This window comes from Salinisphaera sp. G21_0, assembly GCF_017744115.1.
Classification (GTDB): Bacteria; Pseudomonadota; Gammaproteobacteria; order Pseudomonadales; family Endozoicomonadaceae; genus Endozoicomonas.
In genome coordinates, this window is sequence record NZ_JAGHQW010000003.1 from 1 (window position 1) to 57,671 (window position 57,671).

Below are 57,671 nucleotides of genomic sequence, written 5' to 3' on the forward strand. Positions count from 1 at the left end.
TGCGCTTAGTCGCCAGCAGGGCTTTACTGCGGGCTATTCTACCAGTCGGCCTGTTAGCATTACCCGGAGGCAAAGTAGTCAGCAGGCAAAGCCTGTGGAAGCCTCACCGCTTGGGCTGTTTTGGGGATCGGTGGCTAAAAAGCAAGCTAAGGTCAGTTTTAGTCACAGGCAGAGCCAGAAGAAAGAAGCGACAGCAGGAACCCGTTGGCAGCAGACTGAGTGGAAAGATAGCGACAAGCTGAGTGCATGGGATAAAACCATTGAGGCGCAGGATCGTAATCATGCCTCACCATGGAATCATCTTCTGGAGCGGGATAGCAATGTATCGGAGGGGATGCAGTCGGTTGATCTTTATGGTGCCAACGAAAGAAAAAGCCCTGCTTATATTTTTCCGCAGCAACCGCTTAATTTTACCTTCCCAGTTTGAGCGCCAACTGGCGACCGGAGCAGGCTTACAATGCGGTCTATGTTTCCGGGACCAATGCAGGCGTGGCGGTCAACGTCAAACGAACGGGAACCAATGGGGACAACCCGGCTCCCGATATTCTGGAAGACTGGCTCACGGAAACGCAGGTCAATACCGAGCGGGGCCGTAATGAGCTCGCCAAGGGTGGCAATCAGAGCATTACTACCATCGAACTGCCATTGACCGACACCAACACAGCACCCGGGTTAATTGAGCCGGGTATGCTGGTCGAGGTTCAGGATTTAACGGGAGACTGGCAAGCCCTCTGTCTGGCGACCAGTATCAGTGCCAGTGGCGTGGGAACCGTTATGCAATCGGTTGACTTGGAACGTCATTACGGAGGTTGAGAAATGGCTACCACGAATATCTGGCAGCAATTCAAGGCATTAATACCTGAAGGAGTGAGAGTTATTGCTACCATTACCGCAAATAATAACAATGGTACAAGTCAGGCTGAGCTTCGGGATGGTTCGGTTATTACGGTTAAGGGGGAGTCTGTGAGCGTTGGAGAGAAGGTGTTTATTCAGAACGGGGAGGTAAAGGCAGCTGCGCCGAATCTGGCGCAGTATGAAGTGGAAGTGTGAGACGATCAGATCAAGAATCAAGACCCGACCCCGGTTTCCTGAGACGATCAGATCAAGAATCAAGACCCGACCCCGGTTTCCTTGGAGAGCGGTTTCCTTGGAGAGAAGGTGTTTATTCAGAACGGGGAGGTAAAGGCAGCTGCGCCGAATCTGGCGCAGTATGAAGTGGAAGTGTGAGACGATCAGATCAAGAATCAAGACCCGACCCCGGTTTCTTTCACGACCCCGGTTTCTTTCAGCTGGGCAGAAGGTGTTTATTCAGGAGGGTATAGTAAAGGGAATAGCCCCTCAGTTGAAGCAATATGAGGCAGAAGTTTAGCTGTTGCTACAAAAGAAGAAGTCCAGTCATTACGGCTACTTATAGAAGATCAGACCAGACAGTTAATGATTTTTTTGAGGAGTCTGTAAGATCTGAACTTCTATAGTAAATAGGGTGATCTTAATATTTTAGCTGTTTCTTTTGATCCAGTCTTCTCTGGGTATTCATAGAAATTCCAAGTGTGCTTGAAATCCGCTGTTTATCTTGGTATTCCACAGGGAACATGTAGATATGTTGGATGATAATTTCCTTAAGAATTCTCGCGCATGTCGGGTTCGATGAAAATTTATCATTCAGAAGTTCAATGTTTCTAAAGTCTAACTTTTTATGAAAGTGAAGATCAATGGCTTGATTTATTAGGTTAATTGAGTTTGTATCAAAGTCTTTTTCAATTTCTTTGTAAATTGCTTCTGCTTCAGATGATCCCATTGATGTAGAGATTTTTCGTATAACGCCAAAGATAACACCATAGGTTAGAAATAGAAAAGCACTTTTGGCTTCTTTTTCAATTTGTTGGTTTGTTAAACTTGGGTTTTCTTTTAAAATCGTCTCAATAATTTTAATAACTTCGTATTTTGATTTGTTGGCGAATCCTAGGAAGTAATCTAAAAACCTAAGCCCAGTATTTATGCCCTCATGAACAAGAGAATATAAATCATTCCTTTTTAGCGATGCATGCCGATTTCTAACAATTTGCCCAGCAATCTCAATACCTCTAAAAGTTTTATTGATTTGGGCTAAAGTGTCTGATGGCTCAAGGTCATCAATATATTCTTCATGCAACGGATTTGGCTTTTCGATTTCATCCATTTTTTTGTCATGAGCTTCTCTCTCTTCTTTGATTTTTCTTTTTTCAATTATAAGTGCCGGTATTTCCTTGATGAATTCGTTCATAAATCCCAGCGACTCCGAATCCAACCTAGATGGTTCTTGTTCTTGAAAAAGTTCCATTAGAGTTATTTGTATTTCATCAAGAACCCATTGATCTTTAGTGTGATGCGTAAGGAATATTATAATGTTTGAGCAGTCTTCATTGTGTAAATTATGAAGTAGTTTTGAAATGGCACTTTTGGTTTCGTTGTTAGATCTAAAATTTTCAGCCATCCTTTTTGCAGTAAAGAAATAATATATATATTTGTATTTGAAGGAGGTGAAGCCATCAGATTGAAATAATATATGGATTTTGATAAGAACTTCAACTATTTCATCTCTATTTACGGGAAGAAAGTTTTTTTCATAAGTTGTAAAGAATTCTTCCAAATCTGAATGGTTTAATTTTGGTTTCTGATTTGAGAATATAAACCATGCAAGCTCAGTCATTACATTAAGATATTTGTCAATGTCGTCACCTCTGATTTTTGCTTTATCAAATGATTGATATACCAGGTATTGATAGCAGTGGCCATGAGAGGTTAAGTCGTATTTTTGTGGGGTATAAGTCTCAAACATTTGTAGTAGCGTTAAAATATAAATCGGTTTCGGAGGGATAATGTGCTTCCTTACCATTGGATCTATTTTAAGCTTTATTTGGTCTGACAATTGATAAAGCTCATTATCCTCTATTATTTCTTCTCTTCCAAGCGAAACCCACTTTTCAATAATCTCAGTTCTTTTTAAATTACCAAAAGGGACTATTTCGTAGCATGAAAAATCATCTAGCTCTTCAACGTCTTGTGCAATAAATTGATATGTATTTGATGATATTAGTATACATATATCAAACTCTGACTTGAACTTAGAAACCAGTTTTTCGATGTTTTTCTTATTTAGTTTTATTTCTGAAAAATCATCAATGATGATGGCAGGTTTTCTGTTGCTTAAAGCTTCGCGATTTAGCTTGTATTGCTTTTTTAATTCGATCTCAATTATGTCTTTCAGGTTTGAGCTTTTAATGTTGGTGCCATTTAAAACTATAGGCATATAGTTAGAATTAAGTAATGATGCAAACAGCTTCTTTGATAGGGATGTTTTTCCAGACTGGTCATCCCCAAATACCAAGTACTTGCCATCATTAATCAATGATTTGATACTTGTTGTTTGTGATATTTTGTCTAGGTCACCTCTCAATATTTTCAGATCTGGAGCTACATATATATCTGGAAGGATGATTTTTACCTTGTTTCTATGGTTAAACTCAACTTCCGTGTCGTTTATCCATCTTTCATGATCATCAGTGATGATTTTTTCAGTGTTAGGTGTAGGCTTGGTTAGGGAGTTATCTTTTTTTTTTAGCTCTTCTATACTCTTCTTAATTCCTTTTATGACATCTAGCCAAGCAGTATCTCGATCTTCCCATGTGGAAATAGCTTTGGCGTCCTTAGGGAGACCTTGTAGCTTTGCGAATGGGGTGTCTCCCCAGTCACAATTTTTTAAGATTATAGGGATTACGATGGCTGAGCCACTATTGTGTCGCTCTACAGCTCTTTTCATTTCCCTTTCATAACAAAAATCAGAGTCTAAAAAGTCAGGGCTTATCATTAGTAAAATGAGTTCTGCTGTTTCCAGCTTTGTAATTATCTCTGATTCCCACTCTTGACCTGCCAATATTTCTCTATCATCCCAAGATGAGATTATCTCATTTCTTCTTAATGAAGAGGCATGTTTTCTGAATTCATCTTTAAAGGATTCGTCGGCGTGGCTGTAACTTAAAAAAACACTAATGGTCATATATAGCTTCTATAATAGGAAGGTTTTTTTTGATTTTTTCATTTGACTCTTTAGGGCTTTGGAGCTATCTAAAGGAGATTCTATAATGAAATTGCTTGTTCGAAGATGATTGTTTAAATATTCATCCGAAAAAGTATGTTGTGAACTTAAATATGGAAATAAGAGGGGTTGCTTTCCTGAAGACGTGGCATGATTTTTGAACTGCTTCAAACAACATGCCCCACAATAACTTCAAGCTATCTGATCAATAAAAGACTCAAAATTATTAGCCTTGGCAAAGCTAACATTCTCACCCAATGCCTTAAAGTGCTCCCGGCCGCAGTCAATTTTAGCTTGCTCTGTAGGCCGTAGGGCATCACTGAACAGGGAGCCTTTGGTTTCCACCACAAAATAGAGGTTCTGACTGCCATTGTTCTCCACCAGTACCGCCCAGTCCGGGTTATAGGTACCCAGCGGCGTTTCAATTTTGAACCAGTCTGGCAGTTTGGCGTAAACCTTTACCTCTTCGCTTTTCTCAAAGGCTTCGGCAAAGTCGTGCTCTACATCGGAATCGTAAATGACATGATCATACACCGATTTCCCGGATTCGAGCATGTTCTTACCCAGATAGCCTTTCAGCTCCTTATCCTGGAACAGCTCCTGACAGTAAAAATGATCATCACCAATCTTTTGGTATTTAATGCCGTCCACAATAAACCGGCGCATCACCAGTTTGATGATGTTAGTGGCTTCATCAATGAACTTCTGCGGGTTATTTCGGAAGGCATCAAGACGGTTGCACTGGGTAAGTATGCTGACGATTGAACGACGGGTCAGGTTGGTGGCGTTTTGCAAATAACTGACAATGTCCGGCAACTTATAGTCTTTGACGTCATAGGTATAGGTTTGGGTTTTGCTCTCCGTTACCTCTAGTCCACTGCGTTTGGTGGCGACGGTGCCTTTGGCGTACTCAAACTTGGTTTTACCGGCCACCAGGTCTTTCTCAATGGCTTTAGCGCATTCTTCTACCAGGGCATGGTGATCAAAATCCACCCGGTACGTGGTCTGGTATTTAATGCGCTCCCACAACGACTTGAACTCTTCACCCAGGAAAACAGCCTTATTCAGTTTTACCGTTTCCCGCTTGCTGCTGTCTTTGATGTTAAGGCCGCCCGCTACCTTTTTCAGGGCTGCCTGAATTTGCTCTGATTGGGCCATCACATCATAAGGCAGGTCAAGGTTGCCCTCCTTCAGCGCCGTTTTAAGATCATCCTGAACCTTGCCTTTCTTGTCGATATACCCGGCATCCAGCAGGTGTTGCCAGATCTGCTCTGACTTCTCAGTGCCAAGGAATTCCGGTTTTTCTCCCTCATGTCGGATCACAATATTGGCAAACAGATGGTCGTCCACCACGCCAAAGCGAATGCCTTCTTCTTCCTCGATCTCTTTTTGCAGGCTGGCGACAAAATCCTCATAGGACTCATTGGCCATCACCGTCAGCGTGTTCACCTCAAACCCATGAACCCGCTCGCCCTGCTGGTTAACGGCAATGCGAAGACCACGACCAATCTCCTGACGTTTTTTAATCACCGAGGCGGTTTCGTTCAGGGTGCAAATCTGGAACACATTGGGGTTATCCCAGCCTTCTTTCAGCGCCGAGTGGGAGAACAGAAACTTCAGTTTGCAGTCCAGGCTCAGCAACCGTTCCTTCTCTTTCATGATCAGGTTGTAGGCGCTTTCATCCGCCGCCGTTTTCCCGCCTTCGCCTTTGGCCGAGAGTTTGGAGTCTTTAAACTGTGCTTCACCAGCGCTGTCCTTCTTTTTATCAATGGCGAAGTAACCATTATGAAGCTGGCTCACTAAAGCCTCTGGCGAGGTCTCTTCAAACAGGCTGCGATATTTCCCTTTGCGGGCAATGTTGACATACTCTTCTTCAAAGATTTTGGCGTACTTGCCTGGCTGGGCAACGCCATCTTTGTAAAAGCGATAATTGGCGACTTTATCGATAAAGAACAGGCTGAGGACCTTAATGCCCATGGGAATCAGCAATAGCTCTTTTTCCAGATGTTCTTCAATGGTCTTGCGGATTTGCAGACGCTTAAACTCATCGTCATCGACACCACCAATCAGCTCGCCTTTGCGGATCTCATCGGGCTTGCTGGTAAAGTCGATGTATTCAGCGCCGGTTTTGCAGTAAATATCGTTGATGACATAGCCTTCATAGACATCACGACCGCCAGACAACTCATACAGATCATCGTTGGCTTTGACGGTTTTAACCACCCGCTTGACCTTGCCGGACTGCATGATATCCATTTCGATCTTTGCCGAGATGCCACTGTTATTGCTTCTGGTGTCGAGCAGTTTGATGTACGCCTTGTTGTGCCCATCCCGCACATCGATATGGGCCACTTCAATCTGCTTCACCAGCTTCTGCTCGTAAGCATCAATGGAATCCAGCTTGTACAGCAGGTTGTGCTTGTCTTTATGGGTCGCAGAATAGCGGAACGTACACAGCGGATTCAGAGAAGCAATCGCTTCTTTGGACTTGGCGGTGGTGTCCACACTCTGAGGTTCATCAATAATCACCACCGGGTAGGTCGAACGGATAAACTCGATGGGCTTCATACCACTGAGTTTGTCGTGGGTTCGGTGGATCAGGTTAGCTTTGGTCTCTTTATCCGGATCGGTAAAGCTTTTGCGAAAGGCGTCAATATTAATCACCATGATCTGAATGTAATCATTGGTGGCAAAGCTGCGAACCTGGTCCGGCTTTTGAGAGTCGTAGACAAAGTAATCGTACTGAACGTTGTTGTACTGCTCTTTAAAATGCTGCTCGGTAATTTGCAGCGACTTGTACACCCCCTCCTTAATGGCCACCGATGGCACCACAATAATAAACTTGGTGAAGCCATAGCGCTGATTCAGTTCAAAGGCTGAACGCAGATAAACGTAGGTTTTGCCGGTGCCGGTCTCCATCTCCACGGTAAAGTCCATGGAGTTCAGCTTTTTGGATTGTTTGAGGCCCTGGTTCAGCTGCACCTGCCGTACGTTATCCAGCAGCTCATCGGGCAGCAGTTCCAGTCGGTTACCCACACCCAGATCATCGTATTCCGACCCCTGATAAAGATCAGCCTGGTGAGCAGCAGGGGCACTGTAAGCCGGCACCGAAAAGTTGGTCTGGCAGGTTTCCTGGCCTTCAAAGACGCTGACCACCGAATCGATGGCCACTTTTTGATAATCCAGATCGGGATCAAATTGAATCTTCATGTTTTACCCCGTCCTTAGATACTTTTCACATCGTCAATGCCAAACTGCTTGAGCACCTGAATGGCATTGGTTTTAACGACTGGGTCAGCAAAGCCAGCGTCTTTGAACACCACGCGCATGACTTCCGGTTGCAGTTCCTTCTTGAGATCACCAATGGCATTGACGACATCGAGAGTGATTTCATCATCCAGGCAGATCATCAGAGCGCCGCAGCCAATGTTGTGCACGGTTTTACCGGCCAGAATGTGTTCTTCAATGGGCAGGGTGAGGTCGAGGCCGTATTTCAGCAGGATTTCGTAGAGTACATCGTCTGCGGTGCGGTCTTTTTTCAGGCTGTCATCCGCTGCGGCAATCATATCTTCCAAGTTGTCGAAATCGGCATCCCAGGGCTTGATATTGCTGGAGTCGAGTTTGAAAACTTTGAAGCCTAGGTCACCTTGGTAGTCGGGATTATTTTGCTTGAGTTTTGCGGCGGCTCTGCGGATGCGCTCTTTGCTGATGTCTGCTAGCGATATGTAACCGGTTTTGAACGCTTCAGTATTCTCACCTGTAGCTTCGGGTAACTGGATCATAATAAATCTATTTTCTTTGCCTCTTCTCACATTCAATTCGATCGATGCATGCGCCGAGGAAGAAGAACCAGCAAAGAAATCTAATATGAGATCATTTTCTTCTGTAAAAGTGTCTATAAGACGAGCCAAGACATTAGTATCCTTGGGGAAATCAAAAAAATCGCCTCCCATTAGCTCTGTCAGACTTTTGGATGCTGCACGCCGATCTTTGTAAAATAATGAACTTGGTGCCCAAGTTTCAGTATGGTGCAGATATCTTTTGAATTGTATGCGGCTATCTTTCGAAGATGGAAAGATCAAAAGACCTTCTTTATCTAAACGAGCCATTGCCTCACGGTTGTAACGCCATCCATTTTTGGGAGGTTGATAGCCTTTGTATTCAAAAATTAGGTTTTCACGATAATTCGGACTGCTAATATTATCACCGTAATAAACTCCCTTCGCATCAATTTTTGTGTAGTGTGAATGTTCCTTTGAAGGATTGCCTTCACTAAGACTGTTAAACCACTTCTTCAACTCTTTGGAAGCTTTCTCGTGATCTACTACGAATTTTTCTCTTAGCTCTGAAACTTTTTTATAAACTTCGTCTAGTCCTTCTTTTCGTTCACGCCATTTGATTTCTCGTTCTGAAAGATGACTGTCATTTTTCACATAAACCAAAATGTAATCATGAACTACAGAGAATCTTCTTGAGTCATTCTTTCTACCACCTTGCCATATAACACTTGTAATAAAGTTTTCTTCACCAAATACTTCATCACATACTTTTCTTAAGCTGGAGACTTCACCATCATCAATGCTTATGAAAATAACACCGTCATCTCTTAGAAGGTTTCGTGCCAACCTTAAACGTGGATACATCATGTTTAACCAATGAGTATGATAACGTCCTGAGGTTTCTGGATTGGTTTTTAATGGGTTTCCTTCATCATCGATTTGTCCTGTTATTTTTTTATAATTGGCAATATTATCTTTGAAGTTATCTTTGTAGATAAAATCCTTCCCCGTGTTATAAGGCGGATCAATATAAATCATCTTCACTTTTTTGTGGTAGCTCTTTTGCAGCAGCTTCAGCACTTCCAGGTTATCGCCTTCAATAAACAGGTTTTGCGTGGTGTCCCAGTCTTTTGATTCTTCTTTGCAGGGGCGAAGGGTGCCGGTAGAGGGTGTCTGCGCCAGACGACGGGCGGCGGCTTTGCCATGCCAGGTGAAGTTGTAGCGTTCCTTATCGCCATCTATCACCTGAGTGCCCACCAGTTCATTCAGCACATCCACATCAATTTTTGTGCCGCTGGCGTCTTCCGTGATCAATTCCGGAAAAAGCTGTTTCAGTTTGCTGATGTTGTCCTGAACCATATCCAGGCTCAGGCTGCCGTGATGGCCCTGGGTGATTTTTTCCATGGAGGGAATCTCTATCCGTTAATGAATTACAGCTGGGTTTTCAGCGTCTGAATCTGTTGATCCAGCCGTTTAATCTGCATATTCAGTTCAACCTTGTGGTTAAACCGGGTTTCCTGTTTCAGCTCAGCTCGCAATAGCGACACCTGTTGCTGATGGCTGCGTAACTGGTCCAGTCGGGCTTGCCGTTCGTTTTCTGTGTCTTTGGTCAGTGTGTAGTGACCGGTCAAATCGGCGCAGTTCAGTGCCACCACCCGGCGCACCAGATCCTGATAGCACTGGTAGAAATTGATAAAGCTGCATCGCGGTAGCGCAAAATCCGCAAGAAACGCCTGCTGGTTAAGGGTGAGCTGCGATAAATTCAGCCAGCCGGTATCGAAACTGCGCTCAAGCGTGAGTTTGCTGCTGTCGGCCAGATTGATCCGTTTGTGGGCAAGGGAGATGGCGATCTGACTTTCCCGGACAAATACAAGAATGGTGGGGTAGGGAATCGCTTTCTGGATCAGCTCTGCCAGTTTGGTCGGTTGTTTATCGGTGTTGATTAGCTTTTTCAGGGTGATTTGCAGCAGCGCTATTTCCAGATATTCCCGTTGTGGGTCTTCGTATCTGGAAATATTGATGGTCTCCGGGCTCAGGCTGTAACGAAGCGCCAGCGTATCGATCTGCTCATTGATCCGTTTTTGGTCGCTCTTGCTGAAGGCGACGTTACTAAACAGCTGTTTTTTGTAGATGCGCTGTTGCAGTTGGCAGCTATCGGGTATGGCCAGTTGCTGGTAAAAGTCGTTCAGGGTCATGAGGCTGCAGCCTGAGCCGGTTCCCGTATGATCAGAAAACTGATCACTTCAAAATCAATCATGCCCTGGAAGCGCCCCTGATTCAGTCGTGTACCGCCACGGCTGAACAGGCTGTCGATGCCTTTTTCCTGATGGGTGCCAATAATGCTGCTAATCGCCGTTTCCAGCAGTTGCCGATAATGCTCCATGTCTTTGCCATGTCGGGTTATGGCGTTGAATGACTCAATGGCTTCCTGGTTGAGCAGGTGATGTCCGAGCCCCTGTTTTTTCAGGATATCCAGCATCTTTTTGGTTTGGCTGAATGGGTACTTCACCTCATTGTCGTCGGTGACATAGACCAGATAGTGCGGAGCCAGCGCATAGCCGTCGGATGACGATGGTTCTTGAGCGGTGAGTTGCTTTAAGCAGAAGAGCACACCTGGCTCAATGGAGTGATCACCGGTCTGGCGAATAAACGCAGGATCAATGGTACTGGCGGCAAATAACCCGGTGTAAGCGGATTCCAGATCGCCCAGATGCTCTTTCATAAAGCCGGACAGATCCATTCGGAAGTCATTCAGGGTCAGGTCAGTAATGGAGACGCTGCCGGAGATGTCTTCCAGATCCACCACGTTGTCTTGTAATTCCTGCAACTGTTTACGGCGGTACTCCAGATCGTTCATCTGTTTACCGCTGTCCTGCTCAATGACGTTTTCTTCACCGGTGGCGGATATATCCAGCAGCACCATACGACCACTGACCCGGGCTTCCAGGTTGATGTATTCGTCCAGCTCCATATTGGGCCAGAAGTTGACCAGCTGAATCGTGCTGTTTTTTGAGCCCAGACGGTCTACCCGGCCAAATCGCTGAATAATACGTACCGGGTTCCAGTGAATGTCGTAGTTGATCAGGAAGTCGCAATCTTGCAGGTTCTGACCTTCGGAGATGCAGTCGGTGGCGATCAGAATATCAATCTCATCTCCAGGGCTATCATTCACTTTGCTTCGCTCTTTGGAGACGGGCGAGAAGGCCGTTAACAGGTTGTTCAGGTCACTGCTGACCCCAGCGAGCGTACTTTTGTTGCTGCCTGCACCGGTGACCAGTGCCGTATGCAGCCCAAGCTGCTGGCTGACCCACGGCGCAATGTGCTGGTAAAGGTATTGGGCGGTATCCGCAAAGGCGGTGAAGATAATCACCTTTTTATTGCCAGGGTTCAGAGGCTGCTGACATTTACGCTCAATGATGGCTTGCAGGCGATGCAACTTGGCATCCCGCTTTGCATCGATGGCCTGAGCTTCCGTTAGTAGTTGTTGCAGACGGGTGCGATCTTCTTCCAGGTCCTGGCGCCAGTGGATGTGATCGATATCCTTGATCAGGATTTTGACCTTTTTACCAATGAGGTAAGCGTCAAACTCCGGGGAGTCTACCTCAATATCGTTAATGCTGAGCTCTTCAACCTCATCGCTGGCATGGTTGTCCAGTTTGCTCAGCAGCAGGTCGACGGCCCCGAGCAGTTTTTTCAGGGACAGTGCGAAGGAGTGGATCGAGCTTTCCATTCGTTTCAGCAGGTTTACCCGCATCAGGTGAATCAGGCTCTGCTCACGATCCACCATTTTGAACACTGAGCCTTCGCTGACCTGAACATCGTATTTGCGGTTATATTCTGCCCGTTTTTCCATCCGTACGTACTTCAGTGGCGCGTAAGCACTGAGGTTTAAGCGCCGAATGATGCGGTTGATCTCTTTAAGTGGTGGAAAATGGCTGTTTGAATCGATGTCTTCCTTGATATTGAGTGGCTTCAGGCGTTCCGGGAAGGCACCGATTTCTGCGATGTCATAGTACTTTTCAATATGCTTGCGGGAGCGGGCAATGGTGAGCAGGTCGAGCAGCTTGAAGTAGTCAAAATTCATGCCTTCCAAAAGCGATTCGGTGCTGCGCTGCGCTTCGTCCAGCTTTAGCCATTGATTAAACTGGGTCTGGGCTTTTTTCAGGGTGATTTCTATGCTGCTGATGCCTTGCGCTTCAAAGGCGGTGTCTTGCCCTTCGGTGATGAAGGCGACCTGGTTTTTCAAGTCGTTCATCCGGTTATTGACCGGTGTTGCCGAGAGCATTAGTACTTTGGTTTTTACCCCGGAACGGATGATGTCATCCATCAGCCGGGAGTAGCGGGTATGACCCTCTTTAGCGGAGCTGCTGTTACGGAAGTTATGGGATTCATCAACCACGATCAGGTCATAGTTGCCCCAGTTGATGGTTTCCAGATTGATCTCACCGGATTTGCCGATGGTGCGGGTCAGGTCAGTGTGGTTAAGTACATCGTAGTTGAACCGGTCTGCCGCCAATAAATTGCGCTTGTCGTTCACTGTGTAAACGGTCCAGTTTTCCCGCAGCTTTTTGGGAGCAAGAACCAGTACCCGGTCGTTACGCAGTTCGTAGTATTTGATAACTGCCAGGGCAGAGAAGGTTTTACCCAGGCCCACACTGTCGGCAATGATGCAGCCGTTGTAGCGTTCCAGTTTGTCGATGGCACCAAGCACACCGTCTTTCTGGAATTTGTAGAGCTTGTTCCAGACCAGGGTATCTTTAAAACCCGTTTTGCTTTTGATGATGCTGTCTTCGTCAATCTCTTCCAGGAAATCTTTGAACAGATGATAAAGGGTCAGAAAGTAGATGAACTGGGGCGATTGATCTTGAGTCAGCTGGTTGAGCTGATCCAGCAGTAGCTGTTTGGCATCGCTGGCTGATGGGCTGTCCCAGATAGCATTAAACCACTCCAGCATCCCTTGAGTGGCCGTGCTATCAGTGAGGCACATATTCATATCAAAATGATCAGACTCACTATAACCAAGCCCTGTGCTGGTAAAGTTTGAGCTACCCTGGATGGCGGTATCACTGTTATCTGCCTGACTGATATGGAAGATATTCTGATTGGCCATGCAGGTGGAGCGTACTTCTACTTTGCGCTCAATCCATCGGGCACATTCCTTAGCGATTTGCATCTGGTTGAGCTGATTTCTGAGCCGGTGTTCAAAGCGGTCACCGGTTAACTCAGCAAAAGGAGTGTTGTGCATTGCCTCTGCTTGCAGTGATTTAGATAGCAACAGGCGTGTTTCTTCTACAGAAGATAATTCTTTCTTCAGCGAGTCAAAACCATAGATGGAGAACAGGCCAGAGAGTACAGACAGCTTTGTTCCTTTGGTCAGGTGTCGGCGTAGTTCTTCGCCCACCTTGCCATTCTGTTTGTTGTCCAGAAGCACGGCTACAGTTCCATTTTGTTTTAACTGGGTACGCTACCGCCCGTGGTTTTTACCATTGTCTTTTATTGACGCCGGGGAGCATGGGACCAGATAGCTCAGAGGTAAATTTTGGGAAGATAGTGATTGTACGCATGTAAGGTGTTGGGCGGTAGTCGGGTATTGCGAAGTGGTAACAAGAAAAAATTTTGCAAAAACGGTTTGCATGCGACAAAACTGGCCGTGAAGAACGGCAGGTCTTGAGAGTGCTTTTTATGGAGTGGTTGAAAAGGTCAACAACAGGTTATGGGAAAACCAAGCTGTACCAAAAAGATACAAAAACGGTACCATTTTACCAGTACGAATTTCACCGCAAAATGCGCTGATGGTACGCTTTGGTACCGTTTTTGAGGCTCAGGTTACAATCAAATTGCAACCTGAAAAATTTTCGATCAGTCTAACTCATTGATTTCATTATCAAAATTGTCCGAATGAAATTCATACCACATCACATTAATAATTCCAAACGCACAAGCCAGCAGTACACCCAGGATCCATGCAAAATACCACATTGTTCAGCTCCCTCTCTAGTAAAGTGAATGACTTTCTTTTTCAATGCGTTCGGCGGTCATGCGACCCCAGAGTTTGTAGAAACACCAAATGGTGTAGCCAAGGATGATGGGAACAAACACAACGGCAACGCCGGTCATGATGGCCAGGGTCATAAAGCTGGAGGTTGCGTCCCAGAGGGTCAGGCTGAAGGATGGGTCGGTACTTGAGGTCAGTACAAACGGGAACAGACTGAAACCCGCAGTCATGATAATACCGGCCTGTGCCAGGGATGAGCAGGTGAAGTTAAGCCCATCCTGTTTGGTGCCGGAGAAGATCATGACGCCAAGGGGTCCCAGGAAGCCAAGTACCGGGGCAATGATCATGATGGGGTATTGGCTGTAGTTATTCAGCCAGGCTCCTTGAGCAAGCGTGACGGTTTTTTCCAGCGGGTTGGATGGCGCATTGGTATCCAGAATGCTGGTGACCTGGTAACCGTTGATATGGGCAACCCAGAAACCGGCTGCGGCAAATGCCACCATGGTCAGCAGGGCAGAGTAGCGGGCGACCATTGCTGCACGGTGACGGATGGGTTCACCAGAACGCATTTTCTGCCAGACAGCGCCCTGCATGGTCAACATGGCTGCACTGACCACACCGCACAACAGTGAGAATGGGTTGAGCAGATCAAAGAATGAGCCAGAGAAGCTGGAACGCATAAAGTCGTCCAGGGTAAAGCCAAAGCCGACAAAGATGTTGCCAAAGGCAACGCCAAACACCAGGGATGGGACAATACCGCTGACAAACAGTCCCCAGTCCCAGGCGTTGCGCCAGCGTGGGTCAGGCAGTTTTGAGCGGTAGTCAAAAGCCATGGGGCGAATCAACAGGGCAAATAGCACCAGAACCATTGCCCAGTAAAAGCCGGAGAAGGCCGTCGCATAGACGGTAGGCCAGGCGGCAAACAGGGCACCACCGGCCGTGATCAGCCAAACCTGGTTACCATCCCAGTGGGGCGCAACCGCGTTGATCATAATTCGACGCTCAGTGTCGTTTTTACTCATAAATGGCAGAAGGTTGGCAGTGCCGAGATCGTAGCCATCCATAATGGCAAAACCGATAAACAGGACGCCGATCAGAACCCACCAGATAAATCGGAGAATTTCATAATCCATCGTCATCGCTCCTTATGCTTTTCCGTGGAGGGGACTGTCAGAAACCACAGCATCGGTTAACGCCTGTTGTTGTTCGAAGTGGTAACGTCCGGTGTGCAGGCTGCTTGGGCCCAGTCTGGCATACTTCACCAGCAGCCAGACTTCAATGACGGCAAAGATACCGTAGAACAGCGTAAAGCCTGCGATGCTCAGGTAAAGATCGGTGACCGTCCGGGTGGATGCCGATAGATAGGTGGGCAGGATACCGGAGATCGACCATGGCTGACGGCCGAATTCCGCCACAAACCAGCCCATTTCACTGGCAATCCAGGGAAGGGGCAGCGACCAGAGGCAGAGTTTCAGGAAGAAGCGACTTTTGTATTCATTACGGCGGGCGGTTTTCACAAATGCCGTCACCAGAAGCAGCAGCATCAGGACGCCACAGCCAACCATGATGCGGAAGGCAAAGAACAGTGGCCATACGGTTGGAATAGCATCTTCAGCCGCTTGGCGGATCATGACATCGGTGGCCGCAGGAATGTTGTCGGTGTAGCGGGTCAGCAACAGACCGTAGCCGAGGTCATCCACCACTTCCAGGAAGGCTGCCCGGTTTTGTGGTGTATCCTGGCCACTTTTCAGTTTTTGCAGCAGTTCATAGGCCTCCATACCGCTCTGAATACGGACCATCTTGTTTTCAATCAGGTCTTTGATGCCCGTGACTTCTTCATCCAGTGAGCGGGTGGCAATTATGCCCATCAGGTAAGGGATTCTGATGGCGTAATCGGTTTGCATGGTTTCCTGGTCAGGAATCCCGATCACGGTGAAGCTGGCCGGTGCCGGGTGGGTGTCCCATTCCGCTTCAATGGCGGCCAGTTTTACTTCCTGAACATCGCCCAGCTCATAGCCGGATTCGTCACCCAGAAGGATAACGGACAGAATTGCCGCCAGACCAAATCCTGAAGCCACAGCGAAGGAGCGGCGGGCAAAGCCGATATCACGATGGTTCAGCAGGTAGTAGGCAGAAATGGACAGGACGAAAATAGCACCTGTGGTATAACCAGCCGCTACCGTATGGATAAATTTAACCTGTGCCACCGGGTTGAATACCAGGTCGGCAAAGCTGGTCATCTCCATGCGCATGGTTTCAAAGTTGAACTCGGCACCCACCGGGTTCTGCATCCAGGCGTTGGCAATCAGAATCCAGAGTGCCGACAGGTTGGTGCCAATGGCCATCAACCAGGTACAGGCCAGGTGCTGTACTTTACTCAGGCGATCCCAACCGAAGAAGAACATGCCTACGAAAGTAGATTCCAGGAAGAAAGCCATCAGGGCTTCAATGGCCAGTGGTGCGCCGAAAATATCGCCTACGTAGTGGGAATAGTAGGACCAGTTGGTACCAAACTGGAACTCCATGGTCAGACCGGTGGCGACACCCACGGCAAAGTTGATACCAAAGAGTTTGCCCCAGAATTTGGTCATATCCTTGTAGATCTGTTTACCCGTCATCACATAGACGGATTCCATAATGGCAAGGATAAAGGTCATGCCAATGGTCAGTGGCACAAATAAAAAGTGATAGAGCGCAGTAATGGCAAATTGAAAGCGCGAGAGATCTATGACTTCTTCCAGAATCATACGACTCCTCCATAGATAAAATTGGAGTAACGCCCAGCTACCTGCATCATAGAACGTAAATGTGGCTTCAGCCAGCGGCTCCCAACAAGATAGCAGGAACCGGAGGGCGTTCCGGATCCGGCGGCCTTGTATGAAAAGACACGGTCGGTGAAATCATTGAGCCTTTGATAGCGGGTCTGGGCAATAAGTAATCAACGAGAGATAGTATCTTATGTAAGAAAATAGGTATATTTCGGTATGCCGCATACTGTTTGACTTATTGCTCTGTTCAGGTTGCTACGGTCGGCTGGTCGCTTTGGATCACCGCTTATGCCATGCCTTTCAGGCTCAGGCGGGTGATCGTTTTTTTTGCGTTGTACAGATCAATTTGCCAGGTATCTTTTGGCCCCGGAACTTCCATGGCTGAGACATTGTCCAGAGAGTAGGAAGCACTCAATGGTGTTTCATAACGGGCAATAAACTGAAGCCTTTCAAGGCTGGCACTATAGGTTTTAACCAGAAAGTTGATGGTCTGGTCACTGAGTGGCACCCGGTAATAACGGATCAGGTTTTGCGCCAGTTTCTCCGCACTGGCGGCGAGGTTCTTTGCCACGGCACCGGCCATCGCTTCTCCCCAGGCGGCTTTGGTCCGGGCACTCATTCCCGGTTCAATATTGGCCAGACTGGTGGCATTGGCACTTTCGATGGCCCTTTGGATTTGTGGATCATGTAGATGAATGTAAGGATCGAGAATGGTCGCTATCTCAATGGCGATATCACGGGCCCCGGTTTCGGCCAGGAGGTTCCCGGCGTCGGTCTTTACTGAGTTAATCTGGCTGTTGTCGTCAGTCGACAGTGTTTCATGCACGGCTTTGGGTAAGTAGGGTGACTCATTGAGGTAGTGCAAAATACGTTGTGTGACTTCTGCCTTAGCCTCCACATCAAGGAAGATGGTTTGTTCGGAGATGGTGAGACTGCGCTTCAGATTTTCATTATTTTGATACTGATATTTACTGGAGAGTTTCTGCCAGTTCTTCAGGGCTCGCTTTAATTGCAGGCTGTCCCGTCCCTGTTTCAGGTAGGCCCTGCGGCTTTCGTTGTAGATCTGGAGCGCTTTTTCCAGCTGCTGGCTTTTTGAGGTGAGCGTCAGCAGATGTTTTTTTGCCGTTTTTTTCTGGGGGCTGGACAGGGTCAGCTGACGGGCTTCACGTACCTGAAGGCTCAGGTTGTCCAGGGATTTTGTGGCGGTGGCCAGCAGTTTGTGGGTGCTTAGTCCGTTACCGCTGCCAATGTCCGAAGGAATCCCGATATTGTTCAGGTAGGTGGTTAATGCCTTCAGGCGGGAATAGACCCTGGCACGGCTGATGCGCAGATCGTTGCGTTCTTCCTCAAGCTTATCCAGGGCCCTGGCAAGATCCCAGTGACCGGTGTACTCAATTTTCAGGTAGGCAATTTCCCGGCCGCAGATCAGCTCAAAACAGAGGGTGAGTATCTCCTCCACGTCGTGCAGGGTCATCAGGTTTTCATTGCCTTCCTCAATCGCGGAAAGAATCCGCTCAATAAAGAGGGGTTCCCGTTTCTGTCCATCATGGGGGCGGGCTACAATGCCGTTCAGGCGCTTTTTCAGGGCCTCAGCGGTTCGTGGGTGGTTCTCATTGAGGGCGAGCCAGGCATTATCGGCTTCGTCTCTGGCCTCATGGATGATGTCCTGCATCCGGTTATAAAGTCCGGCGCGGCGGAATATTTCAATGCGCTCTGCCTGTTTTGCCAGTTGCTGGTTACCGGTCAGGTCTTCTATTGCGGCAGCAACCCACTCGGGGCCGAGATCAAGCTTGCGCAACAGGATACCCGCAGAATGTATACGACGCTGTTCTTCTGTCATATTCGCCTGGCCAAGGTCGCGAACCTGGTAGATCAGCTCGGAAATCTGGTCGATCAGGTTCAGAAGGCCTATCCGTTCTCTTACCTGTTGCCGACCGTGGGTCATGTTATGAAACAGGCGGTAGCCCATACCCAGTGCCACCGCGATAACCGAGTAGCCGAGGAAATAAAAAGCCCGTTCAATCGGCATCATTTCGCCATAGGCAAAATAGTAGCCAAAGTAGGCGGCCATCAGGGTGACCGGGCCGGCCGTCCATGCGTACTGCAGAATGATGACACTCCAGGGCTCCTGTTGCGGGGCTCTGGCCACTTTTTCAAGCCAGCGAAGGTCACGGCCTTCCAGTTTAAGGTCAACGTTGTCCAGCTCTTTTTTCTGTGGCTCCTGGTTATCGGGAGCAGTGTTATGAAGGCCGGTTGCATTCGACATGTTGGCGTGAACCTGCGGCGGGGAGTGCTCTTTTGTGAGGTATTCTAATCAGCCTTAACCGTAAATCCCTATATGTAAATCTACGATAGTGGCAGGTGCCCCTGAAAAACGTTGGATTATGTCTGTTTAAATGAATCAGACGTCAGGGAAGGGCATTCGTTGCTTTAATGGGCAAAGGGTTTGGCTTTGCAGTGAGTTGAACTTTTGGGCATGCACTTTGTCAAAGTTTTGGAGAGGGCTGTTGCAAGTTTACAATAGGGAACTTATGGAACCGAATACCTTGTTACCGTCAAAAATGGCTGTAAATCCCCCTGATCCGGGTGATGGGCAACGGGAATCGAGTGGTGGCAGGAAAAGTCAGGTCGTGGCCTTTGCCCGTGGTGTTGCCGCTTCCCGCAGTGATGAGCCGAGTCTCAGTCACTCAGGTTCTGACAGCGTTGCAGCAACCGCTTCCGGAAATATGTTTGAATCAAAGATAAGTCCATTAACTGACGATTTAACCACTGCGTCTGTAGTTTCATCTGTAGCCTCGAGAGTGGCGACATCAGAAGTTTTCTCCACCTCTGCCAACCGCGCCGGACATGACAGTGATCATGCAGTAGCCCCGGAGCAGCTGGCAGCAGATATACGTGCACTTTCAGACACCAGCATATTCAGTCGGGGAATAACAGAAACAATGCTTCTGTCGCTACTGAACAAACCTTCACGGCATTCAGCTCCCCAGGCCTTCGCCACTGGCAGCAATAGGCAGGGCATGGCCAGTAGAGCGTTGGGGAGCCGGGCTATTTCAGACTCTGAACTTCCTCCCGGGCATACTTACCAGCCTTATTTCTGGATGTCCCGTCTGGCCAGCAGTCAGTTGCTGCCGGAATTTCAGTTGAATCAAGCTTTGCTACCCCGTCTGGTTGACCAGTTGATAATGTCTGAGCAAGAGGCCCGGCAATACTTTCAGGCGCGATTTGAATACCGTTTTGTTGATTATGGCTTTAACTGCTCTGATGCTTCGGGTACAGAGCCAGAAAAAAATTACGCGGTATTTGCCCGCGCACCAGTTAAGGGGGGGGAGTTGATCGGGGTCTATTCTGGCATTGGCTATGTGCTCAACAAAAGGGAGTGGGCCAATTATAACCACGATTGGAAGCCTGAGCATGTGCATCAGAAAGTGACTGCTGAAATGCCGGATTTCATGAGTTACTACCGGACCCTGATGGCAGGCCTTAGAGGTAAGGATCAAACGCAGCGAACGCTCTCAAAATACACAATGGCGGGGTTTTCTTCAGATTCTACGAACACGGTTGTCTTTTTGCCGGATAACGAGCGTTATACACCGATGCATTTTCTGAATGCGGCCAACAGGGTCAAAGATAACAATGTCATCATGTCGTTTGTTTCAGTGAATACCCGTTCTGGTAATCTTACCTTCCCTGTCTATTTTGCCGAAAGGGATATCGCTGTCGGGGAGGAGTTGCTGGTTAATTATCATTCACTGCCGCCGGACGAATGGGAGCAATCAGGCTTGATGATGACAGCCGCCCAGGAAAGAGCAAAATACGAGAAAAATCTGCAGAGCCAGCTTGGCTTTATCAAGACACTTAATAATGCGGTACCGGGTAAGCAGTCAATATCGCCGTTTGTTGCAGCGCCCGCTTATTATGCCTCGGAAGCACTTCGCAAAAGCCACAGGCAGGCAAAAAAACAGCAACACCAGGGTTCTGAGGTACCTCGTGGTTGAGGTGGTAACCCTGTTCTCTCTTTTTAGGGTGCTTATGTGGCTGGCAAACGAACATCGTTCAGGCTTGTGCTGATTGATGTCCGGTTTTTACCTGTCTGTTTTGCCTGGTACATTGCCGTATCTGCCTCCTCAAGCAGTCTGTCCAGGGAGTTCACATCTTTGGACAGGGCAGCAATACCGATGCTCACGGTTGTGGGCTGATTGTTCGCCCATTGATTGTTTTTTGCATGTTCACTGGCGATGGCACTCCTCATTCGTTCAGCCACATGAAATGCCTGCCAGGGCTCTGTATCGGGCAATAATGCAACAAACTCTTCACCCCCGTAACGCCCCAGTAGGTCTTGATGTCGGAGAGACTTACGGCATATAACAGCTGTGGTTTTAAGTATCTGGTCACCGACATTGTGACCCAGCAGGTCATTCAGTTGCTTAAAGTTATCAATGTCCATAAACAGGGCGCAGCAGGGGCGGATTGGGTCAGAGTCAAGAGCAGTCTGGATGATATTCTCTGCTTCCTGACAAAAGGCTCGCCGGTTCAGCAAGCCGGTCAGTGGGTCAAGGTTGGCCTGCTGCTGCCAGAAGAGCGACTGTCGGTTTGCCTGAAAGAGGGTGCATGCATGGTTGCTGATATCGCTGGCGGTTTGCCAGGTAGTGGCATTCCTGTGATATCTGGAGGGGGCCAGTACCATAAGTACTTTATTCCCGGCATCTATATTCAGTGGGAATAGCCAATAGATGGTGCCAAACCGGTCTTTAAAATTGATTTTTGTTTCGATGCCTGAAGCGATAACGCTGAGCAAGTCCTCTTCGATATCTGGAAGCTGCCTGGCTAAATTTTCAGCGGCTTTTAAGTAGTCAGAGGTTTCCCCGGGGGAAAAGTGCCATTCATCCTGCTGGTGGCAAAACACCATGGCAGGAACGCTAGGTAATACCTGGTCGAAGGTGGTCAATACTTTCTGGATCAGCTCATTGTCGGAAAGTGGTGAGTCCGGGGTTTGCAGGTGCTCACGCAGTGCTGACTCAAAGATACGCCGTTTTTTGCTGGCAGGGGCGATGGCATTAATCGACATGGCGTGGTTCAGGTTCTGCTGGTGACCGTACCAGTAAAACAGAGGCAGCAGGGCTGCATGAACCGAGAGGAGTATAATCTCAGGGTAGGTTGTCAGGCTTCCTGACTCTGCGTTGGGATACCATAACCATGAGAGTAAAATGAGCATGGTCAGTGCTGAAGGAAAGGCCACTTTTGCGGGGCGAATGCCATTATAGAGACAGTAGGCGGTGGCCAACACAGCCAGGGTGAGACTGGCCAGAAGTGTGTAGGCGGCGAGTTTCAGGGTTGCCACTGATGCATTGCTGGCAGAGGTGATCCCATAAACCGCGAGCGCCATTGCAACGATGTTCAGTGCACGAATCATTCGATTCATTTTTGGGGTGTAGACCGGCAGCAGTGCCAGGCTTCGATAGCTGGCAATACCGGTGACCAGCACCACCGCTGTTATCAGAATAAGCCAGTGGCCCGGCTCCCCCGGCCATGAGACAGCACGAAAAATGTCGCCTTTCCACATCAGAATCATCAGGTTGGCAGCAAGCAGATGGCTGATCAGTAGATACAAGGCAGGGGTTCGATTCCGGATGGTCAGGGTAAAGATGAAAATCAAGGCGACGATCAACAGCGTCTGAATCGAGCCGATGACGGTTTGCTGTTCACTCAGCGCTTTATAGTAGTTGAGAGATGGCCATAACTCAGGATTGAGCTGATTGAGCGCTACCGGATCATGACGTAGATACCAGGTTTTGCTTTCCCCGGGCTTGAGTGTTAGCTGTAGGGTGTTGGGCACCATGCCTGACAGTGCACCGTCAATCCCCATTTTTGTCAGTTGATACCCGTTGTTGACCGGGATAAAAACATCCAGCTTTTTATGGGGAATCTGGTGGAATACCATCAGCCAGTCATGGGGGGAGTAGGGTGACAGTTCAAGATCCAGGCGATACCAGTTCAGGGGGGTATTTTCATTGGGGAGTGAGCTTTGAAAAATGTCAGACGGTGGATTTACCGGCACCAGAGGCAGGTTGGTGATGGCATCATCACCACTGAGGTAAATGGGCTCGGCAATTAATGAGCCGGAAAGCGACAGCCATAACACCAGAAAAAGCAGGCGAAGGCCGCTGGCAGGGTGATGGATGACCCGGCGCTTATGATTTTTTTCGGGTAAGTGTTGTCTCGGAAACAGCAATATCGTCTTCCCTAACGAGGATACAAGTTTCAGATCGACTGCCTGTTGTCCATTGATCGTGGATAGCAATTGAGCTTCCTCCTTCCTGGAGAAGCAGAGCATTTAAGACATTCTTACACAGTCGCAGGAGTTCTGTGAAGCGTTTGTACTGGTTTCACAGGTGGCTTTTCAAACCTTGCTAACATGGTCACAAAATGACTTTGTGGGTTCTAACTATCAATAGCAATAGCAATAGCCACTATGGTATTGCTACTTTTCCGGAGGCATCACTATTGATGTTTTCTGCGGTGTTCAAGACAGTTGCCCCAAAATGCTGCTGTGAAAAAGCAACCCGTTCTTCAATAGCCAGGTCATGCTTGCGCAGGGATTCAATCATTTTCAGCCTGGGCTCGATCCCCTGGCCATTGGCAATCTGAATCGCCAGCCCCGGTCTGGCGTTGAGCTCCAGAATCAGAGGGCCAAGATGCTTATCCAGCACCAGATCGACACCCAGGTAGCCCAGGTTGGTCATCTCATGGCAGGCAGCAGACAGGCATAAGATCTTATGCCAGTGAGGCACGTTGAGGGTTGAGAAATTGTGCCCCGTATCCGGATGAAGGCTGACCGGCAAATCATGCTGCACGCTTCTCAGGCTGTTGCCGGTTGCCATGTCCAGGCCGACGCCCACTGCCCCCTGGTGCAGGTTGGCCTTGCCATCGGATTTCCGGGTGGCCAGGCGCATCATCGCCATAACCGGGAAGCCCCGGAACACAATGACCCGGATATCCGGTACGCCTTCAAAGCTGTAGTCATTAAAAATGGGGTCAGCGACGATCAGGCTTTCGATAACGGCAACGTCTGATTTGCCGCCCAGACTGTAGAGACCGCCGAGAATATTGGACACATCACGGCTAATGGCGTCAAAGGATAGACTTTCGCCGCTGGCCTTGACGTATCGATCACCATCACGGCCAGTAATCACCAGAATGCCTTTGCCGCCACTGCCCTTGGCCGGTTTGATAACAAACTTATCCAGTGGTTCCAGAATGCCCTTTAACTTGCGGATATCGGACTGGTATTCAATCACGCCAATCAGTTTTGGTACATCGACACCGGCTTTCTCGGCCATGCGTTTGGTGGTCAGTTTGTCGTCCACCAGGGGCAGGAGGCGTCTGGGGTTATACCGGGAGATATAATTCAGGTTGCGACTGTTCATGCTCAGTATCCCGGACTCCCTGAGCCGGGAAGGAGTTGTTATTGAGCTTTTTGCCAGCATGTTTTGCACGAAGCTTGTTAACCATCCCATGGAAACCGACCTCTACTTATCCGAATGAACCAGTGGGTAGAACCGCTTGAGTTCAAGCAGTCGATAGCCAGTGTACTGACCAAGCAGCAGAACAATGCCCAATAAGGTGAGCATCAGTTCAGGGAAGTTGAAGGTGAGCTGTTCAACAACGGGATTGGACATTAACAGATAACTCAGGGTGGCTACCAGAAGACTGCCGCCGCCTTCTTTCACGACATCACCGGGGCCTTCTTCTTCCCAGAGGATGGACATCCGTTCAATGGTCCATGCCAGAATGATCATCGGGAAGAACGTGACCGTCAGTGCCTGGGTGATGCCCAGCTTCCAGCTGAAGATACTCATGGCGGCCATGATCAGAATGACAACAATGATGACAGCCCCCAGCCTTGCCACTAGCAGCATGTTTTGCTGACTAAGGAAAGATCGTATCCATAAACCAATGGATACCAGGGAGATGAAAATCACCAGCCCGGGTATTAATTGAGTTTGCAGGAAAGCCATGGAAATCAGCACCGGCATAAAGGTACCGGAGGTGCGCAGACCAACGATGATGCGCATAAATAGCACAACCAATACCCCGATCGGTATCAACAGAATGATCTTAAAGGCATTCTGGACTTCCAATGGCAGGGAGTAGATGGAAAAGTCTATTAAGGCAGCACCATCCTGGTTTGCCTGAGTAAGTGCCAGCTCCCGGGTCGGGGCATTCTGGGAAATAATAGAGAACCTGACGTCAGAGTTAACCCCGCCCATAACATCCAGCAGTGATTTGGCCCCGCGCTGCCAGAGAAAGAAGGCGTCCGGGTTGCCTGCTTTACCGGTTTTGGGATCAAAGAGCTGCCATTCGGTGCCATCATACACCTCTATCATGTCGATAATGGGTTGTCTGCGTCGGCCATCTTCCAGGTGCAGGCCCCGGACAATGCGAGCGGGGATATTACCAATATGGAGTAGATTGACCAGCAAGTCCGGAAGCTTGACCCCTTCTTCCACCATACCGAGCAGCATATTGGTGTTCTGGCCGGGTTCTTTGGCATTAAACTGGCTGATCATGGTGCCGGCAAAACTGACCGTGTCTGCTGAGTGTTCAGTCACCTGTTTTAACAGGCTTTTGGCCGCGGTTTGATAGGGCTCGGGCAGCACCGGCGCAATGAACGGTTCGGGCTGGTCATTCACGCTGGGGTTGATGCCGGGCTCCAGACGGATCTTAACCTTATAAAACAGATCCTGGCGACCATCCGCTTTGCGGATACTCCAGGCTACACGGCGCTGACCGCCATCGTTGGTCTGGTTAATGCCATAGCCGGGTGAGGCAAAGGATTCATCGAGAATTCTTACATCGGGCTGCTGATCCGGAAGGGTCAGGCTTGCCTGGGCAGCCTGTCCCCGGGCTTTGAAGCTCACCCAGGCTTCAATACTCCAGACAGTAGAGACATCCTTGCCCAATAGCGGAAAACCCAGTGCGAAGTGTTTGTACAGGGTTAATCCAAGGCCGGCGACAATCAGTCCGGCAATCATAAGGCCAAGCTGAAAACGACCTTTCATTCTTTTCCTCGCTTTTAACTGTCTGTCTCGGGTTCAGTTGATAGGAAGAGCCTTATTTTCTACTGAACCTGCTAATGGCTTTTTGCCGCTCAGGGTGATGTTGCCAACGGCCTTAATAAAGAAGGGAACCACAAAGGCACAAAGACACAGAGTTTTTTTGGACTCAGCAAACAAAAAAGGCTTCCTTTGTGCCTTGGTGTCTTTGTGGTTCAACGCTTTTATCGCTTTTGCAACACCTGCTCAGGGCTGTTTGGTATCCGATGTGTATTCTCTGGATACATCCACAAGCGCTCGTTTCTCAAGGAAACGGGCACCGATCAATGCCGGGAATTCATAGTTTTCACGGCTGCGCAAAGTGAATTGTGTCGGCACAAGGATGTCACCAATGCTGGCGTTCAACGTGATCACCGGGCGTCGTTCAGGCTCTTTTCCATGACGTTTGATCCGAACAAACCGGGTGACCGGCTCCTGCATGGATATAAGATCACCTGTGGAGTTTGCCAACCGGAAGCGAACCCAGTCTTTGTCATCTTTTTCGAAAAACTCAATATCCCGTGCATCTATGGATGAGGTCAGGGCACCGGTATCAATTCGGGCTTTGAGGACCGTATCGGCATCAGGCAGCGTCATATGTTCAACAGCGCCCACGGTGACCAGGCCTTTAATGCTGACCGGTTTGATGATAGCCCTGGTGTAGGATTTCTGGGTAACGGGAACCAGGGCTTTACGGTTATTGGAGCTGATCACCGTTTTAGAGGCAATATGCTTCTGATTGACGTCAATAACAGCCAGATCCTGCATAAAGCTGCGCCCGATCAGCAGCGGTGACTCATAGTTGCTGCGATCAGTCAGTGAAACAGGCACAGACTGGGTAATGTCACCGATGGTTATGGTCATCATGACAATCGGGCGCTCCACCGATGGGAGCCCCGGACGTTTGATCCGGGTGACACTTTTCAGCGGTAACTCCATCAGCTCAGTCCCTTTGGACGTACGATGGAGCTCAAACCTGACCCACTTTTTGCCATCACGCTCAAAAAACTGAATCTCTCTGGCATCCACGGAACTGTTTTCTGCGCCGGTATCCAGCTTTGCCTCCATTTTGAGGTTCAGGTTTGGCAGGGTAGCGGTTTCGTTGATGCCAAGAACGAGCAGGCCATCCTGATGAGCCGGTGTCTGGATGGTCTGCTCACGAATGGTAATCGTATGGGTATCGGCAGGAGGCTTTGTTTGTGCCTCGGGCCTTGCTGGCACCATGGGGTGTTCCGACGTTTCCGGAACCGGAATGGGTTGGGTAATACGAGAATCGTCCTTGGCAGGACGCTCTTTATAAAAAGCTGTCTGGCATCCGGTTAAAATCATGGTTAAAACAAATAAAGCAGGCAGAGCCAAGTTGCGAAACATGTGACAAGCACTACGTTTTTTGGGGACTATTTAAGGCTCTCGCATTTTATGCGTGCAGCCATGGCGGTTGCCTGTCATCAACAAAACCGTAGAGCCTAAAGGAGTCCGGTGATAGTGGCTGAAGTATTGGCAACTAAAAGCTGGGAAGCTTACTTGATCTGCCTTCGCTTGCCAATTGTTAAATTCTGAGATGTGTCAGGAGCCGAATGTTTATGTCCAGAGGGGCTTGTAGTAGAAACAGGGGGTGTTGAAAAATAACTTTTGTTATTAAGGATCTGTTTGCATTTGAGACGGGTATGTCTGTAGCGGTATATAAGCCTGCCCGGATAGGACGTTAAAGATGGAACCACGAAGGACACGAAGAGCACGAAGGAAAAGAAAAGCTCTTCTTTGCCCGTGAAAAATATTTTGCGTAACCATTTTTCATCCCTGAGGGTGGCGCAAAATATTTTCAGTCATGGGCATTTGTGCTCTTCGTGACCTTCGTGGTTTCACCCGAAACCCATTGAACATGTAGGGGTAAAGCTTAATGTCTACCCTGAGAGTTTTGACTATTTATTATGGCGTTTGACAGTTCGATGCAGGTTTGGTGAGCAAGCCAATCAGAACGGTAATGATTAATACAGCCAGAGACGGAAGTAGCCAGACCATATGTACTTCATAGCCGGGAATCATGCTAAAAGGCTGTAAAACAGGCTGTAGCGCTGCAAACTCTTTTATGCGCAGAGCATCAATGATGCTGAAGATGAAAATGACCGCCAGTGTGGCCCGGTAAGTCAGGACGGGTCTGGGTAGCCAGTCGCGAATAAGCCCAAGGAAAATCAATGTTATGGAGATTGGATAGAGAATCAGCAGTACTGGAATAAAAAGATCAATAATCTCGTTTAACTCCATATTGGCAAAAAAGACACAGATTATGCTTATGATGGTGACGATGGTTCGATAGCTGACCCTTTCGAACATTTCATCAAAGTACTCACTGGCGGCGGTGATACAGCCAATGGCCGTGGTCAGGCAGGCCAATGTGACTACAGCCGCGAGCAGTGCTATCCCGGTGGTTCCGAACAATGTCTCGGCATAAATGGTCAGGATTTGCCCGCCGTTGTCCGGATCGGGGGCGACCTCCCGGCTGGTGGCTCCCAGGTAGAATAGAGAGAGGTAAACCAGGGCAAGTCCGGCCGCTGCGATGATGCCGGTAATGATACTGTAATGAAACAGGCTGGACTTATCTTCAATACCATGGGATTTAAGATTGGTGATGATGACAATGCCGAACATAAGTGCCGCGAGGGCATCCATGGTCATATAACCCTCAAGGAATCCCTTGATAACCGGTGATTCGGTATAAGTATCCATGGCTTGCCCGGGAACGCCGAGAGGTGAAAAAATTGGTGAGAGACCGAGAATGACCAGCAGGGCAATTAACGCCGGAGTAATCAGTTCGCCTACCGACTCCAGCAGTTTTCCGGGCCGGATAGACAGGTACCAGGAGATACTGAAAAAGATCAGGCTGAATATCAGCTGGCTGGGTTTGTCGGGCTCGGCCAAAAATGGTGTGATTCCCACTTCAAAAGAGACCAGGGCGGTCCTTGGAACGGCATACAATGGGCCAATAATCAGGTAAATGCAGGAACCAAGGGCGATGATTAGGGCTCTGGGCATTTCGCCACTGATTTCGTTGAATCCGCCACCCACTCTGGCGATGGCAACAATGCCCAGTAGTGGCAGGCCTACGCCGGTAAGTAGGAAACCCGCAGCGGCATACCACATATCCTGCCCGGCAAGTTGCCCCACCATGGGTGGAAAAATCAGGTTTCCTGCCCCGAGAAACATGGCAAATACCATAAACCCCATACCGACAATATTCTGTAAACTCAGTTTTTGTTTCATGTTTTCAGCTTCCAGAATCCCCGATTATTGAAGTTTTACCGGGATCTGCTCCTTTTTTACATTAATTAAATAGCCTTTCTGATGACAGATAACCAGCTGCCTGCTATCAGTATGGACGCTATCTGTGAAAGTGGTAGCAGGGCAATCGAAGAGTCCGAAAAAGCGCTACGTCAATCATTTAATGATTTCCCGGTGGTGCTGAACAAAGGTCATCATGGGGCTGATCATTGCTGATTTGTTGCAAGCTTTCCTGCAACAGGCAGATCAGGGTTTCATGATCACCGGCTTCCAGGAAAACATCCGGGCTCTGGCACAGCCGGTTGTCCCAGAGCACTGGCATATTGTAGGGCTCGCCAAAGGGGGGAATAGCTCCGGGTTCGCAGTCTTTGAACCTGGAGTTAAGTTCGTGTTCTGTGGCGAACTGCAGTTTTGAGTTGGTGATTTGGCTCACCTGGTGAATATTGACCCGGTTGGCTGCTGGTAAAATGGCCATCAGGTAGTGATCAAGACTATCTTTCAGGACCACTGCCTTGGCCAGCTGGTGCAATGGAATCCGGGCGGCGATGGCGCTCTGCACTGAACTTTTGCTGGGTTGATGTCGGATGGTTTGATAGGGAATATGCTGCCTGGCAAGGTAATCGTAAACTGTGTTGGCAATGCTCATGATAGAAATCACCCCAGTAAATTTTGGCTTGAGGTGAAAAGAGTATAGCCGCTGATTGTTGTATTTCAGGGGCTATCAGTATTATAACCAGCCTTTACGTTTAAAAAACAGAAAGGTGGCTAACGCGCTCAACAACATAAGTCCGAGTGCAATTGGATAGCCGAACTCAATCGAGAGCTCTGGCATGATTTTGAAATTCATCCCGTAAATACTGGCAATCAGTGTCGGCGGGAGGAACATAACGGCGGCCACTGAGAAAATCTTGATTATGTTGTTCTGCTCAAGATTGATGTAGCCCATGGTGGACTCCATCAGAAAGTTGATTTTCTCGAACAGGAAGCCGGTGTGTGGTGTCAGGGATTCAATATCCCGAAGCATATCCCTGATATTGTCTTTCTGTTCATCATTGAGCATGTGGCTGCATGCGCGCATCAGGTAACGAAGTGAGCGCTGGGTATCCAGCAGATTCAACCGGACTTTGCCATTCAGGTCCTCCTGAAGTGTGATGGTGCGCAGCTGCTCATCAACATCTTTATACTGCTCTGACAGCGTGTTCTTGCTGACTTCTTCCAGATCCTCGTAAACTTCTTCCAGAGTATCAGCAAGGTATTCAACCTTGGCATCAAACAGGGCAATGATCACCTCCAGAGGCGTTGTTGCCTTGATATGCTGGGTTTTAAGGTGTTTGCGCATAAGCCTGAATAAACCGGTGGGCTCATCCTGAAGGGTGATCAGTTTATCGGGTCTGAGGTTGAATGCGACGTTAATATTTCTCAGCTCGTGGCCGGACCTGTGGGGAAACAGGGAGCGAATATGAATGCCGCTTTCGGTTTCAAAGTAGCGGGAGGAAATTTCAATCTCTCCCAGATCTTCTTCTTCGGGCAGACAGCCCGGGAAGTGGGTTGTTAACCATTGGTGCTCAGCACTGTCCGGCTCTGTTGCTTCCAGCCATATAGTGCCCTTGCCCGACGGGAAATCTGGCGTCACCCGGTCAATGGAAAATTGGTTATCCTGAGCACTATAGGCAAAGATCATAGTTACTGCCTTATTGATAACGAAATAGATTGGCCGACTCAAAGTCATAGTGCCAGCCACTAAACTATCTGAACGACCAGACCCTGAATATTTAAAAAAAACAACGGAGGATATTGTCATTTCAGATTTCAGAGGGTTGCACCGTTTGGTAACAAAAAAAGGAGAGGGATTGTACGATAATTGACTTCTATTAGGATAGTGGGAATGTGTCAGGTGCTAATAACCTGGCATGGTAGTATAAGGAAAGTGACGGGGCTGAACGCTCTGATTACGGGGGGCGCTACACCCGCAAAACGGTCTCAATACAGGTCGGATCGCGAGCCGAATCGTGCCCCAACCGCCATGCACCATGAAACTCAGGTATCAAGGTGTAATGGCATCATGGCTTGAAGCTTCACGCAGTACACGGATTAATGCAATGCATATCTCGTTGCAGCTCGCAGCATCCTGAATGGCCTCACCGTTACGGTCAGCTATGATAAAACTGTCTTCGACCTTTTCCCCAAAGGTAGCAATTTTGGCACCGTGTACCTGCAGATTCAGTCTGGCGAAGGTTTTGCCGATCAGGGCAAGCAGTCCGGGGCGGTCTGTTGCGGTAATATCCAGCACTGTTTGCCTGGGTTCAATCTGGTTGCTGATCAGCACCGCAGGCTCCCGGTTAAAATAGCGCAGTTGCCGTGGTGTTCGACGGCGAATAAGGTCCGGGAATGTGTCTGGTGCAGACAGGGTATTCAGCAGGTGCGTTTTGATGTCCAGTATCCGTTCGGCATTGGGCCCGATGGCAGAGCCATCTTCTTCAAGCACGGTATAGGTATCAAGACTGTAGTTACTTCTGGAGGTAATGATACGGGCATCCTGAATGGCCAGTCCCAGCTGATGAAACGCCGCTACCGTGGCAGCAAACAGATTGGACTGGTCATGGGTATAGACAAACACGCTTGACCCCTGGTGCTCATAACCATCGGCAATTTCCGGAATCACGATCATCGGCTTTTCTGAGTCATGCTGGAGAATACCTTCGGTCTGCCAGCTGATTTCATCACTTTGGTGACGGAGAAAATACTCATCATTAAACTGATCCCAGAGATAGGATATGTCTTCCTCTTTCAAGCCTTTTTCGATTAACAGAGCCATTGCCCGTTGTTTGGTGTTGGCGATCTGCTCATTCATTTCCGGCAGATTATCGACGCCCCGTTTCAAAAGCTGGTGGGTTTGCGAGAAAAGCTGTTGCAACAGAGAGGCTCTCCAGCCATTCCAAAGCCCGGGGTTGGTGGCATTAATATCCGCTACTGTCAGGAGGTAAAGGTATTTCAGTCGTTCCCGGGTACCGACACGTCGGGCGAAGTCCTGAATCACTTTCGGGTCGGACAGATCTTTTTTCTGAGCGGTGACGGACATGGTCAGGTGTTCCTGCACCAGCCAGACAATCAGCGCAGTATCTTCCTTATTCAGGCCATGAACACGACAGAATTGCTGTGCATCCTCGGCACCGAGCTGGGAGTGATCGCCTCCACGGCCTTTACCGATATCATGGTAAAGGCCTGCCAGATAAAGTAATTCCGGTTTGGGTATTCGATGGATGATTCTTGAGGCAATAGGAAACTGCTGATGGCTCTTTTGATAGGAAAAACTTCTCAGGTACTTTATTAATAACAGGGTATGGGCATCCACTGTGAGTGTGTGGAAAAGATCATACTGCATCTGCCCTATGATTCGACCAAACTCCGGAAGGTAGCGACCCAGTATGCCGTAGCGGGCCAGCCTTTTTAACGACGCTGTTAAAGCATAGGGGGCACGCATGAGTTCCAGAAACAGCCTTGTGCATCTTGGGTCTTTGCGAAAAGTACCGTCTACCAGGTGGCGGTAATCTCTCAGCAGTCGTATGGTTTCAGCGGTGGGGCCCTGGATTGTCTGATCCCGGGTGAGCAGCACAAACATCTCCAGAATCGCGGGCGGGTGTTCGGCAAAGACTCTATCGTGGACGGTTTCAATGTAGTTATTGCATACCTGGAAGCGTTCATTAATGGCATGAACTTTATGAACGATGCCAGCGCTGAGAATATCGTCGTCAAAATGTTGCAACAGCAGGTCTTTTAGCTGGCTGACAATCATGACCGTGCGAAAGTAGCTCTGCATAAACTGCTCTACCGCCAAAGCGCCTGTGTGGTCGTGATAACCAAACTGGCTGGCCAGTGTTCGCTGGTGGTCAAACAACAGGCGATCTTCTCCCCGTCCGGTCAGGGAGTGAAGTGCCCAGCGGATTTTCCAGAGAAATGCCCGGCACCTCTGCAGCTGCTGATATTCAACATTGCTCAGGAATCCAAGCTCCAGAAGCTCAGCGGGATCATGAGTCCCGTAGTGGCGACGGGCCACCCATCCAAGCATATGCAGATCCCGAAGACCGCCCGGTGAACCCTTGATATTTGGCTCCAGATCGTATTCGGTATCATTATATTTACGGTGTCGTTTACGTTGTTCATCGAATTTCGCCTGAAGATACCGTTGACTGGGCCACATATGTTCAGTGTCAATCAGGTCCAGCAGGTGTTCGTGCAGAAATGCCGGACCGGATATAACCCTGGACTCTATCAGGTTGGTGATGATGGTCAGATCGTCAGCGGCCTGGCTGGCACACTCATCAAGGGAGCGGACACTGGAGCCGACTTTTAATCCGATATCCCAGAGTAAAGTCAGGAAATGTTCGATCGCATCCTGGTGCTCATGGTAATGGTCTTTTTCCAGCAGTATCAGAATGTCAATGTCGGATCCGGGGTGCAGCTCCCCTCTGCCGTAACCGCCAACGGCCAGTAGGGTGATGGGGCAGCTGTCACTCCAGTTCAGATGTTCCCAGGCCAGCCGCAGAATCTGATCCATCAACCATGCCCTGGCAAATACCAGTTGCTCTATATCCATACCATCCAGAAACCATTGATCCATTTTGGATGTGGCTTCCTTCAGGCATTTCTTATAGGCCGGTATCGGGGTTTTGGAAATCGTTAGGTCCGCCCGGAACTGACTCTTGTTGAAAAGATGGTCCTGAACAGAGGTTGGGATTTTCTGAAACGGATTGCTCATTTTAGAAGTTTTCTTCTTTTCGTTTGGTGAGCACTTCATAGCCTGTAGCGGTTACAGCAATGGTGTGTTCCCACTGGGCAGAAGGGCGCCGGTCTCTGGTTACCGCTGTCCAGCCATCGCCCAGCAGTTTGGTCCCTTTCTTGCCAGCATTGATCATTGGTTCGATAGTAAATGTCATGCCCTCTTGCAGGACACAGTCATTTCTATCGTTATAACCTTCATAATGGATGACCTGTGGGTCTTCATGGAACACTCTGCCAATGCCGTGGCCGCAGTACTCTTCAACAACCGAGAAATGATTGCCGTGGGCATGTCTGGCAATTACACGACCGATATCGCTTAGACGGTTACCTGGTTTCACTTGCTCAATACCCAGGTAGAGACACTCCTGGGTCACCTGTACCAGCCTCTGGTTAAATGGTTGAACATCACCAACCAGGAACATTTTGCTGGTATCGCCATGGTAGCCATCTTTGATCACAGTGATATCGATATTAACAACGTCACCGCTTTTCAGAAATTTTTTATCACTGGGAATGCCGTGACAAACGACCTGGTTGATGGAAATGCAGGTGGACTTGGGGAAGCCGGGTCTGCCCGGGGCTGCGCCGTAATGTAATGGGGCAGGGATTGCCTTCTGCACATTGACAATATAATCATGGCAGAGGCTATCCAGTTCGCCGGTTGAGACGCCGGGCTGCACATGGGGTTCGATCATTTCCAGCACTTCAGCGGCCAGACGGCCAGCGATGCGCATCTTTTCAATTTCTTCAGGGGTTTTGATGGTTACATTCATTGTCAGGTCAGGCCGCTTAAAGATGCGAAAGTCAAATGATAATTCGTGTTATCTTACCAGAATCCCCAAGCGAAGTATTAACAATATTATATCCGTCAGGTGTTGCTCAAAACGAGGGGTGACTTCTGCGTTTAAGTCCGGCAGGCACCTATAGCAGGTAAGATGCCGATAAAGCCACTGCCCCTAACGGTACTGCAATTTGAGCATATCTGACAAAGTGCCAGAAGGAAGATAGCCAGGTTCTCTGGTCTACCTTGGGGTTTGATCTGAACCTGACATCAAGGCTTTTCTTTGAAAAATAATTATCTTCATAGCGCTTGGAACTGAAGAGGCCCCACAAGGTATACCACTGGCAATCCCAGGCGTCAGGATCGGATTCGCAGGACTGATTGTAGAAAGGCAGGTTTTTCTGATAAACCGTTAACTTCAGTGTGTATATTGTGTTCGGAGCCAGCTGGTCGTCGTAACTGAGGGCCTCGTTGGACAGGAAAATTTTTCCGGGGTAATAGAACAGTGTGGGCACATAACTCCGGTAAATATTTTTGTCAGGGTTATCACCATTTTTCAGTTTGAACTCCCAAAGCGTGGAGCGTCGAATTTTCTGGTCGCTGGAGATGGCGTTCAATGTTTGCTGAATACCTTTTGCTTCATCGATATAGATAGTGGACTTCAGTCTGTTGCCAAATATGGATGGTTCGTAGAGTTGAACTCTGACGATGATATTTTTCAGCTTTTCAGTGACATCTTCTGATACCTCGTTGAGTGCTGCGGCAGAGAAGTCCTGGGCTCTCATGATAAATGGATAGCCTTTTTCTTGCCTTGAGCCATCAAGGCCAGGGGCAGACTGCCATACCAGTGGGTCAATATTCTCGTTGTCAAAAGTTTTGGGAAGCGAAAAAGCGTTGGGAGAGCCTGAAGCAATTCTTTTTCGTGTGGTTACGGTAAAGCTGACTTCGTCTTCTCCCTTGAAGCGACAGGAAAGGCTATCAGGTTGCGGGTTGTGGATATACTCGTTGAAGATGTACTCGTTTTTAGGATCTTCAATAAACAGGGTTGGCGCTAATCTGGCAGATTGTGAGGTTCGCACGGTGTTTTTCAGATTGCTGACAGTGACCACTTCCTCTTCACCCGGTAGCAGGTCATAGCCATTGGCAAGACGGTCAATAAAGCCGGGGGAGTCGGGGCTCCAGCGGGCTTTATCTTTTTTCAGAAACTCCACGTCAAAGACCATTTTTCCCTCACCATCCTGACAGTACCGGCTTTCGTGCATGGTGATATCGGCGTAACAGGTTTTTGGCTTCCAATGGCAATGTTCGACTTGTTTCATGCCACCGTCCGAGGTGGGCAGGAATATCTTTTCACATACATGGTAGGAGCCACAGTGCTGTGCATCGGTGACCAGCTGGCACTCCTGCCAATTCCAGTGAAGGTATGTACGATAGTTAATAACACCTGTCCAGGCTGGTGACGGCTGTTGCCGCAAAATATCTGCCGCCTCGTGGCGGCTGATGTTTTTCAAGTCCTGCCATGCTTCTTCGTCAAAGGTTTCCGGTAAGCGAACATGGGTATGGTGGTTGGCAGAACATCTTAACTCTTCAGAGTGGAGGTTGCGGGTTTGATGGGCAGGGATAACGTGTCCGGGACATGACTGGCTTGCTGTTATCCTCGGAGCAGACACTTGCAAGCAATGGTTGTTAATAAGAAAAGGCACGGCAAAAGAGGTGTATGGCTTTGAAAATAAAAGTATGAGCAGCAAAGCCACATACAAAAGTTGCTTTTTGATAGCCATCACATCAACCTGCAAAAACGTTTAATGAATTTATTGTGAAAATGAGTATCCCGTCACAGATACTCATTGCTTTGTATTGATGTTTTTAAAAGAGCTGTCGTCTTTTTCTGCGATCAGCAAAGACGTTGTCCCTGGTCAGCATATCAACCACGCTTTGCAGCTTTCTGGCTTCATCGAGACGGTTTTCCTGGTTTTCCAGGGCGTTGATGCACATGGCAACAGCTCCTTTGAGTGTGCCAGCCTCAACCATCATGACGTCGCTCTCAATATCATCGTCATCTTCTGATGAGCTGAAAACCTGCTTTGCTTTTGCCTGGTAGAGGGCTTTTGCCATGTCTGAACTGAGGTAGTGCTGACGATATCCGTCACGAACCTTTCTGAGGCCGCCTGAGCGGCTGATGGCCAGTTCTTCATCAATATCTTTTTTAATCAGGGCGATAATGAAATATTTGGTGTCCATCTCATTGGATTTACCGCCCAACCAGGTAACCCATGAACTGACAGATAACCACTTTTTGCTGGCGGAATTTTCAATGGTTAACATTGCTTCATGAGCGAGATTGGCGTAACGCATGAGCTTATTCTGATCATAAATGGGTGCAGCACCAACGGTCATATCATTCAGGTAGTAATCCAGATTGAAAATACGCTTGTCATATTCAACCGGGATGCAACCAATTTGAATACCATAGGTGGCACGAATGTAAGATCTTGCCCAGAATGCATCGATCAACATCTCTTTGGCTCTTTTGCTGCCTTCCCGGTCGGAAATGGTTCTGTATCTCTCTGACGTACCGAAGGTATCTATAAAGGTTTCAATGGCATCTTTGGTAAAACGGTTGATCCCTTCATCAATGACTCGCTTATCCTGGGTTCGCATGGCCCGTAGCTGCAAGGCATTACGTTTCATATCAGCGATCTGTTCTGCAGTATACAGTGACATCGACTTGAGCTGGTCGCTACTGATGCCGAGCTGCTGATGAAGGACGCCATTGGGCAGGACGATATTGAAATGAAGTTCGCTCATTTGGGTATCAAGCCTGCGCAAGGTTGACTGGTATTGATGAACCAGCGGGAGCATATCAACCTCACTGTCGGGATCGGCAGTTATGTCTGGCCTTAGGGTGGGGAAATGTTCCAGGTTATTAACGTCTTGAAGGAACAGGTTTGATTCCTGTGTGAAGGTTCTCACATGGTCAAGAAATTCCCTGACGGGTATTGGTTGAAGGATGCTCTCGTCAGAAATTTTCTGGAGCTCTGAGGCAACGGTGGTTAAGTCTCTCAGGCTGCGGCCAAGATCGTTAATGGTTTTCAGCAGGATGTCACCATCACGCTCACCTCTCAAATAAAAGGCCTGTATGTACTGCTTCTCGATTTCTGTTTTGTTGGCAAGGTTGATAGTCAATTCGTCACTGTTTTCCGGAGTGACACTGATAACCGGTGGGAATACTGCATCAGCGTCAGATCCTGGAGTCTGTTCGTAATAGTGACCGGGAGATACCTGTTGCCCATGGTATTGCTCAAACCGGGTCGGGTCACTCCGTGAGGAACTGCTTGCCGAAACAGTGTCGAAAGACGTAAAAGCAAAACATATTGCGCAGCATATTATGCTGCCAGTAGCTCTGTTCATTTTAAAAGCTCTGAAAAGTTAAAAATTATTCAACTGGTATATTGACCATGGTGAAAGAATATAGTTCCGTTTTTTTGGTTGTGATCTTTTTTGTTAAAGAGCTATTCAGGTGTTGTCCAAATTTAGATGGTACGGTTTAATTGCTTTCTCATGATGATTGATGAACTTATTCAATTGCCCAAAGTCCAAAAGTTCAATCAATATTAGATTGATCTTTTTTAATATTTAAAACTTATAATTTTTGGAGAGTTCATTATGAACAATGCTGTACCCGGTCATTCTTTTACACGTGACCTTCAAACTGTTATTCCTGCCAGTCCAGAGGGTAAATTCGATGTAAGTGGCTCTGGCAATGAAAGCCTTGCTACAGCCTTTATCAGAACCATAGCGACAAAGCCCCTCTGGCGTGGACTGTTCATTGTTTCCGTGAATACAGCAATGTATGCATGCGGTGAGGCACTGAGTAGTTACTTCGCAGATGAACGGGATGGGCATTTGCCATTGTACCCGTTCAATATATCGCAGCCATTCTTGGGAGGATCAGTCCTGGGCTTTGCTCAAGGGGTTTTTCAGGCCTGTTTAACTGAGGCGTATATTACAATTCATACTTGTATTGAGAACAGATCGATCAACGTGGTACCAGGTCAGCCAAATGTCATCACCGCCAAGGATGAAATCTCTGGTGATCAGCGTCCCGTTGAGTCTGGAAGTAAACAGTGATGGTCCGCCGGCTGTAGCTCGTTAATTACTGCGCCGGTTTATCAGGGGCTTTACCTCAATTGGGGTTAACCCGGATATTTCATAAACGTGCTCCCGCTCTCGCTTGTCCTTTGCCGCTCTAAGGGAGTTTTGTTCAGTCGACCGTACTCCCCGGTACTTCACTCCCTCACAAAGTCCCTCAGAGCGACAAAGTCCTTCGCGAGATTCGGGGCAGTTTATGAAATATCCGTACCAGCTTTTCTGCAGGCAGTGATGCTATTGACGTTCAGTTAGTACGATTTTACCGCTCCCTTAAGTTCATTAGTGAACTTTTTCAATTATCCAAAGTCAAAATGTGTGATCAATAATAAAAAAAATCTTTTTAATACTATAAATTTCTAATTTTTGAGAGTTCATTATGAACCCCGTAACCCATATTACCGGCACTGGCAGTGCACAAATTGATATTTCTGGCACATCAGAGGGAGCAAACGATGCAAGTGGTTCTGGCAATGAACGCCAGACTGCTACTCCCTGGTACCGAACAGACAAGGCAAAAACTGTCTGGCGGGGGCTAACCATTATCTCCGCTGGTGTAGCCCTGGGGATAGGTGGTGAGTCACTGATTAATTATCTTTGGAAACGGGATGGGGTTATACCAACGTACACGGATGATACTCCGCAGCCAATTATGGGGGCCACCATAGGCTTTTTAGCAGGGAGTATTATTTTCTTACTCGATGAACGCCGCCGCACAATACAGCAAAACTCTCTGGCAAGCAGATCAATCAGTGTGGCATCGAGTCAATCAGAGGTCTTCAACACCCGGGTTAAAATTTCTGATCTGGACTCCACTGATAGGGCAAGTAGAGTCTGATATCCTTAGCCCGGATATTTCATAAACGTGCTCCCGATCTCGCTTGTCCTTTGCCGCTCTAAGGGAGTTTTGCTCAGTCGACCGTACTCCCCGGTACGGCGCTCCCTCACAAAATCCCTTAGAGCGACAAAGTCCTCGGCTTTAGCATCCTGCGTCGCACTAACTCCCACATCCATGTGGTCGGGTGCGAGATTCGGGGCAGTTTATGAAATATCCGGGCTAGCTTATTAACTACTGGTTTATCAGGGGCTTTAGCCTCTACTGAAGTTGAGCCATCTGCTGCATTACCAGGAAACTGATGTGCGCGGGCGTGCCGGGCGGGATGACCAGATAACGCACTCACCGTGCCGAACGATCCATGAGATCACCGGGTGCCTGAAACCAGCCATAGAGTTTGATAGGGCTTTAAATGTTCTGAGGTAAAGGTCTTGTCGCTAAGCAGGTCAAGACAACCTTGGTATTTTTTTGCATTTATGTCCATATAAGTTGCCGTCAGATTATGAATGGCAACCAGGCTTCTGCCCGTTTTGGGCTCAGTCCTGGAAAAGGCCAGTATGCCCGGTGCGATATCAATGATTTGCTGAGGGCAGTCCGGGTGAAAACAGCGTTCTTTTCGGCGAATTCCAATAATGGTTTTCAGGGTTTTAAAGACCATGCTCTGCATTGAGACTGGGTTTTCCAGTTCTGTGCGCAGCTCTTCAATATCCCATTTACGGCGATTGATGGATCGGGTGCGGCCAGATCGTTCAACGCCGACAATATCGTTCCCAGTCGCCAGCAGGCTATGAATATAGATGGCCGGAATACCTTTCATGCCGAGCATAATGATCTGCGAGCAGAGAAAGCGTTGTGCCTGCCAGTGATCCTCACCACGGCGTGTGCCTTTCATGGCGTCAAATAGAGAGATATTGATCTCATAAGGTTTTTCGCTTTGATCCTGTAGTGTGCGCATGCTGACGAACCCGCCAAAACGGTGCATGCTGTCCACCAGTTCAGCGACTTCACTGTCGGGAACGAGCCCTTCAAGCGGTCGCAGCCCAATGCCATCATGGGAGGCGGTGAAATTCAGTGTTGTGCAACCCTCAGGGTATTCCGGTAATGCCCTTGCCCAGTGCGCCAGGTATTTTTCTGTGCCCCGGTTTAGTGCATGAAGTATCAGTGGCGGCAGTGCAAACTGGTACACCAGATGCGCCTCATCGCCCCGGGCGAAATAGCTGAAGTTTTCCGGGTCAGGTACATTGGTTTCAGTTATCAGTAATGCACCGGGGCAGACCTGTTCAATAATCAGCCGCATTACTTTTACCATGGCGTGGGTTTCTGGCAGATGTACGCAGGCTGTATTGAGCTTCTTCCATAGAAAAGCTATGGCATCAAGACGCACTACGCTGGTGCCCCGGGCAAGGTAGAAAAGCACAATATCGACCATTTTTATCAGTACATCCGGGTTTTTGAAGTTAAGGTCGATCTGGTCCTCACTGAAGGTGGCCCAGACGTGGCGGGTTCCCCGGCGTGTCTGGGTGGGAACCAGCAGGGGGGAGTTTCTGGGGCGGGTGACCATGGTTAGATCTGTGGATGGATCTTCCTCAATAAAGTAGTCCCGCCCAGGCTGGATGCCGCTGACAAAATCCGCAAACCACAGGCTTTCCCGGGATACGTGGTTGATAACCAGGTCGGTCATTAACCGATAGCGCTCAGCGATGGCCCTGACGTTATTCCAGTCACCAAGAGCAGGGTTAACCTGTAGATAATCAATGATGGAGAATCCATCATCAGAACTGTAGGGAAAATAAGGCAGTATATGCACGGTGGAGATCAGCTGCCGGATGTGCCTGCCAAGGAATTCACTGAGTACTTTCAGTGGTGGTTTCCCATGCTCTGTGAGGCTGTCGCCATAAGTGATCAGATAGATATCCTGCTCTGACCAGGCATCAAAACTTTTCGGTTCATGGTTGTGCAGATAGTGCTCAACCCGACGGACGATGATACTGGCGAGGTCATCCGATTGATCGCCATAAGGGATGTGAAGAAGCCTGGATAGCGATTGATGAAATGACGCAAAGATAGGGGGATAGCTTTGCAAAATGCCTCTCCTGAAATAGCAGCGTTATGGAGTTCTGATTCACGTTCGTAATATCAAGAGCATGAGTTGTGCCATGTAATATTGGCATGTTATTCAACCATCTTTACGGGTATATGATAGTAACATACCCTAATATCTGAATGTTTTTCACGATATATCACTTTAAGGCATTGAACTATTTTTTGTAATAATGGTCAAAAATCATACTTGGCAATTTTTGCAATATGCTTCATTTAATTACCATGATTGCAGCCCTTAAATTTTGTGTATTGTGCACCCCGATAACAGGAATAAAAAATGAATGTCTCACCAGCAGGTTCATTACATCTTGATACTGCCCTTAAATCCGCCCCACTAGCTCAAGCCGTTCGCAGTAAGTCAGGCCTGGTAAGTTTGGTCATGGAAAAACTGAGGCAAATTAAACTTGACTATGGTGGCAAAGCAGAGAAGCAGAGTGTTAAAGCATTGTTTGAGCGTCTGATATCCGAATACCCTGGAGCCGCCACTATTGAAGAGCCGCTCTGTATTACACGAGCACTGGGCGAAAGTCATAAAGACTTTCTTAAAAGATTTATCGTAGAGGTTATCACTCAATATCCGCGGTTGAAATTTCAGGAGGTCAATAGCCGAGATGAAGCAGAGCAATCAAGTCATAATTTAACTCATTTCTATGACAAAGTTAATCGTGTAGATATCAAAATCTGTAAAATATCTGAAGTCATCGAAAGTGTGAAAATACTGGCCAGTATGTACAAATATCCCTGGATCGATCATTTAATAAAAGATCAACACAAATGGGGCGAATATTCCGGTCTGCTTAACGGTGATTTATTCATTTCAGCCGGATCAGTTGACGTGGTGGATTTAGCGCATAAGAGGGTGATGAAACGACTGAAAAAGGCAAATGCCTGTACCAGCTACTCTCCGCTGTTCTTTTTTCGCAATGAAGACAGCCTCCAGAAAGGTATGTTGATAATCTGTAGATCTACTGACCCTGACCCCAAAAGGGAAATGGGTATATTCATTCGATCTATCAAGCAGAAGTCATTAATAAGAGCGGGTTTCACCCAACGATTGGGTCGACTATAAAGAAAGCTTCGGAAGAAGCAGACCGGAACCTGCTATTGCAAAATGCCTCTCCTGAAATAGCAGCGTTATGGAGTTCTGATTCACATTCTTAATATCAGGAGCATGAGTTGTGCCATGTAACATTGGCATATTATTCACCCCGCCTTTACGGAATGATGATAGTGACATCCCCCGCTATCTCCAACTTTTTTGCGATATATCACTTTAAGGTTTTGAACTATTTTTTGTCAGAGTGGTCAATAATCACGCTTGGCAATTTTTGTAATATGCTCAAGGCAATTGCCATAATTGCAGCACTTAACTTTTGTGTATTGCGACCCCGATAACAGGAAGAAAAAATGAACGTCAAACCAACTGGTTCACCAAATGTTGATACTAACGATAAATCCCCTCCTCCAGATGATGATCAAGCCGTTCCCAGCAGGTTAGGCCTGGTTAGCCTGGTCACAAAACAACTGAGTCATATCAAACTTCACCAAGGTGATATAGAAGAAAAGTTGAGTGTTCAAGCATTGTTTGAGCGTCTGATATCCAAATACCTGGGAGTCGCTACCATTGGAAAGCCTCTCTATATTACACAGGCAGAGAACGAAAGTAATAAAGACTTTCTTGTAAGATTTATCCATCAGGTTATCTATCAATACCCGCGGTTGAAATTTCAGGAGGTCAATAGCCGGGACGAAGCAGAGCAATCAGGCCATGATTTAACTCATTTCTATGACAAAGATAATCGTGTAGATATCAAAATCTGTAAAATAGCTGAAGTTATCGAAAGTGTGAAACAACTGGTTAGTAAGCAGCATTATCCCTGGATAAGTAAAGTAACGGGTGAATCTAATGACGATCAACAAGGTTGGGGCAAACATTCCGGTCTGCTTGCGGAAGATTTTTTCATTGCAGCTGGGTTAGTTGTCATGGGAAATTTACGGCATGAAAGTGTGATACAACACCTGAGAGAGGCAAATGCCATAACCGGCTACAATCCGCTCGTCTTTTTTCGCAATGAAGACGACCTCCAAAAAGGTATGTTGATAATCTGTACATCTACTGACCCTGACCACAAAAGGCGAATGGGTATAAGTATTAAATCTAATCCAAAACCCTAAGATTAGATAAGAGCAGGTTCCGCCCAATGATTGGGTCGACTATTAAGAAAGCTTCGGAAGAAGCAAACCGGAACCTGCTATTGCAAAATGCCTCTCCTGAAATAGCAATAAAGCTCTGATTCACACTCTTTACCTTCTTGACATGAGTTGTGCCTTGTAATATTGGCATGGGAACTGCATCGTATTAACGCATTCAAGATCAAGTGATAAACGGAGTTATTGAATGATTACAAAATGCCTCTTTCCTGTTGCCGGTTATGGCACACGTTTTTTGCCAGCCACCAAATCCATGCCCAAGGAAATGCTGCCCATTGTCGATAAGCCGCTGATACAATACGGGGTAGAGGAGGCGATGGAAGCAGGATTAACGGATCTCGGTTTTGTTAATGGCAGGAATAAGCGGGCGATACCGGATCACTTTGATATTAACTATGAACTGGAGGCGGAGATTGCCGGTAGTGGCAAGGAGGAGAAACTGTCGTCGATCCGGGATGTGATGTCTGCCTGTACCTTCTCATATACCCGGCAGAATCAGATGCTGGGGCTGGGGCATGCCATTGCCTGTGGCCAGACATTGATAGGTGATCAGCCCTTCGGTGTTATTCTGGCGGATGACCTTTGTGTCAACGATAAAGGTCCATCGGTGATGGCTCAGCTGGTCAATCTCTATAAACAGTTCCGGTGTACGATTCTTGCGGTACAGGAAGTGCCTGCGGCAGAAACCGAAAAGTATGGAGTGATTGCCGGGGAGGCCCTGGATGAGCATTTGATCCGGGTGACGGATATGGTGGAAAAACCTGCGCCTTCAGAGGCTCCCAGTAATCTTGCGGTGATTGGCCGTTACGTTCTGACCCCTGATATCTTTGACATTATTGCCAACACCGAGGCGGGAAAAAACGGTGAGGTACAACTGACAGATGCCATTTTGTCTCAGGCCAGAAGTGGTTGTGTGATTGCCTGTAAATTTCAGGGCAGGCGATTTGACTGTGGCAGTATGGGTGGCTTTGTCGAGGCCACTAATGCCATTTATCAAAAACGTTTTGGCTGAGCGGATGGTTTATTGATGGCAGCAACAGCGCCGAGAATACTGATTTTTACCGATCTTGATGGCTCCCTTCTGGATCATCATGACTATGGCTGGGCAGCCGCTCAACCTGCCCTGGAATTGCTGGTTGAGCGTGAAATACCGGTGATTTTTAACACCAGTAAAACGCTGGAAGAGGTGCTTGTTATTCAGCGACAGATGGGAATTGATCAGCCATTTATCAGTGAAAATGGCATGGTGACGACGATCCCGGCGGATTATTTTCGGGATTCCTGTGAGCGTACCCACTTTTTTCATGGTCAGCCTTATCGCAGCATACGGCGAATTTTATCCAATATCCGGCATCAACATGGTTTCAGGTTTACCGGCTTTGGTGATCTGACCGAGGATCAGGTGGCAGAAGTTACCGGGTTATCAATCGATGAGGCTGGTAAAGCCATTGCCCGAAAGGCCAGTGAGCCGGTGATCTGGCGTGATGGTGATGCAGAATTGCGGGAGTTTGTCAGGTTGCTTGAATCGCAAGGGCTTTATCTGACCAGAGGAGGGCGCTTTTATCATGTTTCCGGGAAAGGGAGTAAAGGGCTGGCTTTGCAGGCATTACTGCAAAGGTATCAGCAGGAATTTCCGGAAGAGACCTGGCAAACCTGTGCGCTTGGGGATGGGATAAACGACTTGCCGATGCTGGAGGCGGCCGATTATCCGGTGCTTATCCGGTCGGAGCATGGTCAGGCACCGGATGTGAGTCATTTGGTGAATGTTGTCAAAACCCGCAGCGTCGGCCCTCAGGGCTGGAATCAGACCATACTCGACTTGTTTGGCAAGTCATAAAATCACTTTCAAGAGTAGAAAAAGGGTAGGGAATGGGTGACTTTTATCAGAATGGCATAATTACCAATTTTCACAATCTGAGAGTTCGGTCAACCGACGATATGGAGCGTGACCTGCTGGCATTTTCCCGCCAGCGTCCCATGTCACTGGTCTTGCCTTCATTGTTTTCAGAATTGGAAGGGCCTGCCCTGGGGCATATTGTCGAAGAGTTGAGTCAGGTGCGCTATCTCTCTGAAATAGTGATTGGCCTTGATCGCGCTGATCAGGAGCAGTTTGCCTATGCCAGGGATTTCTTTGGACGGCTGGATCAGCATCACCGTATTCTCTGGCAGGATGGGCCAAGGTTGCAGGCAATTGATGCCCTGCTGGCTGCAAAGGGGCTGGCGCCGAAAGAGCCCGGGAAGGGTAGGAATGTCTGGTATTGCTACGGCTATGTGCTGGCATCGGCAAAGTCAGAAGCCGTGGCGCTCCATGACTGCGATATTGTGACCTATCAGCGGGATCTGCTGGCCAGGCTGCTCTATCCGGTTGCTAATCCCGCCTTCAGCTACGACTTCTGCAAAGGCTACTATGCGCGAATCGCTAACAATAAGTTAAATGGCCGGGTCAGCCGTCTGCTGGTTACGCCCCTTTTGCGGGCGCTGAAAAAGATTCTCGGGCCGATGGAGTATCTCGAATATCTGGATAGCTTTCGTTATCCCCTGGCAGGTGAATTCTCCATGAGAACCAGTGTCTTTAACGATATCCGGATTCCCAGTGACTGGGGGCTGGAGATTGGCGTGTTATCGGAGGTTAAGCGCAATTACTCCAGTAAGCGGCTCTGTCAGGTGGATATTGCGGATATTTATGATCATAAGCATCAGCCGCTGTCTGAAGGGGATGTCAGTCGTGGGTTGTCGAAAATGAGTCATGACATCATCAAGGCGATTTTCCGCAAACTGGCCACCAATGGTGTTCAGTTTAATACCGAGACCTTCAGGACCATCAAGGCGACCTACTACCGGGTGGCCCTGGACTTTATTGAATCCTACTATGATGACGCCATGATCAATGGTTTGCATGTGGATCGTGACAGTGAAGAGCGGGCTGTGGAGTTGTTTGCCAGGAATATCATGGAAGCTGGTCAGCATTTTCTGGAAAACCCCATGGAGCGTCCCTTTATTCCCAGCTGGAACCGGGTTATGTCTGCTGTTCCGGATATATTGGAGCGACTTTATGATGCGGTGGAAGAGGATAACCAGCGTTTTGGCTGATGGCAGAAAAAGTTTCGAAAATTGTTCGGGTATGGTATAAAGCGCCACTTGATTTCGAGATGCGATTTCAAGATGGGGTACATGGCGGTTAGTCTCAGGACTGGCAGCATGGACTTCATTAAACTTAAGGTTGATAAAAGATCTCACATTCACCGACACATGGTTCCGGGTGCCAGTTTTCAATCCTTTAAATGGATGATGATCTGGTCGAACACATGGGGTGTTTGGAGGCATAACCCTGAATCAGGAGATTCCCATGACTCAAGTCACTATGCGTGACATGCTCAAGGCCGGCGTGCATTTCGGTCACCAGACCCGTTACTGGAACCCGAAGATGAACAAGTTCATCTTTGGTGCACGCAACCGAATTCATATCATTAACCTTGAGCACACCCTGCCTGCCTTTAATGGCGCTCTGCAGTTCATCGGTAAGCTGGCTGAAGGCAAGAACAAGGTCATGTTTGTTGGCACCAAGCGTGCTGCTGGCAAGATCATTCGTGAAGAAGCTGCTCGCTGTGGCATGCCTTACGTTGATCACCGCTGGTTGGGTGGTATGCTGACTAACTACAAGACCATTCGCCAGTCCATCAAGCGTCTGCGTGATCTTGAAAGCCAGCGTGACGACGGTACTTTTGAAAAACTGACCAAGAAAGAAGCGCTGATGCGCAGCCGTGATCTGGAAAAACTGGACCGCAGCCTGGGCGGTATCAAGGACATGGGCAGTCTGCCAGACGCTCTGTTCGTTATCGACGTTGAGCATGAGCGCATCGCCATCCAGGAAGCCAACAAGCTGGGTATTCCGGTTATTGGTATTGTGGATACCAACTCCAGCCCTGAAGGTGTGGACTACATCATTCCAGGTAACGATGATGCGATCCGTGCTATCCAGCTGTACCTGAAGGCTGCTGCTGATGTGATTCTGGAAGGTCGTGCCCGTGCGAGCACCGGTGCTGAAGACGAGTTCGTAGAAGTCGAAGAAGCACCAAAGGCTGAGGAAGCTCCCAAGTCTGAAGAAGCAGAAGGTTCTGAAGAAGCCTGAGGCTTTTGAAGAACCGGCTTCAGGCAGTATCTGATTTAGCTGGTCTTATGACTGGAGTGCAGACTTAGGGATTGTCCTGCATAAATAACAGATACTGTTTGCCGATTTTGGAAAAGAGTAAGGGGGCTTTGCCCCCTTTTTTTCCGATGTACAGATAACTATTCTTTTATGCCGCTGTTATTGATGGTGGCATAAAAAGACTGTCAATTTGCGAGGAATCAACCATGGCAGCTATTAGTGCAGCACTGGTAAAAGAACTGCGTGAGCGTACTGGCCTGGGCATGATGGAGTGCAAAAAAGCACTGGTTGAAGCACAGGGTGACATTGAAGTAGCAATCGAAGAAATGCGTAAGTCCGGTCAGGCAAAAGCTGCCAAGAAAGCCGGTCGTATCGCAGCAGAAGGTATTGTAGCCGTTAAAGTGGCTGACGATGCCAGCTTTGGTGTACTGGTTGAAGTCAACAGTGAAACTGACTTCGTAGCCCGTGATGATAACTTCCTGAACTTCGTTCAGCAGGTGGTTGGCGCTGCTTTTGCCCGTAAAGAAGCTGACGTTAACGCGCTGATGGAAGGCGAGCTGGAAGAAGCCCGTCAGGCGCTGGTTCAGAAGATCGGTGAAAACATCGGTGTTCGCCGTATCGCTATCGTTGAAGGCGGCGTGATTGGCTCATACGTTCACGGTAACAACCGTATCGCTGTTCTGACCAAACTGGAAGGTGGTGATACTGAACTGGCTCGTGATATCGCCATGCACGTTGCGGCTGTTAACCCACAGGTGGTTAACAAGGAAGATATGCCGGCTGAACTGGTAGAGAAAGAGAAAGAGATCTTCCAGGCTCAGGCTGAACAGTCTGGCAAGCCAGCCAATATCATCGAGAAGATGATTGAAGGTCGTATCAGCAAGTTCCTGGCAGAAAGCAGCCTGGTTGAACAGCCTTTCGTTAAAGATCCTGATACCACTGTTGGTGCACTGGCCAGGAAAGCTGGCGCTACTGTATCCAGCTTCGTACGTTTCGAAGTGGGTGAAGGTATCGAGAAAGAAGAAGTGGACTTCGCTGCTGAAGTCCGCGCTCAGGCAGGACTGTAATAACCAGGAGCCTCCCGGGCCAGCCCATTGGGTTGGCCTTTTCATGTCTATCCATAGCTGATGGTTGATTTTCAGGTTTTCTTCATGGGAAAGTTTCATGGACAAGAATGTCAACTGTCAGAACACATCAACTCGCTGGCTGATTGATCAGAGCAGATCATTTTCGTCCAGACGGTTCATCGAATGCAGCTTTCATGGCTGGTCTCCAGATGGCAGCGCATTTGCGGGATGTGTGTAATTTAGCCAACCAGACTCGGAAACTGAACATGCCGGCAAGTGATAGTCAACCGAAATATAAACGTATACTGCTGAAGCTCAGCGGTGAAGCTCTGCAGGGCGAGGGTGAGTTTGGTATTGATCCCAGGGTCCTGGATCGAATGGCCCTGGAAATTGGTCAGTTAGTAGGGATCGGTGTACAGGTTGGTATCGTTATCGGCGGTGGAAACCTCTTCCGTGGCGCTGCGCTGAGTGCCGCAGGCCTGGACCGGGTCACCGGTGATCACATGGGCATGCTGGCAACCGTGATGAATGCCCTTGCCCTGCGTGATGCCCTGGAACGCTCCAATATCAATACCCGGGTGATGTCAGCCATTCCCATGAGTGGTGTTGTGGAGCATTATGATCATCGTCGTGCCGTGCGGTACCTCAACTCTGGCGATGTGGTGATTTTTTCTGCTGGTACCGGAAATCCATTTTTTACCACTGACTCTGCGGCCTGTCTGAGAGGCATTGAAGTGGGCGTTGATATCGTTCTCAAGGCCACCAAGGTTGACGGTGTCTATGATAAAGATCCGGTAAAGCATTCTGATGCGGTTAAATTTGATCAGCTGACCTATGATGATGTCCTGGCTCGCAAGCTGGGCGTTATGGATTTAACGGCGATTTGCCTGGTGCGCGACCAGCAGATGCCTGTCCGGGTGTTTAATATGAACAAATCCGGCGCTCTGTTAAATCTTGTGGTTGGCGGTAATGAAGGAACACTGGTAAACGGGGGTTAATGATGATCAATGAGATTAAAGATGATGCCAAAGAGCGTATGGGCAAAACCATTGAATCGTTGACGGTTGCCTTCAACAAGATTCGTACCGGTCGTGCCCATCCAAGTCTTCTGGATGGCATTAAGGTGTCTTACTACGGTTCAGAAACACCACTGAGTCAGATGGCTAACATTTCTGTTGAAGACGGTCGTACGCTGGCAGTACGTGTCTGGGAAAGACAGATTGTGCCTGATGTTGAAAAGGCGATTCTGAAGTCTGACCTGGGGCTGAACCCTTCGACTGCCGGTGAAGTTATTCGTATTCCTCTGCCACCGCTGACCGAAGAGACCCGCAAGGGCTATATTCGTCAGGCGCGTCAGGATGCGGAAAACGCCCGCATTGCTATCCGCAATATTCGCCGTGATGCACTGGCTGATATTAAAGAGCTGGAAAAGGAAAAAGAGATCAGCGAAGACGACGAGCGTCGTGGGCAGGATGATGTTCAGAAGCTGACTGATCAGTTTATTGCTGAAGTTGATAAAAATCTTTCTGTTAAGGAAGAAGATTTAATGGCGATCTAATGGCTGGCTGTACTGAATTGCAGTTATTGTCTTGTCTGGTATGTCAGGCAGAATCCAGGTGGTAATGACTGCAATATTTCAGGCGTCAGCTGTCTTATGATGCTTTGTGGGAGCTTGCTTTTTACGGCGGGCTCCTGCAAGGTTCTACTGTTACATTTTTTTTACCTGCCAATTTTCAGATCGTCTTAATCCATGGCCAATACATCGTTACAGGGAAAAAGCGGCATTCAGGGAGTTCCGCCAGAGAGGCTGCCGCGCCATGTGGCTATCATTCTTGATGGGAACAACCGCTGGGCCAAAAGGAAACACCTGCCCGGACTCGCCGGACATCGCGCGGGTGTTAACCGGGTTCGTGAGGTGGTTGAAGCCTGCGATGAACAGGGTGTTGAAGTGCTCACGCTGTTTGCGTTTAGCAGCGAGAACTGGAGTCGGCCGGTCATTGAAGTGAATGGCCTGATGCGCCTGTTCCTGGGGGTTCTCAAGCGAGAGGCTCGACGGATGCAGAAAAAACGCATCCGGTTGAAGGTCATTGGCGACATTACCCGATTCAGTCCTGAAATTCAGAAGTATATTCAAGAAGTAGAAACGCTCACTGCCAATGATTATTCAGTGACCCTGGTCATTGCTGCCAACTATGGCGGCAGGTGGGATATCGCTTCTGCTGCGAGGCTACTGGCTGAAAAAGTGGCGCGTGGTGAGCTTGATGCTAAAAATATTGATGAGTTTGCCATTGAACAGCATCTCAGTACGTCGGGTTTGCCTGCCCCTGATCTATTGATTCGTACCAGTGGTGAACAGCGAATCAGTAACTTTCTATTGTGGCAATGTGCTTACAGTGAGTTTTATTTTACCGACACCCTGTGGCCGGATTTTGGCCGTAATGAATTACAGCAGGCCCTGCTGAGCTACGCCCGTCGCCAGCGACGGTTTGGCAAAACCAGCGAGCAAGTGGAGGCTGAAACACTGTGCTGAAAGAAAGAATTATAACTGCTGTCATATTGGCACCAGTGGCGCTGGCAGGCGTGTTTTTATTACCGTTAACCGGTTTTGGCTTGTTTATTGCCGCTATTATTATGCTGGCGGCTTGGGAATGGGCAAACCTTTCCGGTTTTGAACAGCGATCTGTACGTCTGTTCTATGCGCTGGCTATTGGTGTTTTTTGTGTTCTGACACTTTTTTTACCGTCCTCTCTGATTCTTGGTCTGGCTGTTGTCTGGTGGCTGGTCGCTTTCATCCTTGTCAGGCAATATCCCCAGAGCCGGTGTTGGCTTGAGAGCAGGCCCCTTAGATTATTGATGGGGTTGCTGACTCTGGTGCCCCCATGGCTGGGACTTTATGAACTCAAGCAAATGCCAGACTCAGCCTGGTTGATCGTTACTCTCCTGGTGATGGTCTGGGCGGCAGACTGTGGCGCTTATTTTGCGGGCAAGCGTTTTGGTAAAACAAAGCTTATTGAGCGGGTCAGCCCGAAAAAGACGCTGGAAGGATTGGTCGGGGGATTGCTGTTTTCAGTGCTGATTGCAAGTATTGTGACGTTGTTTGGCAGTGTCAGCTTTTTTCAGGGGGTATCATTGTTGATTCTCACCATACTGACCGTTCTGGTTTCCGTTCTGGGCGATCTTTGGGAAAGTGTTTTGAAGCGTTACCGGGGGGTTAAGGACAGCGGAAGCCTGCTGCCAGGTCATGGTGGTGTGCTTGATCGAATTGATAGCCTGACTGCAGCCGTTCCGATATTTACTCTTTATGTCATGATAGTCAGGGGTATATAGGTCATGACTGCATTATGCTCTCAATCCGACAGACAACGGGTTTGTGTGTTGGGATCCACGGGATCCATTGGCAAAAGTACTTTGGATGTTATTGCGCGGAACCCGGACCAATACAGCGTGCATTCTTTAGTAGCGGGCAGAAATGCGGATGTTATGCTGGAGCAGGCACGTCGGTTTCGTCCGCAGTATATTGTTATGGCGGATGAACAGGCAGCCAATAAGCTCAGGGCAGGTCTTCAGTCTGAAGGTCTGCGCATTTCCGTTGAGTCCGGCCTGGACGCCATGAACCAGGTGGCGGCGGATGGCGATGTCGATGTGGTTATGGCGGCCATTGTCGGTGCTGCAGGGTTATCGCCAACCATGGCTGCGGTTCGTGCCGGAAAAAAAATACTCCTGGCCAACAAGGAAACGCTGGTGATGACCGGTGCCTTATTCATGGATGCGGTTAAGGCATCTGGTTCTGTTCTCCTTCCTATTGATAGTGAGCATAACGCCATTTTTCAGTGCCTGCCTGCTGATCACCACAGGGGGCTTGAGCGGGTAGGGGTCAGGCGAATATTGCTGACCGCTTCCGGCGGTCCATTCCGACAGTCTCCGGTAGAAAGTTTTGTCGCTGTGACGCCTGAACAGGCCTGTGCCCATCCAAACTGGAGTATGGGACGTAAAATTTCGGTGGACTCTGCCACGATGATGAATAAAGGGCTTGAGTTTATTGAAGCGTGCTGGCTGTTTGATGCCCGTCCCGAGCAGATAGAGGTGGTGGTTCATCCGCAAAGCATTATCCACTCAATGGTGGATTATGAGGATGGCTCGGTACTTGCCCAGATGGGTAATCCGGACATGAGAACGCCCATTGCCCATGCCCTGGCATGGCCGGGAAGAATAGCATCCGGCGTTGCTCCCCTGTCTCTGACCGAGATCGCCAGACTGGACTTCTATGCGCCGGACATGATGCGTTACCGTTGTTTGAAGCTGGCCCAGGACGTGGCGCGCAGCGGTGGTACAGCGGCTGCTATGCTCAATGCGGCCAATGAAATTGCCGTTGATGCATTTCTGGAACGTAAACTGCGTTTTGATCGCATACCTGAAGTTATTAATGCCACATTGCAGACCTTACCGGTCATGAATGCCGGCGACATAGATCAAGTGCTGGAAGCTGACAGGGAAGCCCGCTATCTGGCCCGGAAACAGGTTTCACAAATGCAGGGTGTTGCATGATTTTTGAATCGCTCTTGTCGGAGATCGCTGGCTCAGCACAGACCATTTTTGCTTTTGTAGTGACCCTTGGAATACTGGTAAGTATTCACGAGTATGGTCACTTCTGGGTGGCCCGCCGTTGCGGTGTCAAAGTGCTTCGTTTCTCCGTAGGCTTTGGCAAGTCATTATGGCGCTGGACTGATCGTCACGGTACTGAATTCAGTATTGCAGCAGTACCGCTGGGCGGCTATGTCAAGATGCTGGATGAGAGGGAAGGGCCAGTGCCCGATGATGAGCAGCACCTTTCCTTCAATAATAAGCCCGTCCTTGCCCGGATTGCCATTGTTGCTGCCGGGCCTGTTGCCAACTTTCTGCTGGCCATTTTTGCCCTCTGGCTCATGTACATGGTGGGTGTTCGTACCCTGATGCCTCAGGTTGGCGAAGTGATTCCCGATTCTCCATCTGCCGTTGCAGGCATTCAGCCCGGAGATGAAATTGTTGCCGTTAATGGTGTGGAAACACCGGGCTGGCAGGCCGTGAACATGGAGCTGTTGTCCTACATTGGTGAGAGCAGAAATCTTGATGTCTCTATCCGGGCAGGTGAGCCCGGAGAGACCTCAGAGGGGGCTGTCCGGGATAAAAATATCGCGATAGTCGACTGGCTGGTTAATGAGGAGCAGCCAAACCCCGTGCGTTCCCTGGGTATTGTGCCTTACTCTCCTGTTATCCCTGCGGTCATTGGTCAGATAGCGGATGATGGGGCGGCAGCAAGAGATGGCCTGGAGCCGGGTGATAAAATCCTGCAGGTTAATGGGGAAACCGTCATTGACTGGATACACTTTGTTGAACTGATCCGTGACAATGCTGGTCAAACACTGCAGTTGCTGGTTGAGCGGGATGGCGTTAGTCAGGATATGCCGTTGACCCCGGGCAGTCGATCCACTGACGGGGTGACAACCGGTTTTATCGGTGCAGGTGTCCAACAGGTTTCCTGGCCAGAAACCATGATTCGCCATTTACAGTTTGGGCCGATTGATTCGCTGGTAAAAGGTGCCCGGGCGACCTGGTCACTGACCAGCATGACCCTGGAATCCCTCTGGAAGATGGTTGTCGGGCTTGTTTCGGTGAAAAACTTGAGCGGTCCGATAACCATTGCTAAAGTGGCTGGCGCGTCGCTTGAGTCTGGGCTGGAAAATTTTCTCTATTTTCTGGCCATGTTGAGCGTTAGCCTGGGGGTGTTGAACCTGCTCCCCATACCCGTGCTGGATGGCGGTCATCTGCTTTTCTACCTCGTTGAAATGGTCAGGGGCAAGCCGCTTTCCGAGAAAACCCAGACACTGGGTTTGAAAATCGGGGTAACGTTTGTTGTCGGAGTGATGATGCTGGCCATGTATAACGACCTGAGTCGACTCTTCCAATGATACGTTGGTCAGACTGACGCACTGCCTGATGAAGTGGTAACAGCATTGGTTTGACCAGCAAACATCCAGGTGAAAGAAAAGCATTTTGCGCCCTGCGCGTCATGAATAGCGATGTGGAAATTGAAAAGCATGTTTTTCACGTTAATGCGAAATGAACACGGATAAGAACGGATTCCATGAAGCGATCACTGTTGTCTCTGCTGATTGGCTCTTTAGCCATCGCGCCTGCTGCCCAGGCCTTCGTCGTCTCAGATATCCGGATTGATGGCCTTCAACGGGTTTCAGCCGGGACAGTTTTTAATGCCCTGCCGGTTGAGGTTGGCGATGATATTGAATCACCGGATATTGCCGGGGCCGCCCGGGCGCTCTATCAAACCGGGTATTTCAATGATATTCGTATGGCCCGTGAAGGTGATGTTCTGGTGGTTGCTGTGGTTGAGCGACCCTCCATCAGCGCAATTGAGATCAAGGGTAACAAGGCGATCAAGACGGAAGATCTGATTACTGGTCTGGAGCGGTCCGGTCTGGCGGAAGGGGAGATTTTCCAGCAGGCCACACTGGAAGCGATCCGTCTTGAGCTTGAGCGTCAATACGTTGCCCAGGGGCGATACGGTGCCAGAATCACTGCCGATGTTGAAGCGCAGCCCCGTAACCGGGTGAAGCTGCGCATCAATGTCAAGGAAGGCAAGGTGGCCACCATACAGCATGTCAATGTTGTGGGTAATACGGCCTTCCCCAGGGATGAACTGATTGACCTGTTTGAGCTGCAGAAAACCGAGTGGTATCAATTTTTCAGTTCTGCGGATAAATACTCCCGGGAGAAACTGTCCGGTGACCTGGAGCGTTTGCGGTCATGGTACCTGGACCGGGGGTATATCAACTTCAATATTACCTCCACCCAGGTGTCTATCAGCCCTGACAAGCAGAGTGTGTACATTACGGTCAACGTTGCTGAGGGTGATAAATACACAGTCAGTGACGTTAAGCTGGCCGGTGATCTGGTGATTCCCGAAGATGAGGCAAGAAAGCTGCTGCTGGCCCAGCCAGAGCAGGTGTTCTCCCGCAGACTGATTACTACCACGGAAGAGATTCTGAGCCGTCGCCTTGGCAACGAAGGGTATACCTTTGCCAATGTGACTGGAATTCCCAAACCGGACCATGACAACAAAACCGTTGAGTTGACCTTCTTTGTTGATCCGGGCCGCAGAGCGTATGTCCGACGGATTAATTTCTCCGGGAATACCAAGACCGATGATGAGGTACTGCGTCGGGAAATGCGCCAGATGGAGGGTGCTTCTGCCAATACCCAGAAGATTGAGCAGTCCAAGGTGCGGCTCGAGCGTCTGGGGTATTTCAAGGAGGTCAATGTTGAAACGCCGCCGGTGCCGGGAACCAGCGATCAGATTGATGTTAATTACACCGTAGAAGAGCAGCCTTCCGGCAGTGTCACGGCCAGTATTGGTTTCTCCCAGTCTGATGGTCTGTTGCTTGGTGGCTCGGTCAGCCAGAATAACTTTCTGGGAACCGGCAACAAGGTCACTGTTGGTTTGAACAAGAGTGATGTCAGCCAGCTCTACAATTTCAGTTTTATGGATCCCTATTACACCATTGACGGTGTATCCCGTGGTTATGATATTTACTATCGAACCTACGATTACAGTGATTCGGATATCTCCAGTTATGCGGCTGATACTTTTGGCGGTAACGTTCGTTTCGGGTATCCATTGTCTGAAACAGAGTCCATTAATTTCAGTCTCGGGGTTGATGGTACGGAAATTACCACCGGTTCCGGCACTCCCCAGGTTATCCTGGATTATCTGGATGAAGAAGGACGCAAGTTTACCAATATCAAGGCGTCATTGGGCTGGTCGCAGTCAGAGTTGAACCGTGGGCTACTGCCAACGGCGGGTTATTCCCAGAGTTTGTCGCTGTCTGCCGCGATGCCGGGCTCAACCACTACGTTTTATAAGCTGGTGTATCGAGGTCAGTACTTCCAGCCCATTACCCGCAGTCTGACGGCGCGTTTTGCCACCCGCCTGGGTTATGGCGGTGCCTATGGCAGCACTTCAGAAATGCCGTTCTTTGAGAACTTTTATGCCGGTGGTTTTGGTTCTGTAAGGGGTTACAATGATAACTCCCTTGGGCCCAAGGCTGCGCAACGGGATAACGGTGATGACTTTAACAGCATGGGTGGAGATGTTCTGCTTGAGGGTACGGTTGAAGTGCTATTCCCGTTGCCCTTTGTCAAGGATCAGCGTTCATTAAGGACCAGCGTGTTCTTTGACTATGGTAATGTGTTTGATACGAGCTGCAGCTCACAGGTGGTTGATTGTTACAAGCCGGACCTGGGCGAGCTGCGTTACAGTGCTGGTATGGGCCTGACCTGGATTACCCCCCTTGGCCCGCTGACTTTCAGTTTGGCTAAGGCTCTGAATGCCAAAGGCAGGGATGAAACCCAGACCTTCCAGTTCTCTCTGGGTACTCCATTCTAAGCAAAGCCCTCTTGAAAGAGGGTATTTTACGTAATTAAAAGGTGCTATCAGGCACCTTTTCTTTATAATGCCTCCTTTTACCGTTTTCAGGAGATTTATTTTGAAATCCATCAGACTGGCATTCCTGGCCCTGATTATGCTAGCCCCTTTGGCCAATGCAGCCACTACTGG

42 protein-coding genes (1 of these 42 running past the window's edge) are annotated in these 57,671 nt (G+C 48.6%); 21 read left to right on the forward strand and 21 right to left on the reverse strand.

Features of this window, described 5'->3' with window-relative positions:
- From J7439_RS01965 to J7439_RS01975, 3 genes are all read left to right on the forward strand, one after another.
- On the forward strand, positions 1-427 hold a 427-nt coding region (locus tag J7439_RS01965; RefSeq protein WP_209200013.1), incomplete at its 5' end, for a hypothetical protein.
- Positions 424-813: a hypothetical protein gene (locus tag J7439_RS01970; protein WP_209200014.1), complete on the forward strand. Its 390-nt coding sequence runs from the start codon at positions 424-426 to the stop codon at positions 811-813. The genes J7439_RS01965 and J7439_RS01970, both read left to right, overlap by 4 nt.
- Positions 814-816: 3 nt before the next feature.
- Complete coding sequence (locus tag J7439_RS01975; RefSeq protein ID WP_209200015.1) at positions 817-1,050, forward strand: hypothetical protein; 234 nt, start codon at positions 817-819, stop codon at positions 1,048-1,050.
- Between the two features lie 439 nt (positions 1,051-1,489).
- On the opposite strand, the gene J7439_RS01980 is transcribed toward J7439_RS01975, so the two are convergent.
- The 9 genes from J7439_RS01980 to J7439_RS02020 all read right to left on the reverse strand — a co-directional run bounded on the left by J7439_RS01980 (position 1,490) and on the right by J7439_RS02020 (position 18,883).
- Complete coding sequence (locus J7439_RS01980; RefSeq protein WP_209200016.1) at positions 1,490-4,036, reverse strand: NACHT domain-containing protein; 2,547 nt, start codon at positions 4,034-4,036, stop codon at positions 1,490-1,492.
- A 231-nt stretch (positions 4,037-4,267) separates the two neighbouring features.
- Positions 4,268-7,285: a type III restriction-modification system endonuclease gene (locus J7439_RS01985; protein ID WP_209200017.1), complete on the reverse strand. Its 3,018-nt coding sequence runs from the start codon at positions 7,283-7,285 to the stop codon at positions 4,268-4,270.
- Between the two features lie 14 nt (positions 7,286-7,299).
- Positions 7,300-9,258 (reverse strand): site-specific DNA-methyltransferase, encoded by a 1,959-nt coding sequence (locus J7439_RS01990; protein ID WP_209200018.1) that lies wholly within the window; start codon positions 9,256-9,258, stop codon positions 7,300-7,302.
- 26 nt (positions 9,259-9,284) lie between these two features.
- Positions 9,285-10,049, reverse strand: coding sequence for a DUF4391 domain-containing protein (locus tag J7439_RS01995; protein ID WP_209200019.1), 765 nt, complete (start codon positions 10,047-10,049; stop codon positions 9,285-9,287).
- Entirely contained in the window at positions 10,046-13,285 is a 3,240-nt protein-coding gene (locus J7439_RS02000; RefSeq protein WP_353622981.1) for a helicase-related protein, read from the reverse strand. Before J7439_RS02000 ends, J7439_RS01995 begins: the two co-directional genes overlap by 4 nt.
- A gap of 428 nt (positions 13,286-13,713) precedes the next feature.
- The gene (gene cydX / locus J7439_RS02005; protein WP_163373267.1) at positions 13,714-13,833 is read right to left on the reverse strand and encodes a cytochrome bd-I oxidase subunit CydX; all 120 of its coding nucleotides are present in this window, start codon (positions 13,831-13,833) and stop codon (positions 13,714-13,716) included.
- 15 nt (positions 13,834-13,848) lie between these two features.
- Positions 13,849-14,982, reverse strand: a complete 1,134-nt coding sequence (gene cydB, locus J7439_RS02010; protein WP_209200020.1) for a cytochrome d ubiquinol oxidase subunit II — start codon at positions 14,980-14,982, stop codon at positions 13,849-13,851.
- A gap of 12 nt (positions 14,983-14,994) precedes the next feature.
- A complete protein-coding gene (locus J7439_RS02015; RefSeq protein ID WP_286198139.1) occupies positions 14,995-16,596 on the reverse strand; it encodes a cytochrome ubiquinol oxidase subunit I in 1,602 nt (533 codons plus the stop codon).
- A 307-nt stretch (positions 16,597-16,903) separates the two neighbouring features.
- Positions 16,904-18,883: a hypothetical protein gene (locus J7439_RS02020; protein ID WP_209200021.1), complete on the reverse strand. Its 1,980-nt coding sequence runs from the start codon at positions 18,881-18,883 to the stop codon at positions 16,904-16,906.
- Between the two features lie 265 nt (positions 18,884-19,148).
- Here J7439_RS02020 and J7439_RS02025 point away from each other — a divergent pair, with 265 nt between their 5' ends.
- Positions 19,149-20,615, forward strand: a complete 1,467-nt coding sequence (locus J7439_RS02025; RefSeq protein WP_209200022.1) for an SET domain-containing protein — start codon at positions 19,149-19,151, stop codon at positions 20,613-20,615.
- Positions 20,616-20,647: 32 nt separating this feature from the next.
- Here the strand turns inward: J7439_RS02025 and J7439_RS02030 are convergent, their stop codons facing one another.
- The 11 genes from J7439_RS02030 to J7439_RS02080 form a co-directional block, all read right to left on the reverse strand.
- On the reverse strand, positions 20,648-22,918 hold the full coding sequence (locus tag J7439_RS02030; RefSeq protein ID WP_209200023.1) for a diguanylate cyclase: 2,271 nt from the start codon (positions 22,916-22,918) through the stop codon (positions 20,648-20,650).
- Between the two features lie 169 nt (positions 22,919-23,087).
- Positions 23,088-24,134, reverse strand: coding sequence for an alpha-L-glutamate ligase-like protein (locus tag J7439_RS02035; RefSeq protein ID WP_209200024.1), 1,047 nt, complete (start codon positions 24,132-24,134; stop codon positions 23,088-23,090).
- A gap of 12 nt (positions 24,135-24,146) precedes the next feature.
- Entirely contained in the window at positions 24,147-25,679 is a 1,533-nt protein-coding gene (locus tag J7439_RS02040; protein WP_209200025.1) for a UUP1 family membrane protein, read from the reverse strand.
- A gap of 240 nt (positions 25,680-25,919) precedes the next feature.
- Entirely contained in the window at positions 25,920-27,041 is a 1,122-nt protein-coding gene (locus J7439_RS02045; RefSeq protein ID WP_209200026.1) for an ATP-dependent zinc protease family protein, read from the reverse strand.
- A gap of 600 nt (positions 27,042-27,641) precedes the next feature.
- Positions 27,642-28,973, reverse strand: coding sequence for a branched-chain amino acid transport system II carrier protein (brnQ, locus tag J7439_RS02050; RefSeq protein WP_209200027.1), 1,332 nt, complete (start codon positions 28,971-28,973; stop codon positions 27,642-27,644).
- 178 nt (positions 28,974-29,151) lie between these two features.
- Positions 29,152-29,637 (reverse strand): aminoacyl-tRNA deacylase, encoded by a 486-nt coding sequence (locus tag J7439_RS02055; protein ID WP_209200028.1) that lies wholly within the window; start codon positions 29,635-29,637, stop codon positions 29,152-29,154.
- Between the two features lie 81 nt (positions 29,638-29,718).
- Positions 29,719-30,672 (reverse strand): magnesium/cobalt transporter CorA, encoded by a 954-nt coding sequence (gene corA / locus J7439_RS02060; protein ID WP_209200029.1) that lies wholly within the window; start codon positions 30,670-30,672, stop codon positions 29,719-29,721.
- Between the two features lie 363 nt (positions 30,673-31,035).
- Entirely contained in the window at positions 31,036-33,747 is a 2,712-nt protein-coding gene (glnD, locus tag J7439_RS02065) for a [protein-PII] uridylyltransferase (RefSeq protein WP_209200030.1), read from the reverse strand.
- Position 33,748: 1 nt separating this feature from the next.
- Positions 33,749-34,543, reverse strand: coding sequence for a type I methionyl aminopeptidase (gene map / locus J7439_RS02070; RefSeq protein ID WP_209200031.1), 795 nt, complete (start codon positions 34,541-34,543; stop codon positions 33,749-33,751).
- A 148-nt stretch (positions 34,544-34,691) separates the two neighbouring features.
- Entirely contained in the window at positions 34,692-36,221 is a 1,530-nt protein-coding gene (locus tag J7439_RS02075) for a hypothetical protein (protein WP_209200032.1), read from the reverse strand.
- A 196-nt stretch (positions 36,222-36,417) separates the two neighbouring features.
- The gene (locus J7439_RS02080) at positions 36,418-37,962 is read right to left on the reverse strand and encodes a hypothetical protein (protein WP_209200033.1); all 1,545 of its coding nucleotides are present in this window, start codon (positions 37,960-37,962) and stop codon (positions 36,418-36,420) included.
- Positions 37,963-38,217: 255 nt separating this feature from the next.
- Here J7439_RS02080 and J7439_RS02085 point away from each other — a divergent pair, with 255 nt between their 5' ends.
- Together J7439_RS02085 and J7439_RS02090 are read left to right on the forward strand one after the other, a co-directional pair.
- Positions 38,218-38,682 carry a hypothetical protein gene (locus J7439_RS02085; RefSeq protein WP_209200034.1) on the forward strand — a complete coding sequence of 155 codons (465 nt, stop codon included), beginning with the start codon at positions 38,218-38,220 and terminating at the stop codon, positions 38,680-38,682.
- 397 nt (positions 38,683-39,079) lie between these two features.
- Positions 39,080-39,538 (forward strand): hypothetical protein, encoded by a 459-nt coding sequence (locus tag J7439_RS02090; RefSeq protein ID WP_209200035.1) that lies wholly within the window; start codon positions 39,080-39,082, stop codon positions 39,536-39,538.
- A 364-nt stretch (positions 39,539-39,902) separates the two neighbouring features.
- Here the strand turns inward: J7439_RS02090 and J7439_RS02095 are convergent, their stop codons facing one another.
- Positions 39,903-41,618: a sugar phosphorylase gene (locus J7439_RS02095; RefSeq protein WP_209200036.1), complete on the reverse strand. Its 1,716-nt coding sequence runs from the start codon at positions 41,616-41,618 to the stop codon at positions 39,903-39,905.
- A 297-nt stretch (positions 41,619-41,915) separates the two neighbouring features.
- On the opposite strand from J7439_RS02095, the gene J7439_RS02100 reads away from it, so the two are divergent.
- From J7439_RS02100 to J7439_RS02170, 15 genes are all read left to right on the forward strand, one after another.
- Positions 41,916-42,707: a hypothetical protein gene (locus J7439_RS02100; protein ID WP_209200037.1), complete on the forward strand. Its 792-nt coding sequence runs from the start codon at positions 41,916-41,918 to the stop codon at positions 42,705-42,707.
- A 338-nt stretch (positions 42,708-43,045) separates the two neighbouring features.
- Entirely contained in the window at positions 43,046-43,813 is a 768-nt protein-coding gene (locus J7439_RS02105; RefSeq protein WP_209200038.1) for a hypothetical protein, read from the forward strand.
- Between the two features lie 223 nt (positions 43,814-44,036).
- Complete coding sequence (gene galU / locus J7439_RS02110; protein WP_209200039.1) at positions 44,037-44,861, forward strand: UTP--glucose-1-phosphate uridylyltransferase GalU; 825 nt, start codon at positions 44,037-44,039, stop codon at positions 44,859-44,861.
- Positions 44,862-44,876: 15 nt separating this feature from the next.
- Complete coding sequence (locus J7439_RS02115) at positions 44,877-45,686, forward strand: HAD-IIB family hydrolase (protein ID WP_209200040.1); 810 nt, start codon at positions 44,877-44,879, stop codon at positions 45,684-45,686.
- Positions 45,687-45,718: 32 nt separating this feature from the next.
- The gene (locus J7439_RS02120; RefSeq protein WP_209200041.1) at positions 45,719-46,939 is read left to right on the forward strand and encodes a glycosyltransferase family protein; all 1,221 of its coding nucleotides are present in this window, start codon (positions 45,719-45,721) and stop codon (positions 46,937-46,939) included.
- Between the two features lie 256 nt (positions 46,940-47,195).
- Positions 47,196-47,978 (forward strand): 30S ribosomal protein S2, encoded by a 783-nt coding sequence (rpsB, locus tag J7439_RS02125; RefSeq protein ID WP_209200042.1) that lies wholly within the window; start codon positions 47,196-47,198, stop codon positions 47,976-47,978.
- Positions 47,979-48,202: 224 nt separating this feature from the next.
- The gene (tsf, locus tag J7439_RS02130) at positions 48,203-49,063 is read left to right on the forward strand and encodes a translation elongation factor Ts (RefSeq protein ID WP_209200043.1); all 861 of its coding nucleotides are present in this window, start codon (positions 48,203-48,205) and stop codon (positions 49,061-49,063) included.
- A 266-nt stretch (positions 49,064-49,329) separates the two neighbouring features.
- A complete protein-coding gene (pyrH, locus tag J7439_RS02135; protein ID WP_209200162.1) occupies positions 49,330-50,061 on the forward strand; it encodes a UMP kinase in 732 nt (243 codons plus the stop codon).
- Between the two features lie 2 nt (positions 50,062-50,063).
- Positions 50,064-50,621, forward strand: a complete 558-nt coding sequence (gene frr, locus J7439_RS02140) for a ribosome recycling factor (RefSeq protein WP_209200164.1) — start codon at positions 50,064-50,066, stop codon at positions 50,619-50,621.
- Between the two features lie 192 nt (positions 50,622-50,813).
- A complete protein-coding gene (uppS, locus tag J7439_RS02145) occupies positions 50,814-51,593 on the forward strand; it encodes a polyprenyl diphosphate synthase (protein WP_209200044.1) in 780 nt (259 codons plus the stop codon).
- On the forward strand, positions 51,587-52,390 hold the full coding sequence (locus J7439_RS02150; RefSeq protein ID WP_209275685.1) for a phosphatidate cytidylyltransferase: 804 nt from the start codon (positions 51,587-51,589) through the stop codon (positions 52,388-52,390). The genes uppS and J7439_RS02150 overlap by 7 nt, the downstream gene beginning before the upstream one ends.
- A gap of 3 nt (positions 52,391-52,393) precedes the next feature.
- Entirely contained in the window at positions 52,394-53,608 is a 1,215-nt protein-coding gene (gene ispC, locus J7439_RS02155) for a 1-deoxy-D-xylulose-5-phosphate reductoisomerase (RefSeq protein ID WP_209200046.1), read from the forward strand.
- Positions 53,605-55,008 (forward strand): sigma E protease regulator RseP, encoded by a 1,404-nt coding sequence (rseP, locus tag J7439_RS02160; protein ID WP_209200047.1) that lies wholly within the window; start codon positions 53,605-53,607, stop codon positions 55,006-55,008. The genes ispC and rseP overlap by 4 nt, the downstream gene beginning before the upstream one ends.
- Before the next feature lie 176 nt (positions 55,009-55,184).
- Entirely contained in the window at positions 55,185-57,500 is a 2,316-nt protein-coding gene (bamA, locus tag J7439_RS02165) for an outer membrane protein assembly factor BamA (protein ID WP_209200048.1), read from the forward strand.
- A 100-nt stretch (positions 57,501-57,600) separates the two neighbouring features.
- Positions 57,601-57,671: the beginning of an OmpH/Skp family outer membrane protein gene (locus J7439_RS02170; protein ID WP_209200049.1), read on the forward strand. The gene runs 439 nt beyond the window's last position; the window shows 71 of its 510 coding nt (coding positions 1-71); it begins with the start codon at positions 57,601-57,603; the stop codon falls past the right edge of the window.

Excerpts from the sequence above, each read along its gene's own strand:
- J7439_RS01995 (WP_209200019.1), bottom strand. The coding sequence starts at position 10,049 with ATGACCCTGAACGACTTTTACCAGCAACTGGCCATACCCGATAGCTGC.
- J7439_RS02015 (WP_286198139.1), bottom strand. The coding sequence starts at position 16,596 with ATGATTCTGGAAGAAGTCATAGATCTCTCGCGCTTTCAATTTGCCATT.
- J7439_RS01985 (WP_209200017.1), bottom strand. The coding sequence starts at position 7,285 with ATGAAGATTCAATTTGATCCCGATCTGGATTATCAAAAAGTGGCCATC.
- J7439_RS02045 (WP_209200026.1), bottom strand. The coding sequence starts at position 27,041 with ATGATTTTAACCGGATGCCAGACAGCTTTTTATAAAGAGCGTCCTGCC.
- J7439_RS02035 (WP_209200024.1), bottom strand. The coding sequence starts at position 24,134 with ATGGGATGGTTAACAAGCTTCGTGCAAAACATGCTGGCAAAAAGCTCA.
- map (WP_209200031.1), bottom strand. The coding sequence starts at position 34,543 with ATGAATGTAACCATCAAAACCCCTGAAGAAATTGAAAAGATGCGCATC.
- J7439_RS02025 (WP_209200022.1), top strand. The coding sequence starts at position 19,149 with ATGGAACCGAATACCTTGTTACCGTCAAAAATGGCTGTAAATCCCCCT.
- glnD (WP_209200030.1), bottom strand. The coding sequence starts at position 33,747 with ATGAGCAATCCGTTTCAGAAAATCCCAACCTCTGTTCAGGACCATCTT.
- tsf (WP_209200043.1), top strand. The coding sequence starts at position 48,203 with ATGGCAGCTATTAGTGCAGCACTGGTAAAAGAACTGCGTGAGCGTACT.
- J7439_RS02055 (WP_209200028.1), bottom strand. The coding sequence starts at position 29,637 with ATGAGCATTGCCAACACAGTTTACGATTACCTTGCCAGGCAGCATATT.
- rpsB (WP_209200042.1), top strand. The coding sequence starts at position 47,196 with ATGACTCAAGTCACTATGCGTGACATGCTCAAGGCCGGCGTGCATTTC.
- J7439_RS01980 (WP_209200016.1), bottom strand. The coding sequence starts at position 4,036 with ATGACCATTAGTGTTTTTTTAAGTTACAGCCACGCCGACGAATCCTTT.
- frr (WP_209200164.1), top strand. The coding sequence starts at position 50,064 with ATGATCAATGAGATTAAAGATGATGCCAAAGAGCGTATGGGCAAAACC.
- J7439_RS02080 (WP_209200033.1), bottom strand. The coding sequence starts at position 37,962 with ATGAACAGAGCTACTGGCAGCATAATATGCTGCGCAATATGTTTTGCT.
- J7439_RS02040 (WP_209200025.1), bottom strand. The coding sequence starts at position 25,679 with ATGAAAGGTCGTTTTCAGCTTGGCCTTATGATTGCCGGACTGATTGTC.
- J7439_RS02085 (WP_209200034.1), top strand. The coding sequence starts at position 38,218 with ATGAACAATGCTGTACCCGGTCATTCTTTTACACGTGACCTTCAAACT.
- J7439_RS01990 (WP_209200018.1), bottom strand. The coding sequence starts at position 9,258 with ATGGAAAAAATCACCCAGGGCCATCACGGCAGCCTGAGCCTGGATATG.
- J7439_RS02100 (WP_209200037.1), top strand. The coding sequence starts at position 41,916 with ATGAATGTCTCACCAGCAGGTTCATTACATCTTGATACTGCCCTTAAA.
- J7439_RS02120 (WP_209200041.1), top strand. The coding sequence starts at position 45,719 with ATGGGTGACTTTTATCAGAATGGCATAATTACCAATTTTCACAATCTG.
- J7439_RS02090 (WP_209200035.1), top strand. The coding sequence starts at position 39,080 with ATGAACCCCGTAACCCATATTACCGGCACTGGCAGTGCACAAATTGAT.
- uppS (WP_209200044.1), top strand. The coding sequence starts at position 50,814 with ATGGCCAATACATCGTTACAGGGAAAAAGCGGCATTCAGGGAGTTCCG.
- pyrH (WP_209200162.1), top strand. The coding sequence starts at position 49,330 with ATGCCGGCAAGTGATAGTCAACCGAAATATAAACGTATACTGCTGAAG.
- cydB (WP_209200020.1), bottom strand. The coding sequence starts at position 14,982 with ATGGATTATGAAATTCTCCGATTTATCTGGTGGGTTCTGATCGGCGTC.
- galU (WP_209200039.1), top strand. The coding sequence starts at position 44,037 with ATGATTACAAAATGCCTCTTTCCTGTTGCCGGTTATGGCACACGTTTT.
- J7439_RS01975 (WP_209200015.1), top strand. The coding sequence starts at position 817 with ATGGCTACCACGAATATCTGGCAGCAATTCAAGGCATTAATACCTGAA.
- corA (WP_209200029.1), bottom strand. The coding sequence starts at position 30,672 with ATGATCTTTGCCTATAGTGCTCAGGATAACCAATTTTCCATTGACCGG.
- J7439_RS02105 (WP_209200038.1), top strand. The coding sequence starts at position 43,046 with ATGAACGTCAAACCAACTGGTTCACCAAATGTTGATACTAACGATAAA.
- rseP (WP_209200047.1), top strand. The coding sequence starts at position 53,605 with ATGATTTTTGAATCGCTCTTGTCGGAGATCGCTGGCTCAGCACAGACC.
- J7439_RS02115 (WP_209200040.1), top strand. The coding sequence starts at position 44,877 with ATGGCAGCAACAGCGCCGAGAATACTGATTTTTACCGATCTTGATGGC.
- J7439_RS02020 (WP_209200021.1), bottom strand. The coding sequence starts at position 18,883 with ATGTCGAATGCAACCGGCCTTCATAACACTGCTCCCGATAACCAGGAG.
- brnQ (WP_209200027.1), bottom strand. The coding sequence starts at position 28,973 with ATGAAACAAAAACTGAGTTTACAGAATATTGTCGGTATGGGGTTTATG.
- bamA (WP_209200048.1), top strand. The coding sequence starts at position 55,185 with ATGAAGCGATCACTGTTGTCTCTGCTGATTGGCTCTTTAGCCATCGCG.
- cydX (WP_163373267.1), bottom strand. The coding sequence starts at position 13,833 with ATGTGGTATTTTGCATGGATCCTGGGTGTACTGCTGGCTTGTGCGTTT.
- ispC (WP_209200046.1), top strand. The coding sequence starts at position 52,394 with ATGACTGCATTATGCTCTCAATCCGACAGACAACGGGTTTGTGTGTTG.